The sequence below is a fragment of the Methylobacterium sp. SD274 genome (assembly GCF_017355285.1).
In the GTDB taxonomy this organism is placed as follows: domain Bacteria; phylum Pseudomonadota; class Alphaproteobacteria; order Rhizobiales; family Beijerinckiaceae; genus Methylobacterium.
Window position 1 is genome coordinate 225321 of sequence record NZ_JADIJP010000003.1, and the last position, 55844, is coordinate 281164.

The following is a 55844-nucleotide window of genomic DNA, read 5'->3' on the forward strand; positions in this document are numbered from 1 at the left end:
TTCGCGGCAATCCCCGAGGCCTTCATCGCGATGTTTCCGCCACCGCCTGTGAACGGCCTCGGCACCATCGGCGGGTTCAAGATGCAGATCGAGGACCGGGCCGGCCTCGGCTACGAGGCGCTCAACGACGCGACCAAGGCCTTCCTGGCCAAGGCCGCCCAGGCCCCGGAGCTCGCGGGCCTCTTCTCGAGCTTCCAGATGAATGTGCCGCAGCTCTTCGCCGAGATCGACCGGACGAAGGCTCGACAACTGCGCATCCCTGTAACGGACGTGTTCGACACGCTGCAGATCTATCTTGGCTCGCTCTACGTCAACGACTTCAACCGGTTCGGCCGCACCTACTCGGTCCGGGTTCAGGCCGACGCGCCCTTCCGCGCCCGCTCGGACGACATCGGGGCGCTGAAGGTGCGGGCGGGCTCCGGCGAGATGGTGCCGCTCGCCGCACTGCTTCGCGTCCGGCAGACGGCCGGGCCGGAACGCGCGATGCGCTACAACGGCTTCCTCTCGGCCGACATCAACGCCGGTGCGGCACCGGGCTACTCCTCGGGCCAGGCCCAGGCGGCCGCCGCCCGCATTGCGGCCGAGACCCTGCCGCGCGGCTTCGCCTTCGAGTGGACGGACCTGACCTACCAGGAGTTCATCGCCGGCAATTCCGGGATGTGGGTATTCCCGCTGGCGCTGCTCCTCGTCTTCCTCGTGCTTGCCGCCCAGTACGAGAGCCTGGCCCTGCCGCTCGCCATTCTGCTGATCGTGCCGATGGGCCTGCTCGCGGCGATGTTTGGGGTCTGGCTTTCAGCGGGCGACAACAACGTCTTCACCCAGATCGGCCTCATCGTCCTCGTCGGCCTCTCGGCCAAGAACGCGATCCTGATCGTGGAATTCGCCCGCGAACTTGAATTCGCCGGCCGCACGCCGCTCCAGGCCGCCATCGAGGCGAGCCGCCTTCGGCTGCGGCCGATTCTGATGACTTCTATGGCCTTCATCATGGGCGTGCTGCCCCTGGTGACGGCCACCGGTGCCGGCTCAGAGATGCGCAGCGCCATGGGCGTCGCTGTGTTCTCCGGTATGATTGGCGTCACCGCCTTCGGCCTCTTCCTGACGCCGGTCTTCTACGTCCTCCTGCGTCGCCTCAGTGGCAACCGGCCGCTCAAGCAGCATGGCGGCAGCGCCCCGGTTGTTCATCAGGAGCGGATCACAGAGGCCGCATAATGGTTCCGTACCGACGGGCTGGTCTGCCTGAGCCGGCATGGATCTGCTGCACCTCGAAAACGTCACCCAACGACTGCTTTCGGAAGAGGTTGGATCCGAAATTTACTGCGACATTGGGTCGGGTCCCGGTGGTCCGCTCTATGAGCAAGAAGGGTGGATTTCTGCCGGTCCGCTTTTGGAATGCGGTTCGCCCAATCAGACATACGCCCAAACGGCTGAGCCCACGCGGTCTTACTCTTCGGTGCCCTGCTTCTCGCATGGCATGGCTTCCACCGCTTCGTCACGGCGATCAGCGCTGTCGAGGGGACAGGCACATCTCACCGCGGATGGATCGAGACGTCGATGCCAAAGCGACCTCGCAATAAGGGTGTAATGCGCTCCCTGATCGCGTCAAATCCCGCGTCACGTCGCTCGGAAGCAGCGGGCGATGAGGCCCCGCAGAGCAAGTCGCAGGCTCGCCGTGCGCGCGATCGGGTCCACTGCCTGCGTGAATAGTCGCAAGATCAGGGTTCGGCGCTGCAGAGGGGTTGGCGCGAGGGCAACCGCATAGTTGCCCGCCTGCACCGCAAGAAAACTGGCTGGAACCCAGCCGGTTGGCTCGATCAGGACATTGAGGCCGTCGCCCACTGCGAAGGCGTGGCCCGGTGCGGTGAGACGCAGCCGGGCGGTCTCCATACCGAGGGTCGCCAGAACCGCGTCGTAAGCGACCCCGCCCGACCTCACCCGCACGGGCTCTTCGATCCGGAACTCCTCCGCCCCGCGGGGACGCTCGAAGCAGACCAGGAAGGCGACGAAGCAGAACAGCATGGCGACGCCGGCCCAGATCAGGTTGAAATAGTCGAGGGATGAGATCTCGGTGGCCCCGGACGGGGAGACGAACGACCAGACGATCGCGCCGGCGGAGAGCAGAGTGATCGCTCCGAATCCTGCCGCCATGCGCCAACGCACCATGGACACCGAGCGATCGCCGCCCTTGTCGGTAACCTTGAACGGACGACCGAACGGCCGGATCGCGGCGGATGCCAGGGTGAGCGTGATGGCCAGGGCCGTCATGATGTGCGTGACCTCCATGAACAATGGGAGGGTGCGCCGTCCGGACACCCAGCTACTGTAGGTCCAGAGGGCGAAGAGCGTCGGCAGGCCGTAGCGAAGGAACGAGAGGTAGTCGGCCTGGAAGGCCGGCATATCGAAGAGCCAGTAGATCGACGGGGCCACCAGCATGAGCACGATGAACGGCTTGCACAGCCAGTTCAGCACTCCGTGGAAGTAGTGCAGCCGCTGCAGCAGGGTGTAATCGCCGCTGCGGAAGGGGCCGACCTTGAGCAGAGCAACCTGAATCGTGCCGAGGCACCAACGCGTGCGCTGGGTGATGTATTCCGGTAGTCCCTCCGCCGACAATCCGGCACTAAGGCGCTCGTTGAGCCAATGGGTGCGATAACCGTGGCGCATCAGCGAGTAGGTGAGATTGATGTCCTCGCAGATCGCATCGTGCGGGAATCCCCCCATCTCCTCGACGCGGTCGCGCCGCACCAGGAACGAGGTGCCAACGCAGAAGGCGCAGCCCCAGGCATCCTTGGCCGGCTGGAACACGTCGAAAAAGATCCGCTGATCGTCGACCCAGGCCTCAGACGCCATCAGGTTGTGCTGGATGGGATCGGCGTTGAAGAAGAATTGCGGAGTCTGGACGACGGCCGCTCGTTCGTCATGGAAGAGGCCGACGGCGCGGCGCAGGATGTTGGGCGCTACCGCGAAATCCGCGTCGAGCACCAGGATGATCGGCGCGTTGGACCGGCTCGCAGTATGACGCAGGGCATTGTTCAGGTTGCCGGCCTTGGCACCGTGGTTGTCGGGCCGCGTGACGTAGTTCGCCCCGACCTCCTCGCAATAGGTCCGCAGCCAGTCGCGCCGGGTGTCGTCACAGACCCACACCGTGGCGTTCGGGTAATCCACCGCCAACGCCGGGATGATCGACTTCTCGACCACGTCCAGGGGCTCGTTGTAGGTGCAGATGAAGATGTCGACGGCGGGCCAAGCACCGCTCACCGAGAGCCGCGCCTCCTCGCGGTCGGCCTCGGCGGACCGGTCCTCGAAGCGGAATAGGATGACGATGGACATCAGCGTGTAGAGGATCGCCACCATCTCGAAGGCGAAGAACAGGTAGGGCCAGAGCATGTCGAGCCCCGGCTCGAAGCTTGGAAGGGTGTCGTGCCAGCGCCAGGCGGCGTAGCAGACGATGAACACGGCCGTGGTTAGGCCGAACAGAATGCGGGCGGCGGCGCTCGTGCGGTCGAGCAGGCCCGCCATGACGAGGAGCCCGATGAGAATACCGAGATCGATGGTGAGGACGGACAGGACGTCCTGAGGCGCTTCGAACATGGGCGGGGTTACTCCACGTTCCGTCCGGTGAAGGGATTCCAGCCCACGGCCGCGAGGACGCCCCAGGCGGTGGCGCCGAGATGCGGCCGGCGGAAGTAGAAGAAATCGGGCTCGGCACTGGCCGGACCGATGGCGATGCCGGTGGTGAGGCGGGCGACATCGGTGGCGAACAGGAAGCCGGATGGCGAGAGCTGCCCAGCGATGGTGGCGAGGAGGCGGTCGGCCTCGGCGCTTCGGCCGAGAAAACGGACGGTCAACGCGGCCTGGGCCGTGCCCTCGACCCAGAGGCCATCGAGGTCCTCGTTAAAATCGAAACCGCCCCGGATTGCGAGATGGCGTTCGGCGAAGTCGAACGCCCTGCGCCAGATGTCGGGTGCATCGATCACCCCGATCAGGGGCCAGAGCTGCGTATCCAGGGCGATCTTAGCGATGGGCTGGAGCTTGCCGTCTGGCGTCGTGCCGAGACGAAACACCCCCGGATCGCGCGCGTAGACGGCGTCGAGGAAGCCCCGCGCCGTCGCCGCGATCCGAGCTTCCTCCGCTCCGCCGTCTAGACGATGAAGCCAGGCCGCGACCGCGTGGATGTCGAGGTTGTGCTCAGTAGATTTCCACATCAGGCGTGTCTGATGCGGATCGAAACCATCGACGCCGCCGGTATACCCTTCGGGAGACCGCGGATCGCCGGTCTGTCCAGCGATCCACCCCAGCATCCGTCGAGCGCCGGCGCGGTAACCGCCGCCGGGTGCCACTGCGTCTAGGTTGAGAAGGGCGAGGGCGGCCCAGGCGACGTTCCCGGTAGCAGTGCCATCCTGATAGGCGTCCTCGGCCCATAGATTCTGTCTCGCGTCCCACCACCCGGGCAGAGCCAACGAGCCGTCACCTACTGGACCGGCACGATAAGCATTGCGAATGCGGCCATCGGAGAAGCTGCGGTCCCGTGCCAGCGCGGCGAGGAGTGCGTCGCCGATCCTGCGGGCCCGCCCGACCTCGCCGCAGGCAATCAAAGCGATCGCCGCAACGGCATTGTCGTAGGTGAAGGCCGAACTCTTCAGGGGAGCGGGCAGCTCAATCTCATGCGGGCCCGGACGATAGCTCGACACAAAAATCGGTCCGGTTCCCGTCGTGTCGACGGCCTCAGATAGAGAGTGACACAGCGTTCCCGCCAACGGCAAAGGGGCACGTTCGACTCTACCTGGCGAGGACTCCGCCTCCATTGGCCGGAGCGAGACCAGGAGCAGCGCTGCCACGGTCAGAGCCAGCACAGATCCGCCGCGCGGATGCGGCCGGGTCAATGGGTGTTCTCGGCGCTGTGCTGGCGCGGCGCGGATTGTGCCGTCTTACCGTTCGCGGGGGCGGTCGAACCTTTCGAGAACAGGTCTTTGACCCCATTCGCCACTGCGTCTGCCGCCTGCGTGACGCCGTTCGCCACAGAGGCCCATGCCTGCTTCGCCGCCGGCGAGTTCACACCACGGCTCACGAGATCGGAGGCTTGCACCGCCGTCCCGTTGACGGTCGTGGCCAGAGAAGCCCAGGCCGCCTTGATCTCCGGCCCCGTAACCCCAGACGCGACCGCCTTCCAGGCCACAGAAGCCGATGGAACCCAACCGTTCTCCCGGGTAATCGTGACCCACTGGCCCACCGAACACGGCGTGGTGCGGCGGGCGGCCTCGGTGGGGGAAGCGGTCTTGTCCGAGGCAGGCAGCGTGTCGCGGTCCAGGCTTACGAGCACATACATCTCGCGCCGCTCGGTTTGAGGGAACGGCACCGCGTATTGCTGATCGGTCTTGTCGCTGGTCTTCGGCAGAATCTCACTGACCCACCCGCGCTCGGGAATGCTGCTGCCCGCCGCCGAAATTCGCACCGGCGTTCCAACTGCCAGTTCTTGTGCTTGGCGATAGGAGAAGATCCCGACAGCGAAGGATTGATCGCAATCGACCAAAGTCGCCACCGAGTCGCCTGGGTTGACGTGACGCCCTTCCGCAACACCGAGTCCGAGGACGACACCACCGTTCATGGCCCGCATCTCCGCATCGGCAAGGCTGTCGAGGCGCTTGCGTTCCGCGACGAGCAACGCCTCTTGCGCCTTCAGACTTGTGGAGAGTTGCGCCTCCTCGATAGCAAGCCGCTGGGCATCAAATGCAAGATCCCGCCGCTTCTGAGTCAGCACCGCCAGGCTATTGGACTGGTTGCCCACGAAGACGCTCTTCTTGACCGCACTGAGCTCCGCCAACTTCTGGTTCAGCTTGGCCGTTTCTGCTTCCTTGTCGAAGCGAGCGGCTTCGAGCTTGTGCTGAGTCGGACGCAGGAGATCGAGGCTGGCGGTGTTGCGATCAACCATGGCCTGCTGGCGGTCGACCACCGCCTTGGTGGATTGACCCTCGGCATCTGCTGACCCCACGCGGGCGCGAGCTTCAGCCACTTCTCCGTCGAGCTTAGCGACAGTTTGTTCCACCTGACGCCTAATCTCGGCATCAAGGGCCGCTACGTAGGTCTCGTCGGACTCCCTCTTTTGCCGCGCCGCCAGGAGAGAGCCGCGCAACTCGTCAACTTTGCCATCAAGAGTAATCAGCGTCGTGCGGTCGATGCGAACGTTCTGAATGCGCGCCACCGGTGCTCCGGGGCCGAGGTGCTGCCCGATGGTAGCAGAGACCTTAGTCATCTCCCCGGCAATGGGCGCCGTCAGTAAGCTAATTGGCGCGTTGATGACGGCACGATCCGACTGATCAGCGAGGAGGGGCGGTAGGGTCGCCGTAGTCATCAGTAGGGCGAGGACGGTTGCGACCGAATATGCTGAGACTCGCACCATCCGTGTATGACTTGGTTTCTGGCCAACGGGGGACGCGGAGGCCGGCACGGGTCGCTGCATAGGACTCTCCTTAAGTAGAAAGCATGAGTGACAGGCACGCCAAGGATCCAAGCAAATCTATACTTGGCTCCAAGCGACTAACGGCACAGCGATTCAGGCGTCCAACATGGGCGCAGACGCAATCGCGGAGTATTAGATGTGGTTTAGGCCCGAATGCTGCCTGGCGTCGGCTCATTCGATGAATTTAAGATGGCTAATATTAAATTAACCAAATGGCAACCTGCGGCTAACTGACATGCTCAACAGAAGTTTAGCCGTTTTAATTAGAGGGCTATCACGCACGACTGTACGGCTGGATCAACGCCTCTGATAAGGCGGATGATCGCTAGTTCTACTGACTAATCTCGTTAACCCAAGGCAAGAGCGCACTTTGTTGCAAATGCGCCCAATTAGTTGCATTATAAGTCTATGAGGCGACCTGTCTCCGCGCCGCCTTTGTGCGCCGCGCCAGGATTTCGGCATCAGCGAATTATTTAACGGCATCGCAACAAAAACCGTTCCTTAACTAATTCGTTCACTTTTCTGAAAATTTATGGCGCGAATTGCCTACGTAGTCCGACTTGCCGGTGGTGGCGCAATATGTGCCACATGTACACTCTATAGGTTGAAGATATGCTCTGAGCGCCCGGGCCTTTCCAGTTAACTCGCTGAGAACAAGGGCAATCCAACTCGGCAGTCAATTTTGCGGTCGCTGGTAGGGGCGGCATTCCGCATATGCATCAGATCAATACGCGATGCGGCCAGAATGCGGGGTGGCAAGCTGCGCCTCACAGTGACGCTAGAGCGCTCGCCGCCGAAGTGGATGCCGGTTCGGCGAAAAAGAGCGCGGCAAAACAGAGACTTAGAGATGTGTCCCGACCCAACGTGGTCGGGCGCAGCTCTAGGTTGCGAAGTGCACTTCACTAGACGACGCTAGGACGCCCAACGCTCCAGGATCGAGAGCGCGTCGCCGGTCGCGGCGAAGGTGGCAGTGTTATCGAAGATGCACCAGCTTTCGCATCCCCGCGCCGCGTCTGCGGCGAGGCGGTCAGCCATCGCGTCGAGGGCGTGCTGCTCGTAAGCGGAGTAGTAGATTTTCGGCGAGCCGTGAAGTCGATAGTAGCGTAGGCCTTGCCAGCCGCCGGGCTCGTCTGCGCCCGGCATCGGTGCCGGATCTGCTGCCACACGGGCAATACGAAGTTTCGTCAACAGCGCATCAACACTTGGCGCCAGCCAGCTGGCATGCCGCGGCTCGCAAACGATGCTGCCGCCATGGGCGTGCCGAAATGCTCGCAGGAACGGGTCGCTCGTCCGATCGTCGAAGCGAAGGCTCGGCGGTAGCTGAAGCAGGAGCGGGCCGAGCTTCGGGCCGAGTCCAGCGATCTCATCCAGAAATCGCTGTAGCGGGGCGTCGGCATTCCCAAGCCGCAGTTCGTGCGTGATCATGCGCGGGACTTTCACGGCGAAGCGAAAATGCTCAGGCGTGGCCTCGGCCCATCGCTTGTAGGTGGCGGGACGATGAGGGCGATAGAACGACGTATTGATCTCCACGGCGGTGAGGCGCTGGGCATAGCGCTGTAGGTGGCTTCCAGCGGCCGGAAACGCACCAGCGTAGGCTTTCGGCACATTCCACCCAGCCGTTCCAATGAAGGCCACGCTTTCGGGCTCACAATGCGTTCGAACAGCTCCATTAACACGGTCGGCGTGCCGAGGTTTCTCTGCCGTCATGGTAAGGCGTGCGGTTCCCGGGTCAGTTCGAGTGCGCCGGCGACAGCACCGAGCCAGCTCCTGATCGAGAAGGCACCCAACGCTCTGCGATCGTCTTCGAGTTCGTCCTAGCCAGTGTCGGTGACAAGCCGCTCGAGGTCGGAGAGGGGCAGACCGAGGAGGTCGACGTCGATCTAGCTGTCGTCCGCTCGCGCGCTCTGGATGCAGCTCGATTGACCCCCAGGTCGCTGGCACTGCATCTCGCCGAAGCCTTTACCGACGCTCGGCAGCTGTCCGTCGCTACGCCCTCGCTCAAGCGGCCGGGATCTGTGAGAGCTGCAATCAGCTTGCACTCTTCGTCACTCTGCGGGGAGAGCCCTACCTTGAGCCCCATCATACTCGGCGGTTCAGCGACGGCGGTCCAGACGATTGACGGTTCGTAGGTGTTGTCTGTCCAGGCTGCCACCGCGAGATCCACCACGGCCTGCACGGGCCCGTAAAGAACGAGCGCTTGGTGGAAGCGATCCGGCAGAAGGAGAGGGACTCTGACACGTAAGGTCTGCAACGAACACTTCTCTTAGTGAGGTGTCCCCCGAAGCTTAACAATCGTCTCGAGGTCGTCCTGGCTAATGCTGCGCAAGGCGTGGAGGAACCTGGCAAGTGCCTCCTCTAGAGTGTGCCCCTGGGTTTGTGCCGCTTCTTCCATCTTGGCGAGCTCGGTCTAGGAGAACCGCCGCCCGGTGAGATGCTCGAGCTCCTGAAAAGCAATAAGGTGACCGACCTGGTCCCGGATAAAGTTGTCGCTCGTCATAGGTTTCCTCGTCGTCATCGATCGGTCCTCCACCTCTGCCATTGTAGACGTCATGTTGATTTGATCGACGTTCTTACAATGGTTTCTGTGTGTTAGCGGGCCCAAAAAAATGCGCCAGCCCCTCGGCTCGCAGGGCTTCAGCTCATATTGACTATCGATTGCGAGCTATTTTTACGGCCGGTTGCCACATCGAGAAACGTGGCTCGCACGGGGCCAGCGTGCGATCCTATGGAACTCAGCCCTGTACCTTGGCTGCCGAGGAGAAAAGCACGATGGATTGGCGCGCGATGATCGTACCGGAGCACTCGCTTCTTGAAATACTTCTGCGTGGCTCTGTGATGTACCTGATGCTATTTATCATCATGCGCTTCGTTATGAAAAGGCAAGCTGGCGCTGTAGGTCTTGCCGACCTCCTTGTGATCGTATTGATTGCAGATGTGTCGCAGAATGCATTTTCTAATGAATACAAGTCTCTGACAGAAGGCATCCTGCTGGTTCTGACAATTGTGTTTTGGAACTATGCTATCGATTGGTTGAGCTTTCGATTGCCAATTTTCGAAAATTTCATCGTACCCAAGCGCCTGCGACTGGTGGCAGATGGCGAAATCTGTTGGAAGAACATGCGCCAAGCCATGATCACTCATGCGGAACTGATGAGCCAGCTCAGACATCAGGGGATTGATGACCCAGCATGCATCAAGGAAGCCTCGATCGAAGCCGATGGCCGTATCAGCATCATCCCGGCGGATGAAACCAAGGCCAAGCCACCGGACGATAAAGCCAGAGGCGCGATCTAGACCGAGCGCCACAAGCCAGGGTTGGCGGCAGACCAGTAGCCACCGAGCATGTCCGCTCTCCACGTTCCTGCACGAATTGTTGCAGCGGAGTTTGGGTTCGCTGCATTCAGGCGGAGCTGGATGGCTGCCCCGTCGCCCCAGCGGGCCAGGGAAGGCACTCGGTCCGAAACCGCCACTGACACAGGCCGAGTTGACGACGGCCCTAGACGGTCAATTTCGGGAGCCTTTCGCGCATCGCATCACACCACCTCCTAAGGACGATCGCGTTGTGCAACTCGATCGGACGGGCCCTTTCGGTAATCGGCGGGGCCTTTCCATGTCAGCAACGCCGGTGGGGCACGGCATGTGACAGGATGGGGCATGCTTGAGATCCAGAGCGGGTTGGCGTGTGAGCGAGTGCCGAACCGCACGGCGTGCCGGGCGAGGCGGGCCTAGATCAAGGTCACTGAACAAGTCACGGCCAACCGCCATTCGACGGAGACCGCGCAAACCCAAGTGGATTGTGCCATGAACACTCGTATTACGTCTGCTGTTGCTGCTATCGTCCTGAGCGTCAGCGCCGTTGCTTCGCCCGCCCTTGCCAAGACCTATCTCGCACGTGGCGAAGTTCCGGCCTATGAGGTGACCTCTTCCGCCCCGAGCCGTGTCACAGCCGATGACGATCTGACTACCGGATCGATCGGGTACAGCCGTGGCCGCACTTCCGCTCAGGAAGGCAATGCGGAGCAGAACAGCTTCCCGGTCTGGCAGTATGGCCGCACCTCGGGCGGTAACCGCTAAGCTTGCTGAGAACGGTTGTCGTTGGCGGCGGGGCGAGAGCCTCGCCGTTTTTGTGTGTGAGATCCGACGGGCCCGCTGGGTATCAACCTGTGTGAATGAAGGTTGCGACCCTAAGGTGGACACACTTTCTTCTGACCTGACGGGAGAAGTCGCCATGCTCGAACGGTCCGGGGAATTCTGGGAAGCGATCCCCGGCCTCGTAGAGGCGAGGGTGACATCCGTGCTTGGTCGGGCACCCAAAGCGCGAGAGCCTGTGATCGAATATCTGCGATACCTTGAAGTCGTTGCCCGCCAGGAATGTTCTCGCCGCCAAGCCGTGCAGGAGATCTCATCCCTTCGTCGCCTGCTTGGCGATGAGACCGATGTCGGTAACGGCTTGGGCCACTCGTTCGAGAAGGCGTTGATGGGGTAGGCGTAGCCGTCAATCGCTCTGTCGGTGGGACGCTCATGACAACCACCCCGCGAGGCCGGTCCATGCCTCGGTGATGTTGGCCTCGCGAGGGTCGGCCTTGTTGGGGCCAGTTCGCGGATAAATGCGATTTCGTGCGTTAGGGCCTCGGGGCCGCCGGCCTGGATTAATTCGTCACCCTTCCTGCGGACCGCGCGACAGAACGCCGTGGCGGTTAGCCTGCCCGGGACAGGACCCCGAGATCGTGCGCCGAAGCGCTTTGGGCCGCATCTTGGCCTTCGGGCGACAGGCCGAAATCAACGGCGCCAACTCCATCGCCTGTCCGTCCGACAGCACCACGTCTCCTCACCTGAAACGGGAAAACGTCAGACTTTGCAATCCGTTCGGGCGAGGCCAGGTTCGAGGACGGACCATGTTTCAGGGGGGGCAGGCCATGGCAGAGTGCGAGCCCGGACGTTTTGCGGAACGTTCCTTCAGACACATGTGTAAGTGGAACGGGACGACGAAGGCTGGGGCGGGTAGAAACCTTTATGGAAGCGATCAAGCATCGTCTCAGAGACCTGTACGAGGGCGATAGCGACAGGGCACACCGATTTCGCTACGGCCTGCTTGTCTTCGACATCGCGACGATCCTTTTCATTGTGGTGTCGTCGTTCATGCCAAGGGCGCCGGTCGTGGAGGGACTCGATGTCCTCGTCGGCCTTGCAGTGCTCACGGACTTCGTCGCCCGATTCTCCATCGAACGGCACCGCTGGCGGGAATTGCTGCGTCCGACCACCTGGGCCGACATCGCCGCACTGGTCTCCTTCCTCGCCCCCATTGTCGGCGAAGGAGCCGGGTTTCTGCGTATCCTGCGAACCTTACGGCTGCTGAGGACCTATCAACTCCTCGACCGCTTGCGCTCCGATAGCGGGTTTTTCCGCCGCAACGAGGAGGTGATCCTCGCTGCCGCCAACCTTTCGGTGTTCGTCTTCGTGATGACGGGGTTGGTATACGCCACTCAGCACCGCACCAATCCGGCTATCGCCAACTACGTCGATGCCTTGTACTTCACCGTCACCTCACTCACCACCACCGGCTATGGCGACGTGACCTTGCCTGGCACGTCTGGTCGCTTACTGTCCGTCGTGGTGATGATATGCGGAGTGACGCTGTTTCTGCGCCTCGCTCAAGTTCTGTTTCGTCCCAACAAGGTAAGGCATCCTTGTCCGGCCTGCGCTTTACAAAGGCACGAGCCGGATGCGGTTCACTGCAAGGCCTGCGGGACCGTGCTCAGCATTCCCGATGAGGGAGAGTACTGACCGGAAGGCGGCATGGTCGCATAGATGCGGCGCCGGTCCACCGGGCTCACATGTCAAACAAGCGCCCTGGACGCGAGGTGGAGCCCGAGCCCCAACAGCCCGAAATAAAAGCAGCGTCGGAAGACGGGTTCACTCACACGGCCGCGCACCCAACCACCCAGCTTCATGCCGAGGAGGGCAGGGACCAGGGCGAGCGCCGAGACACTGGCGATGCCGAGGTTCAGGATCCCGCTACCCGCCAGGGCGACGGCAAGCGCCACGGTGGACACCGTGAAGGATAGCCCAAGGGCCTGGATGAGATCCTCCCGATTGAAGCCCAGTGCGGCGAGAAACGGTGCGGCGGGAATCGAGGAGACACCCGTGGCGGCCGTCACCAATCCTGTCGTCGCCCCAGCCAGAGGTGCCAGCCAGCGCTCGGTCCTTGGTGGGACTCTCAGGCGGGGGGCCGCGAGCCCGAGGATCGCAGAAGCGATCAGGGCGAGGCCCAAAGCAACGATGGCCCCACCTCCAAAATTTCCATGAAGGAGCGCAGCTGCCGCCAGGGTCCCAACGACACTCGCCGTGAGCATCGGCCAGAGGCGCCGCGCCAGCGTCCCGAAGCGCGGACCGGCCGCAAGCTGCCAGATGTTCGTCACGAAGGCCGGCACGACCAGGAGTGCGGCGGCCTGAGCCGGTGCCATGACCAAGCTGAGCAACCCCATGGCCACAGGTGGTAGGCCAAGCCCGACGACACCTTTGACGAACCCGGCAAGGAAGAAAGCGAAGGCTGCGACAGCAAGAGGGAATGGTTCGAGGGCGAGGGGCATAATGGCCGGGAAATCCAAAGGCATGAGGCCCAGCCTGCCTCGCCCCTGACCCTGGCGCCGTCACGGCACAATATGGAAAACAGGGGCGTTGTGCATGCGGCGTCACGCAGGGCGATGGGCTAGAGCTGCGCCCGACCACGTTGGGTCGGGGCACATCTCCAGGCCTTTGTTCTGCCGCGCTCTTTTTCGCCGAACCGGCATCCACTTCGGCGGAGAGCGCTCTAGGGTAAGATGACGGAAGACACCCTTACGGAAGCGAGCTTGCACGCGTTCCTTGGTGCCTTTTACGCCAGAGTTCAACGCGATCCCCTCATCGGGCCGGTTTTTGCCCGTGTCATCGCCAATGACGATTGGCCCCGCCACTTGGCTGTCATTCAGGATTTCTGGTCCTCGGTGCTTCTGAAATCCGGCCGTTACAAGGGTAATCCCTTCGGCAAGCATCAGGGGCTCGGTGATCTGACGCCAGCCCATTTCGCCCGCTGGCTCGCGCTGTTCGAACAAGCGGCGAACGAGGAGTTCCCACCTGACATCGCGACGATCCTCGTGGAGCGTGCTCACCGCATCGGCGACAGCTTGCAGGCGGGTCTTTTCTTCCGGCCGGGGATCCCGCGGGCGGAGACCTGAATTCGCGGACCGCTACAAAAGCGAGAGCTACCCTCAGCGTATTGCAACGAAGTGGTCGCTGACTGCGTAAAGGCCCGACTGGCTCTTCGACCGAAGGAATGAGAATGCGCGGCTCAGCACGAATGCATCATACAGGACCGCGTCGCGCCGCCGCCGCTGTGTCGGCCATTCTGCTTGGGATTTTGACGACGCCTGCTTTCGCCATCACGCCGGTGACGCCGGTGGGAGTGGAGAGCTGCGATGCGTTCCTCGATGCATATGCCCGGTGTGCAGCCAGCCCTGGAGTACCGGAGGCAGCCCGACCAGGCATTCGACAGGGCATCAACACGATGCGGGAGAGCTTCCGCGACACGGTCATGCGTAACGAGACGGCTCGGCCGACCGTGGCCTATCAATGTGCCCAGGCTCACGAGGCCGTACGCAAAAGCCTGATCGATGCCTTCAAATGCGATTTTCCGGCTGCGCCCTCAGCTTCGCAGGCTCTGTTGCAGACCCCACCGTCGCCACCGAGAAGCACGGGTGCGCCCACCCGCACTGCGCCGCCGCCGACCCCCGAGGCTCAGGCACTCGCCAAGGCCAACGCTTATACCGAGGCCCAGAACCATCTCGTCCGGTCCCACCCTCTCGAGCAGCAACTCGCCGATTATCGCCGCGACAATGAGCGGGTGCTCAAGCTCGGCACGAAGCTCGGAGCCAATGCGTGGTACCATTTCGGCATCGTGGATTTCGATGGAGTCATCGGTGAGTTGGAGAAGGCCATCGCCTTGCCTGGAGCGGTGCCCGAAATCGATGCCGAGGCGGCCCGATTGCTCGCGGCGCTGCGCGAGCTCAACCCCACGCTGAAGGCACTCACCCGCTATCAGACCACGCGAGAATTCAAGGAGGACGGCTACAAATTCGCGCGGGAGCAGCACGCGATCCTCGTCCCCCGTGTCGAGGCCGCTGTCAAAGCGATGGAAACTTACGGCTCCGCGCTGTTCGAGCGTGAGATTGCCCGGGATGAGCGGCGCCTGGCGACGCTTCCGGAAGACGCGCCGGCGCGCCGTCTCCTCTCGACCAGCCTTACCTTGCGTCGCGCCGTGCGGCGCTTCGAGTCACTGGGACCGAAGGCAGATGTCGCCCCCTTTCTGGCGGCGCTGGCCGAGGTATCGAACGCCAACCGGCAGCTTGGCACGACCTTCGACGGCATGAGTCCGAAAGCCGACTCATCCTGCACGGGCTACACGGATACGGTCGCGAGCCTGATCGGGCATGGCCGGGATGTGGCGCGTGACATTCGCGCGAAAGGCGACCCGAGCCAGCCGGCGCAACGCTTCAACGAGACCTACAATCGCTCGGTGCGGGATTTCGAATCGTGCCAGAAGAACGACGATCGCGTCCGTCCGGGCTGATGCCGCGCGGACAAGAATGGCTGTAGCGCCCGGACGTCTCACGTCTCGACCGTCACGTCAGAAAGCTTCTTCCACGACCTCAAGGTCGGGCCTCGTCCACCGGCGACGATGGTCGACCCGGGACGAGGCCCGACGCGACGTGTTCGCCTACATGGAGGGCTACGCTCGACCAGACTCATCACCTCCAATCGGTGATGCCTGATGTCGGTGAGCAGGTGGAAGCAACGCCGCGTGAGATCGTTGCCAATATTTCGTATTCTTGATTATAAAACAGCATCACAACATAAATACAATTCAACTTTCATCAGAATCCATCGTAATAATCAAAGAAGACGCGATCTGGATCGTGCTTATCTCTCAGGGCACAAAGCCGTTCCCATTTTTCAGGGGTGAAGGCTTGGGGGATATTGCTTGGCTGTTCAACCGTGTTCGTCTCGCCGATGTAATATCCGGTATTGAAAGGGCGCAAGGTCGTCGTGATACGGCGATGCCATTCGGTGTTGGCGTCATCGTCTTCGGCCTTCCACCACATGGTCCACGGGCCACCGTAAACCTTGGAGGAGACGGAATAGGCCATGTCCTTCTGCGCGGCCGGGACATTGGGGCCGCAGAAGATGGTCAACAAGAAGACGGATGTCGCGGAAGGCGCGCTCGGCAGCAGGTGCAGGATGCCCTGCACCAACTCTCCCGGAGAGTGATCGGAATAGGTCGCCTCGACGCGAGAGCGGGCACCTTCCGGCCAGAAGGATCCTGACGCATCGAACAGCTGCTCGAAGGTAACGGGCGTCGCGAACGACGACGAAAGCGGAGGGATCGGAGCGTGTTCCAGCGCCTGCAGCGCGGCCTCCGCGGCGTGCGGCGTCTGCTCGAACGCCGTCGCCGTGACCATGCAAAGCCAGCCGTTCCGAGCGGCGGCCTGTCCTCTCAACTCCGGTGGGGCCTGTACGACGAACAGGCTCAGTTCGACCGCGGGAGACAGGCTCGGGGCTATCGTGCCGAGCCAGGTTCCGATCGCCGGTGCGTCCTCGAGCCGATAGTAATAGGTGCTGCCATGCATGGCTTCGGGCAGCCGATGAAGCTTGAGAAAGTATTTCGTGACGATCCCGAAGAATCCGGAGCCTGCACCTCGGGCAGCCCAGAAGAAATCCGTGTTCTCGGTCGCGCTCGCCTTGATCAAGTCGCCCTGTGCCGTGACGAGTTCGATCGCCTCGACGCTTTCAGCTCCGCTCCCCCAGACGGTGGGGTTCCAGGACATGCCACCACCGAGCAGATAGCCGCTCGCTTTCACCTGAGGACAATGGCCAGTGGGGAAGGCCAGCCCAAGGGGATTGAGTGCTTTCTGAATGTCGCGATTGCTGATGATCGGCTGGATGACCGCCTTCAGATTATCGGCATCGATGGAGATGATCTTCGTGAAATTCGAGAGATCGATCAGGATGCCGCCGTGACGCAACGAGGGCTGACACCAGTTATGGCCGCCGCCGCGGACGACGACCTTCAGGCCGCTCGCACGGGCGAACCGTACGGCCGCGACGACATCGTCCTCGTCCACGGCACTCACGACGGCCTGGGGGGCACGGTCCGGGATCAGCCTGTTCCAGAGATTCCCATGGATCGCCTCGAGGAACTGCGCATCGCCCGCAGCGAAGACCTCACCTTTGCAAGCGTCCCTCAGACCAACGATATTCATGGCGTCACGCAGTATGAAGGAGGAGCCCGCCCGGATGGGAGCAATCCGGGCGGAGGATCTTGCTTTGATCGGCGTTCGAGAGTCGGATTCAGTAGGGGACTCTGTCCGCCTTCTGGGCATACTTCTTCCAGACTTCGACGGCTTCCGTGCGCATGATCTGCGTTGTCGGAATGGAGCGCTCGGAGACATCCTTCTTGAGCTCGGCATAGATCATGCTGTCGTCGAAGCCGCCGTATTCCAGTGCGTCTTCCACCTGGGCGGCGTAGTAAACCCGCTTGATGCCGGCCCAGTACGCGGCCGCCATACACATCGGGCAGGGCTCGGCGCTGGTATAGAGCGTCGCGTCGCGAAGCTTGAACGTCCCTTGCGACTTGCAGGCCTTGCGAATGGCCTCGATCTCTCCGTGCCATGTCGGATCGTTTTCCGCGACGACGCGATTGGCGCCCTCGGCGATGATCTCGCCATCCTGAACGATGACGCAGCCGAAGACGCCACCGGCGCTCTCGACCAGGGAGGTCTTTTCGGACAACGCGATCGCCCGAGCCATGAAATCAGTGTGGTCGTGAGCCATTTCCAGTCTTCCTCGGTTGAGTGGTCAGCTTATGCTGAGACGAACGATGACGAATGATTAAAACAGGTGGGAGAAGAAGAACATTTCGAGTCCGTAGAGTGCGGCCAGAATCGTCACGCCCAGCAACTCCTTGCGCCAGCGCTTGTGCGTATCCGGTTTCAGCCACCAGCCCAGGCCGAAAATCGCCACCGCCATTAGCGGCCATGACACGAGCGAGACGCTGATGGCATTGCCGATGAAGGTGGAAACGGTCAGCGGCAATCCGTTCAGCAAGGGGCTGAGGAAGCGGATTTCCAGCATGACGACGGGAAACAGAACGAGCAGGACGAGGCAGGTTTGCTTCCAGGCGGGCGGCGGCGCGAGACGCTGCTCATTGGCGAACCACCCCGCGAACGGGTTGCTCATCCTGTGGCTCCGCCAGGTCGATACCTGGGGCGTCGCTTCGGCCAGGATCGCCTGCCTTTCCGGGGATTGCAGCCAGGCATCGAGGAAGGCCGGGCTTTCGAAGCGAACCAGCGTTGTCCAGTACGGGACTTCCGGCGACAGGGGCGCCTGGACGAGGGTGCCCATATATCCTGGAAAGCGGGCCTGTCCCTGCTGAATACGTTCGGCCCAACGCCGAAACGCCTCTTCCTGCCCCGGCTTCACAACCGTCGTGATGACCTCCGTGACGGTCGTCGTGGAGTGATAATCCGGCGCCGCCTCATCGGCGTGTGGTCCCTTGCCGTCGCTTTCCAAGGCTGTGAGGCTTGCCAGGAGCGTAGCGCGCGCCTCGTCCTCGACCCATCGGGTCAGCGCTTCGGGCGAGCGGAACCGTTGGATGATCTGCCATTCTGCCGAGCCGGCGAAAGCCGGGATGATCTCGAGGCTGACGAAGTCATGGGATGCCGAGACGGCCCGGGTAAACTCGGCCTGCCACGTTGCGAAGCGAGCCTCCATGCCGGGCCGCACAGTGAGTTTCGTCGCGACGGCCTTCGTCGTCCCGGTTTTGATTGCGCGCGACGCATCCTGCCGTAAGTCTAGACCGTCACTTGCATTCGGTTTTTCGATAACATCTTGGTTGTACGCCACCGAACTCATCCTGCGAATCCCATATCGCTCAAATACATGACTGGTTCGGTAGCTCTGTAGGTCATTGACCTACAGAAATTCACTTCCATGCTCAATTCTTGAGCAGCGAATAGAATTTAAATACAGAGATGAGCGAAAATCGTGAGCTTATTGTAAACATTTCAATCTTTGGGGAAAGTTAAAGTCAAACGAAGCTGATTGCTTTGATTGAAGGTTACTGAATTGTTTTTGCGGCGTGGGGCGGCGTGGGGCGGCATGGGGAGGGTACCTGAACGAAGGTGGTGCGGCGTGAAGCCGTGAAGCGTCGGCGCTGGTGCGCCTTCGTCCAAATGCTCCAGGTCGCTCACGTCGGGTGGGCGACACAGTCTCCGATGGCAGACTCGGGGCGTCGAGCATCGGGCGGACCAAGGCTGTCCGGTTGCCCGGGCCGGCGGGCCAGGGCTCTATCCGGCGGCGTGTACGGGCCTGTGAGATCGGTATGGCTTATGGCTCACCGGCCTTGGCCGCCCGCGCGAAGCGAATTCGCCTGAGGGTCATTCAGAAGCGTACGTGGCGTCTTGGACGGATCATGGTCGCATGACGTTGATCTCGTGTAGGTCGGTGACCTACAGGGGGGCGTAACAATGAGGAATCATACCCTGGTTGGCCGCTTCGCTCGGGGTAGACATGTCCTTGTTTCGGTTGCTGATCGTCGATGACCACCCGATCGTGCTGGCCGGTCTGAAGCTGTTGCTCCAGGGCAATGACCGCTTTGACGTGAGCGGAGAGGCCAGCTCGGCCCGGACGGCCCGTATCGAGGCCGAACGAGTGCAGCCCGACATCATCGTTACCGATCTCATCATGGGGGACGGTGACGGCATCGCCTTGATCGAGGATCTGCGCGCCATCCTGCCGGCGGCCAGGATCATCGTCTATTCCAGCCGCGACGAAACGGTCTGGGGGCCTCTTGTGATCTATGCCGGCGCGCATGGCTACGTGGCGAAATCCGAGCCGCTCGAAACCGTCGCCGTGGCCCTCGACCGCGTGGTGGCGGGCGCGATCCATCTGAGCGAGCCGGTGCAACAGCTGCTGATCGGTGATCTCGCGCGTCGATGCGACCGTCGGACGGATATCGGCGCCCTATCCGGCCGCGAACTTCAGGTTCTCCGGCTGATCGGCAGCGGTGCGACGCTGCAATCTCTGGCGAAGGAACTCGGGTTGAGCGTGAAGACCGTCGGTACCTATCGGGAGCGCCTGAAGGTCAAGCTCGGGCTGGACAGCGTGAGAATGCTCGAACGCTATGCGGCGGATCACCTCGCGGGGCGTCTCGATCCGTCATGAAAGGCAGGCCATCATGAAGAGCTGGCTGGCACGCTGGGACGTGTCCCCCGCCGAGCAAGCCGGCATGAGCTTCGGAGACATGCTGACCCTCGTCAATATTCGACGGGTCGAGATCGCCTGCATGCTGGGGCTGTTCACCAAGTCGATCGAGTTCGCCACCGGACTTAGGACCGTTCAGATCGCCGTTGAGATCGTGCTGGCGCTCAGCTTCCTGCTCGCCTCGCTGACGCTGCGGCGCGGCGGTGGAACGTGGCTCCCGCGCGTCTTCGTCGTGATCTTCCTGGTTCTGACATTGCTCGATACTCAATGGGCGATCGCCGCGATGGGCGCCAAGGGGCGGCTGACGAGCGGATACCCCATGATGCTTCTGTCGCTGACCTTGCTGTTCGTGCTGCCGCCCCTCACCTTCGGGCTGACCTTGATCCCGCTGCTGCTCACCTATTGTTGGATCGTGCTCGGCACGGCGACGTTTCCCGCCGAGCAGGTCATCGCCATCGTCAATGCCGCGATCGTCTCGGTCATCGCCGTCGTCGCTGCAGCGCTGATTCATGCCGGGCGGCGCAGCGATTACGAGCAGAAGCGCACCATCCGCCTGCAGAATGACCGGCTGATGGAGAGGAACGGCGAACTCGACACCCTGATGGCGATCACTGCCCATGACCTGCGCAGTCCCCTCTACGGGCTGCGCAACCTGTTCGATCTCGCCGTCCGGCGCGCAAAGCGGGAGCCGGAATTGCCGCTCGTCGTGTTGCAGCAGGCGAGAGCGAGCATCGACGCGATGCTCGCTCTCGCGACCCGGCTGCTCGATGCGCACGCCGCCGAGCACCGGCCGCTCACGCGCCTCACCGACGAGGATGTGCGAGGGCATGTGCTGGCCGCCGCAGGCCGGACCAAGCCGCTCGCGCAATCCGCCGACGTTCGGATCGACGTGGACCTTCCGGATCGCCCGTTGGTCGCCACGCTCGACGCAGGAGCTCTGGCACAGATTCTCGACAATCTTCTCGGCAACGGCGTCCGCTATAGTCCGACGGGGGGCATCCTGACGGTCAGCGCCGCACAGGAGAGCGGAAACGTATCGATCCGGGTTCAGGATCGCGGACCGGGTATCGATCCTGCCCGTCACGATCTCCTGTTCAAGAAGTTCCATCAGTCTGTTGGGACGCGATCCGATGGACCGCCGAGCACGGGCATGGGGTTGTTCATCGTCGCGACGCTGTCCGAGCGCATGGGCGCGACGGTGCGTTGTGAACCCGGGACGATTGAGGGCGCGGTCTTCGTGGTGACGCTGTCCGCTGGCAAAGAATGAGCATCGGCGTTCCCACAGCGCCTGTCTCCGACTCCTGCGCCAAGTGGCTGTCGCGTATAGTCGGAAACGACCGACTTACGGGGAGATCCGGAAGGCAGGTTCCAGCAGGCCACGTATTCCGGCGGCCACCAGGAGGGTGCGCCCGTGCTCGGGATCGGCGTCGCGTTCCTCCTGGCTCATGCCCTCATAGGCGCTGGTGATCAGCAGGCGATCGAGATCCGGCCCGGCGAATGTGGGGCATGAGGGGCGGGTCACCGGCAGGGGAATCGTCCGCACGCGCTCGCCCTCCGGGCTATAGGCATCGATGCAGGACGCACCCCAGCGGACGCACCAGATGCGGCCCTCGGCATCGACCGCAGCGCCATCGAGGCCGCCATCCCCGCCGCGATGATCGTAGAGCGTCGAGGGCTCGCCCGTCGGCAGGCCAGTGCTGGGGTCGAGGCTGACGCGCTTCAGGAGACCCGCATCGGTGTCGGCGAAGTAGCCGGTCGCGCCATCGGGCGAGAAGCAGATGGCGTTCGGGATGGTGAGCGACCCGTAGAGGCGCGTCACCCGGGTACCGGCGACATGGTAGATCGCGCCACGCCCCGGCTCGGCATCGCGGCCCATGGTGCTGATCCACAGAGCGCCGCAGGGATGCACACGGCCGTCGTTGGAGCGGGTGCCTGCATCCTCCGCCTCCAGCGGACAGAGTAGCATGAGCTTTCCGTCACTCAGCCCGCGCAGGTAAAGCCCGTCCTCGGCGGCGAGGAGATGACGGGTCTCGTCCACCGCGGCGACGCCGCTCGCCATGAAGGGCAGGTCGTGCAGGCGCGCGGTGCCGTCCGCGAGCGACCTCTCGAACAGCTGCCGCTCCAGAATGTCGACCCACCATGCCGTGCCGGTTCGCGGATCGTAGCAGGGGCCCTCGCCGAGATGGCAGCGGTGCGCGTCGAGGATCGTCATCGTGTCCATGCTCGTCCTTCCTCGGGGCAGCCGCTCGCGGCGACCGGCATGCCTGTCATGCCGAACTATCCCCCGAGAGTATCCCCCGGGTCGAAGCATCCCCAAGTCGGGGCTTTCCGAAGTCGGAGCCTCCAATGTGGAATCTTCGGGTTTCGTGTGGGAACGATGAGTCCCCTCGGCATCCAGGATCGGGGCCACGAAAGATGCAGCGGGGCACAGCTCGATCTGCGCATACGCCTGCGAGACCGGCATCGATTGTTCAACAGGTCTTCGCAGGCTATTCTGATGATCGTCGATATCCGATGCGATCACTGTACAAGATGCGTGGTGCAACACTCGGGTCGATACAAACGAAAGTACTTCGAGGATACGCAGGCGGCCTGCATGCCGAGAGCCAGGAGGCGCGCGGAAGCGATGCCCGCGCGACGGAAACCGAGGCCTCCCGTCGCGTTAGATCGGCAGGCGCATCACATACCGCGCGATGGGTTGCTGAGAGGATTCGATGGAATACAGGCAGCTTGGCCGCTCCGGCCTTACCGTACCGGTGCTCAGCTTCGGCACGGGCACGTTCGGCGGGACAAACGAATTCTTTCAGCGCTGGGGCCAGACCGATGTCGCTGAGGCGACCCGCATGGTGGACCTTTGCCTGGATTCCGGTGTCAATTTCTTCGACACGGCCGACATCTACTCGGGAGGTGCCTCGGAGGAGATCCTGGGCCAGGCTCTGAAGGGCAAGCGCGAGCGCGCGTTGATCTCCACCAAGGCGACCTTCCGCTTCAATGACGACCTGAACCAAGTCGGCTCCTCGCGCCATCATCTGGTTCGTGCCTGCGAGGCCAGCCTGAAGCGGCTCGGTACCGAGCATATCGACGTCTACTTCATGCACGGATTCGACGCACTCACCCCCGTGGAGGAGACGCTTCGGGCGCTCGACGATCTCACCCGCTCGGGCAAGATCGGCTATATCGGCGCCTCGAACTTTTCCGGCTGGCACCTGATGAAGGCGCTCGCCACATCCGAGCGCTATGGGCTCGCGCGTTACGTGGCCTATCAGGGCTACTATTCCCTGATCGGGCGGCATTACGAGTGGGAGTTGATGCCGCTCGGCATCGACCAGGGCGTGGGCCTGATGGTTTGGAGTCCGCTCGGCTGGGGCCGTCTGACCGGCAAGATTCGCCGTGGGCAGCCGAACCAGAGCGGCCGCATCGCCGCGGGCGGCGCCGAGGGCGGGCCGCCGGTGTCGGACGAGTACCTCTTTGGCGTGGTCGATGCGCTGGATGATGTGGCGGAGGAGACCGGCAGGACGGTGGCGCAGGTCGCCCTGAATTGGTTGCTGACCCGGCCCACCGTGTGCAACATCGTCGTTGGCGCCCGCACCGAGGAGCAGCTCAAGCAGAACCTCGCCGTTCTCGACTGGACGCTGACGCCCGAGCAGGTGGCCCGCCTCGATGCGGCGAGCCAAGAGACGCCGATCTATCCCTATTGGCACCAGAAGGGGTTCGATGAACGCAACCCCAAGCCGACGACTTGGTAAAACGGCTCTTCGTCTATCGTCTTGAGCGGTGCGCTCGTTACGCGTGCACCTGCTCTCGCTTGGCAGCGCGGCCTGCATGGTGTCGCATTCCGCCCGTCTCGACTGGAAAACGGCCTTATGCGTCGTTGCCGACCAACTCGGAGATCATGCGGGCTCATCGGTCGGGCCGACTGAGGGCCCGCGGACGGCCACCACGCGGCCGCGCGGGCAGGCTTCAAACCATCGAACGATGGAGGCTACATCTCGAGCAAGGCAGGAAGCCGTTGCGTTGGATTACCAAAGTGCACGTGGCAGCCGCCGCTTCCAACGCTCGCCCGGCCGTAGAGCCGCTGCCTGCTGAGCGCGCCGTGCGGTCCGCGCTTGAGCCAAAGCAGGCCCACTGACGCCACCGGATGGCTGTATCGAGTCGGGGCTCGCGACAACCGGTGTATCGTCGAGCTCGTCTTCTGCATCGGCAAACGAAAGTGCCGAGTCGACCTGCGCCACGACCTTCTGCTTACGTTTGGTCGGTGGCTTCACGCGTTGCACGCGTGGCAGTCGCTCCTCTTCCGGCGCTTTGCCGACCTCGGGAGCGTCCGGCTCATCGGGCATGGCAAACATCGGCACGAGACTCGGCAGGACACGCCGAGCGGGCGGCTCGGCGGGCGCTACTGACGGTGCAGGCTCGGGATGAGCGAGGCGCAGGGGCTGCATATCGGCCGGCTTTTCGGCCACAGCTGCCTGCAGGTCCCCCCACAGGTCGTCGCCGACGCGGGACCGTGCTGGGGCGTCGGGGAGCGAGGCGCGGGATGTACGGGTATGCTTGATTTCGACCGTGAAAGGTCGCGCGCTACGGCGCTTCATGTATGAGATAATCCTGAGATCGACACGCTCAAGGACGCAAGACGCGTCGGCAGCGAATGCTTAGCATATGAGGAACAGATGATGCTTGTCCAGTGAGATACAAGCACAAGCGGTTTTATCTTAGATGAATGCATGTTGGCGCAACCGCCGGATCGATGCATCCGCGTTGCGATGATGGATGAAGACGCCTCCAGCCTGCTCCCAAAGGGGCCGGTATTTCTCCCGGTCATCCACGAGGGCATCGCCAGGACGGCAATGTTCTCGTTTCAGCGCGGCACTCGTCGTGATCACCTCGACACCGGGGAAATACCGGGCCGCCCAGAGGCGTTTCTGTGGCTCAGCCCAGTTTCCCCGCGGAAGACCCGTGAGGATGATGGGCTCGAGGTGGCGAACCGCCTCATACAGTTCCATGGCATCCGGCATCAACGGTAGCTCACCGAAGAAGTTGTTGAGCGAGGCAAGCTCGCCCCAGAAACGCTTCAGGCCAAAACGCCGCTCGAATTCCGCCGGTGACATCCCGAAGGCTTGCTTCGCGCCGGCATCGAAATCGGCTAGCACGCCATCGCAATCCAGGAACACCGTTGGCATGGACAGTATGGCCTCAGAAATCGTGTGTCGTTGATCTGGAGGAAGAACAGGGACGTACGATCTTCGTCTGCGACCGGTCAGAGGCTTTTCGAGACGACACCGAAAGCTAGCAGGACATACGCGCCGACGAAGAACCAGGTCCGGTACTTGACCACAGTGGGACCAATGGTCGGAAGGCGCAAATAGAGACTGGCGACGGCGAGGCCGATCAGCACCAGCGAGAGAAGGAAGGTCAGACGGCGTGGAGGCGAGAGGTTCAGCATAACCCGATCCTGGCGCCGTGTGGTTGAGGAGTCGTGAAGGGGTCGGCATCCGTGCCGGACGGCGTATTGGCGCGGTATCCTATGAAGAGCCCGTTCTTCGGCGAATGTTTCGACAACCGATCCCTCGGCGCGCCCGTCACCGCCTCCGGTCCGAGACGGACTCCTGCCAAACTATGTCGTGACCGGCGAGAGCAACGATAACGGCGCTCGCTGGCCGAATGTCAGCCTGTGCCGGCCGCCTGGAGTTGCACCCGACCACGTTGGGTCGGGTGCAACTCCAGGCCTTTGTTTTGCCGCGCTCTTTTTCGCCGAACCGGCATCCACTTCGGCGGTGAGCGCTCTAGGACTGGTTCTGCGCGGCAGGCCTGTCGCCTTCGGCGAGGAGGAAAGGGAGCAGCACGGCAGTGAATGCCTCGGGGTGTGAGTAGTTGATCCCGTGGGCCGCACCGGGAATGACGGCAAGGCGTCCGCGCGGCAGGCTTTCGGCGAGGATCGTGACAAACGCGTAGGGGACGATGTAGTCACGGGCGCCCCAGACCACGAGCGTGGGCTGCATGACGCAGAGCGCCTTCTCTCCGATGCGGTTGCCGACCATGCTGTGCAAAGTCAGGATGTATCGGTTGATCCCGCCCCGCGCATAATCGCTCAGCGCCACCCAGGCCAGCGACCAGCGCTCGAACGGCGCGATGGCCAGGAACCCCGCAACCTGCCGGAAGAGGCTCCTCGCCTCCGGGTCTGGCGTGGGCCCCTGCAGAACCAGGCGGTCGACGAGGTGGGGGTGAACGATCGCCAGTTCGACCAGTATCTCGCAGCCGAGCGAGTTGCCGATAAAAGCCGCGCGCTTCAGGTCGAAGGCCTGCATCCAGGCGGCCAGCGCATCGGCGAGTTCGCGAACGGTGAGCACGTGCCGGGGCTTGTCGCTCAAGCCGAAGCCGGGCAGGTCGGGGGCGTAGACCTTCAGGTGAGGGCCAAGATGCTTCGCGAGCGGGACCATGTATCGGCCGGACATTCCCAGCCCATGGACCAGGATCACGGGTAGTCGATCATCCGGCACGGAATCGACGGAGACCCTGGCATGGATGATCTGGCCGTCGACACGGGTCCGCCTCGCCGCGAGCCGTCCCAAACCTGCGTGGCGAGCCTCGCCGGCACGCCGCCACGGTAGGATAGCGGCCATGGCTAGGCGGGCCAGGATGCCGCCAGCCGTTGCACCGATCCACCGCAGGGACACGCCCATATTTCCGTTTCCGCCGCATCCGCCCTCGAACTCGAAGCCGAAGAGAACCGGCCCCGCGAAACGCAACCGCTCGCGAGATCGTTTCAGAGGGCCGGGCTTTGGGTCATGCACCGGGACTTGAGGCCAGTCGAGTGCGGGCACGCGTCCTTGTGGACGCGTTGCTATGTCTGCGGTCGTACCGCGTCAAACACCGTACCCGGACTGGTCGCGCAGACTTCAACTCGCGAGCCGCTGAGTCTGACGTTTCGCGGCATCGAAAGCCTGAAGATCGAGGGCGAGGGCGATGACCTTGCCGCTTGTCAGGCGTGTCGGGTCGATGAAGCTTCCGATGCCATGCTGCAAGTAAATCTCTTCCACTTCTGGGGTTCGCATGGCGCCACCCATGGTCCAGTTGGGAAAGGAACGGCCCTGAACGTTCCGTGCATCCAGAATGGTAGCACTGGTATGGCGCGGATCGCGGGCGATGCGCGTATAGGTGCTGCTCACCTGTGCTTGGTCGCCCTCAAGAACCTGAATGAACCAAGTTTTATCGAATATGAGAAAACCGGTAATTCCATCGCGGCTGTTGTTGCGCTGTGAAGCCGAGACGATGTCACGCAAATTCATAAGCATGGAGCGATCGTTGCCGGCAACAACGTTTCGGCTATAGTAAACAAGCTGATGTATCATCGCAGATTTTTGTCCATCACGTTTAGCATGGCACGATCAAACGAGCTCCCCTCGTGCCGTGCGGACAGACAACGTAGAAAAGAGCGGCTGGTTTGGCCCATGAGGCGGAGAAAATTCTTTGGGTTAATACATACCTTTTACATCAAAAAGGCTAGGCATCCGGGCGGATGCTGAGAGGCGTTGACGTTGTTGCCAAGCCGATCGTCCGTCTTTCACAGAGCGGCAGCATGGCCATCCGTTGAATGGGTTTTGTAAGGGAGCCCCCATCATCCTGTCGGTCGCAACGGGCTCTTCCCCGCGAGGGAGCAGAGCGTTGTCAGGATCGCACGAACATCGAGGACATGGTCTGCATGGTAGATAAGACGAGACCTGCGCAGTCACGCTTGGGGCTGGCCGCGACGGTGGCCTTCGCAATCCTGCTCGCAGGCGTCGGCACCCTGGGCTGGCGCTGGTACAGCTACGTCACGGCCGGACAAATGCCCTATGACGAGGTTGGCATCGAAGTGAACCGCCGCCTGCCAGAGTCGCTGCGGTCGTGGGGCTGCGAGCGCATCAAAGAACGCTTCCCGCGCTCGGTGCCACCCTATGGCTGCCAGCCCGGACAGATCTGATGGGTATCGAATCTCGTCTGTTATCGACTGTCTGCGAGTTGAACAGCCTGTTCGAGTAGAGGACAGACGAAGGCCAAGATGTGGGGATCCGCGAGCGCGCTGGAATACCATTCGTCATCCTTGACGAGTCGGCGGAAGCGCGTGCCTCCGGCGCGGGAGCGTTCCACCGCCCGCCTGCAAAGCAGGTCGTGACTTGGCCACCTGAACCGAGTGGCTCAGCGCTGCTCGCTTGCCTTCCTACTAACGGGCGGACAAGTCGCGGACCGCAAGGCAGGAGCCTTGCTCCTCGATCGTTCGCCCCGGTGCCGGATCCTGCTCGGCGATAAAGGCTACGACAGCGATGCCATTCGCCGGCAGATCGAAGTGACAGGAGCCGCCCCCAACATCCCGCCAAAGTCCAACCGGCGCTGGAAGCCCTGATTCTCGCCGGTCCTCTACCAGGGCCGCAACGCCGTCGAGCGCAACAAGGAATTCCGTCGCAGCGCCACGCGATACGACGGGTCTGCAGCCCACTAACTCAAAGCTGCCTGCATCGCTGCAACCATCAGCTATTGGTTATGAGTCCAAATCCTAATTCGTCGAAAAATTGGCGCACCCGACACGATTCGAACGTGTGACCTTTGCCTTCGGAGGGCAACGCTCTATCCAGCTGAGCTACGGGTGCTGACCGTGGATGACACCTAACCCAAGCCGTGGCCCCGCGCAACGGTGTCGGCGGTCAAAGCGGCGTTTCGCCATGCGAGACTTGGATCGCCATCCGGAGCAGCGTTGGGCGCGTACGTCCATGCATCTCATCGGCCACCGATACGCCGGCATGGTCCGATCCTCGACGAACCTCTCCCGTAATGGAACCGGGGTTCAGTTGGCGCCGCGCACGAAGGCGTAGCGACCGACCGTGGCGGCTTCTCCGCGATAGCGCACGCCTTCGGCATGGGCTGGGGGTGTCTCAGCGCGGTCGAGGGCTTTGGTCGTGAGATCCACCCGGTGATCGGGATAGCGTGGGGTCAGGGCGAGCAAGGAATGCCTCAGGCGAGCCAGTTCGACCCGCAATGCGGCGTTCTCGCGTTCGATCTGCCCGAGATGGGCGACGCCTGCCGGCGGTAGACCGCCGAGGCGGCGACGCCAGCGGTAGAACGTGCCGATGGAGATATGAGCCGTCTCGCAGATGGCCGAAATGGGAGTGCCATTCTCGGCTTCCCTGAGGAGAAAGGCGACCTCCTGATCGGTGTGTCGGCATCGACGCATGTGTAGACCTTCGCGATCGAAGATGGGGTTTGGCTTCGAGCAAGATTCACCAGCAAGAAGCGCACCGTGGAATGGCAGGTCAGGCCGGCGAATAGCTGACGGCGCAAATGCGAATTTTGACGTTTTGCATCGGATCCAGCCCATGTTGCAGGCGGTCCGATGACCTTTTGCGCATCCCAGGGGGACCATGCAGCCTATTTGACCTTCCGTTCAGTCCTGAGGAATTGGAAACTTCGGGTCGTATCGGGGGAGGTTCGAAGCCCATGGTCGATGTCACGAGGCGTCATTTCATCGGGACCGCGGCGGCGCTCGCCGCCCCCGCAATCATCCGTCCGGCCTGGGCAGCCGACACGGTCAAGCTCGGATGCTTGTTCTCCTCCTCGGGCACGATGGCCAATATCGAAGGCCGCCTGAACCATGTGGTGCGCATGGCGGCCGATGGAATCAACGCCAAGGGCGGCGTCAACGGACGCCGGATCGAGGTGGTGACCTCGGACCCGGCCTCGGATTGGCCGCTCTACGCCCAGATCGGCCGGCAGATGCTGCAGCAGGAGAAGGTCGCCGCCCTGTTCGGCTGCTGGACCTCGGTCTCGCGCAAGTCGGTCCTGCCGGTGGTGGAGCAAAATGACGGGCTGTTGTTCTATCCTCTTCACTTCGAAGGCGACGAGAATTCGAAGAACGTCGTCTATGTGAATTCACCGCCGGCGAGCTCGGTGCTGCCTGCGGTGGATTACCTGATGGGTGCCGAGGGCGTCGGGGCCAAACGCTTCTTCATGATAGGCTCCGATTACGTCTGGCCGCGCACGATCAACAAGCAACTCAAGGCCTATTGGGCATCGAAGGGGGTGGCGGCGACGGCCTGGCGCGAGGAATACGTGCCCCTGGGTTTCTCCAACTTCCAGACCCTGGTGAACCAGATCCGCAGCTTCGCCGCCGAGCCCGGCGGGCAACCGATCGTCGTGCTCACGGTGGTGGGCTCGTCGATTCCGGATTTCCTGCGCGAATTCGCCAACCAGGGCATCCGGGCCACCGACGTGCCGATCCTCGGCCTCGACATGGTGGAGGCCGATCTCGAAGGGCTGGATACGGCGCCTCTCGTCGGCCACCTGAATTGCTGGGCCTATCTCCAGGCGGCGAAGGCGGAGGCCAATACCCGGTTCCTTGCGGATTGGACCGCTTACGTGAAGGCCAAATCGGTGCCCTTCAGCGCCGACACCGTCATCGATCCGATGGTCTCGGCCTATGACAGCGTTCAGCTCTGGGCCCTGGCGGCGGCGAAGGCCGGGAGCTTCGACGTGCCCGAAGTGCGCAAGGCCTTCGCCGGCCTGAGCTTCGCCGATCCCTCCGGCTACACCCTGACGATGACGGGAGAGAACAACTACGTCGCCCGCGGCGTCTTCATCGGCTCGGTCAACGAGAAGCAGGGCTTCGACATCCTTTGGCAATCGCCCGACGCCCCCAAACCCGTGCCGTTCAGCCCATATGGTTGAGAGCCTGAAATCCTGGCTCTGCGGCGCGATCCTGCTCGTCGCCGGTCTGATGCAGCCGGCCTTCGGAGCGTCGCCTAGCTTCGAGCGCGCGGGCTTCGCCGTCGGCCTGTGCGGTGACGGGGCCGCGCAGAGCCGGGTGCTCGATGCGCTGATCCGGTCGAGCGGCGAGATGACGGTCGAGGATCTCGCTTTCACCGGCATCCTGCTGGGCGGCTTGATTGAGAGACGCCTCGTCTGCCTCGGCGATACGGCTGTTCTGCTCGAGAAGGCCGGGGCACCGGACGGGCGCGAGGTTGTGAGCGGCGGCGTTCGTTCCACGAATGGCGGACGCTCGCCGGTGCTCGGCCTCCGGCAGCGCGGCCTCGTGGAGACCGCCCTCGGCATCTCGACCCTCATCGCGGGCGAGACGGTGGAGCTTCGACGGAAGGGGTTGGCAGCCGTCGAGCGGCGCATGGCGGGCGTCCCCGATGCCGTGCTGGTGCGGGCGCAGGACAACGAGAGCGATGCCGGATTAAAGACGGCAATCGGCGTGGCGGCACAGGGAGCGGCTTTGTCCTCGCCCGATCCGGCGCGTCGCCTGGCGGCGATCCGGGCGGTGGCCGAGGCTCCCTCGGGTGCTGCCTTCTCACGGCTCTCCGCCCTGAAGAGTGATCCGGCCTATCGCGCCGACCCCGCCTTCCGTGCGACTTTGGAGGTCGCGATCGCCAAGGTCGAACGCGCTGTGTGGATCGGCAACGGCCTCGCGCTCCTCTACAACGGCTTAAGCTTCGCCAGCATCCTGTTCATGGCCGCCGCGGGACTGGCGATCATTTTCGGACTGATGGGCGTGATCAACCTCGCCCAGGGCGAGTTCATCATGGTCGGCGCCTATGCGGCCTATGCCGTGCAGGAGGCGTTCCGCCGCTTCGCTCCGGGCTTCCTCGACCTCTACCTCCTCGCGGCGATCCCCGTCGCCTTCCTCGCCGCCGCCATGGTGGGGATCGTCATCGAAGCGCTGATCCTGCGCCACCTCTATCGTCGACCGTTGATGAGCCTGCTCGCCACCTGGGCCGTGAGCCTGTTCCTCATCAATTTCGTGCGCGTGGTCTTCGGATCGCAGAACCTGCAATTCGCCATGCCGTCCTACGTGAGCGGCGGCGTGCCCCTCTATGCCGATTTCATCGTGACCTGGAACCGGCTCTTCGCCATCGCCTTTGCGGCGATCACCCTGGTGCTGACGCTCCTGATCCTGAAGCGCTCGCCGCTCGGCCTCGACATCCGTGCGGTGACGCAGAATCGCGACATGGCGGCCTGTCTCGGCATCCGTACCCGCCGGGTCGACCGCCTCGCCTTCGGCTTCGGCTCGGGACTGGCGGGGCTCGCCGGTGTGGCTCTCTGCCCGATCTACAGCGTCAATCCGGGCATGGGCGCGACCTTCATCGTCGACAGTTTCATGGTGGTGGTGCTCGGTGGCGTCGGTACCGTCATCGGCACCCTCGTGGCGGCCCTCGGCATCGGCGGGGCCAACGTCCTGATCGAGCCGTTCTACGGCGCGGTCGCCGCCAAGGTCATCGTGCTCGTGGGCATCATCCTCTTCCTCCAGCGCCGGCCCGAAGGGCTGTTCGCCGTCAGGCGTCGGCGATGAGCGAGGCCGTGGAACCCTCGCCGATGACACCATCTCAGCCCATGACACGATCTCGGCCCATGCCGGCGTCCCGTTGGCGTCTTCCGGCTTTGGGGGGAGATCCCTTGCTGGCGGCGGTGATCGGTCTCGTCCTCGCCGGCGCGCTCGCGATCCTTGTGCTGCACCCCGCCCCCTACCTCGTCAACATGGTCGGCCAACTCGCGGCCTTCGCGATCCTCGCCGTTTCCCTCGATCTGGTCTGGGGCTATCTCGGCATTCTCAGCCTGGGGCATGGCCTGTTCTTCGCCATCGGCGGCTATGTCTGCGCGATGCACCTGCTCTCCCACGCCTATGCCGTCACCGGCGTGGCGCCGGACCTGATGCAGTTCATGGGTTGGAAGACCCTGCCGCTCTATTGGTCCGGTCTCGCGAGCGCGCCGTATGCCTTGGTCGTGGCCCTGGTCCTGTCGGCCGCCATCGCTTTCCTGTTCGGCTATGCCTCGTTCCGCTCGCGGGTGAACGGCGTCTACTTCTCGATCATCAGTCAGGCCCTGGTCTATGTCGCCATGCTGCTGATGTTCCGCAACGATACCGGTCTCGGCGGGAATAACGGCATGACCGGATTCCCGCTCCTGTTCGGCTATCCCATCGGCGCGCCCGGCATGGTCACGGGCCTGACCGTGGCGACGCTGCTGGCCCTGGCACTGATCCTCGTGGGCACGCGTGCCCTTGTGGTCGGCCGTATCGGCCGGCGCATGCTGGCCTGCCGCGACGACGAGGCCCGCCTGCGCACCCTCGGCTACAGTACGACGCGCCTGAAGCTCGGGATCTGGTGCCTCTCCGCGACGGTCGCCGCCATCGCCGGGATCCTCTACGTGCCTCAGGTCGGCATCATCAACCCGCGCGTGCTGAGCCCCGATCTCTCCATCGAGATCGCAGTCTGGGTCGCCATCGGCGGGATGGGAAGGCTCGGCGGCGCGGTGATCGGCGCCGTGGCGGTCAACGCCCTCAAGTTCTGGCTGAGCGCCGCGATGCCGGAGGCGTGGCCCTTCATCCTGTCGGGGCTCGTCCTCGTCGTGGTGCTGGGGCTGCCGAACGGCCTCCTCGACCTCGCGGCCCTGCGCCTGAAACCGACCTGGCTGCGGCGCGGCGGGAGGCTCGGATGAGCGCCCTGACCATCGAGAACCTGAGCGTCGTGTTCGGGCGGTTCCGCGCCCTGGACGAGCTGTCGCTGGCCATCGATCCCGGTGAGGTCCGGGCGGTGATCGGTCCGAACGGCGCCGGCAAGACCACCCTTCTCGACGCCATCACGGGCATCGCCAAACCGACCTCGGGCCGCATCATGCTCGGCGACGACCTCGACCTGACCCGCCGCTCGGAGGCCGAGATCGCCCGTGCGGGCGTGCGTCGCAAGTTCCAGAAGCCCAGCGTCTTTCCCGCCCTGACCGTGCGCGAAAACCTCGAGATCGGCTGTGGCCTCGACTGCCCGATCTCCGAGCGATCCGACCGCATCGCGGTATCCCTCGCCGAGACCGGGTTGGAGACGCGTGCGGACACCCTCGCCGGTTCCCTGGCGCACGGGGAGAAGCAATGGTTGGAGATCGGCATGGTCCTGGCTTCGCAGCCGAAGCTGGTCCTCCTCGACGAGCCGGTGGCAGGATTGTCCGATGCCGAGACTGCACGCACCGCCGATCTCATCCGATCCCTGCGCCGGCCCGACCGAGCCATCCTGGTGATCGAGCACGACATGGCTTTCGTGGAGGCGATCGCCGACCGGGTGACCGTGCTTCACGAGGGCCGCACCCTGTTCGAGGGCGGAATGGCCGGCGCGCGCGCCGATTCACGGGTCATCGAGGTGTTCCTCGGCCGATGAGCGACGTGTCCCCCTCCCTGTCGCCGGTTCCGCTCGGCTTGTCCGTCACCGGCCTCGACCAGCATTACGGCAGCGCGCAAGTCCTGCGGAACGTCGACCTGTCCATCGAGCCGGGTTCCTGCCTGGCGGTGCTGGGCCGCAACGGCGCCGGCAAGACGACGCTGTTGCGCTGTCTTGCCGGCCTGATTCCGGTGAGCCGTGGCTGCATCATCCTCGGCGAGACCGACATCACCGACATGTCTCCCGACCGGCGGGCGCGGGCGGGCCTCGCCATCGTGCCGCAAGGGCGCGAGATCTTCGCCGACCTCTCTGTGGCCGAGAACCTGCGTGTCGCCGCCCGGGCACACGGGCTGGACCGCACCGACGCCGTGGATGAAGCGGTCGCCTTGTTCCCGGCCCTGCGCGACCTGTGGAACCGGCCCGGCGGCAATCTCTCGGGCGGTCAGCAGCAGCAACTCGCCATTGCCCGCGCGCTGAGCACCCGCCCCCGTCTCATCCTCCTCGACGAGCCCACGGAAGGCATCCAACCCTCCATCGTCTCGGCGATCGAGACCGTGATCGAAGAGCTCAAAGGCCGGATCACCGTGCTCCTCGTGGAGCAATATCTCGAATTCGCGGTTCGCCTCGCCGATTCCTTCGTCGTGCTCTCGCGCGGCAACGTGGTCGAACGGGGCACGCGCGAGACCTTGGACCACGCCACCCTGTCCCGGCACATCGCTGTCTGACCAGCCGCCATCAGACCTTTGGAAGGATCCCTCATGTCGACGCATCACGAGATTCCCGCGACCCCCGACACGATGGTGCTCGGCTATTTCGACGCCGCTTTGCCGCCGGTCCTGGAGGTCGAATCCGGCGACACCGTCACGCTCCATTCGTTTCCGGCCGGCGGCAAGGAATCGCTCCATCCCGATCCGGCCCGGGTGCCGGCCGATTACCTCGCCGCCCTCGATACCCTCGCCTCCGGCCCCGGGCCGCATTTCGTCACCGGTCCGGTCCATGTCCGCGGGGCGGAACCCGGCGACGTGCTCCAAGTCGACATCCTCGATCTGAAGTTCCGCATGGATTGGGGCTTCGTGGCGATCCTTCCGCTGCTCGGCACCCTGCCGGACGAGTTCACCGACTACGAGACGATTCATCCCGACATCGACGTCGCCCGCGGCGTCGCGATCCTGCCCTGGGGCGCCGAGTTGCCCCTCGATCCGTTCTTCGGAATCATGGGCACGGCGCCTCCCGCAGCCTGGGGAAGGGTCGGTTCTCCGGTTCCCCGCGCCTTCGGCGGGAACATGGACAACAAGGAACTCAAGGTCGGCACGTCGCTGTATCTGCCAGTCTTCAATCCGGGCGCGGGCTTCTATGCCGGCGACGGCCACGGCGTGCAGGGTGACGGCGAGGTCTGCATCACCGCTCTCGAGACCGGCCTATCGGGGACCTTTCGGCTGACCGTGCGCAAGGATCTCGGCTATGCGTGGCCGTTTGCCGAGACCCCGACCGATCTCATGACGATCGGCCTGCATGAAAGCCTCGACGAGGCCATGCGCCAGGCGGTACGCGAGATGGTCCGCCATGTCTGCGCACGCAGCAGCCTGACCCGCAATCAGGCCTACATGCTGTGCTCGCTCGCCGGGAACCTCCGGATCACGCAAACGGTCGACGGCAACAAGGGGGTGCACATGCTGCTGCCCAAGAGCGCCCTGGCAGGACCTGCCTGAGCCGGGACGCCCCCGGAGCTCATCGGACCGATCGGCCGGTCCCTCGATACGAAATGCTCCGGACATGGGGTGGGTCGCATATATCCGGGCGCTCGCTCGAACGAGTTTAGGGCGATGCCTGCCCGCAGGATGTGTTTGAAAAGACGGAACCCATCCCGTCCTTCGTAGGACTGCCGACGAAGCCCTACCCTTCGACCACATCCGCCTTGTGCGGGCGGAGTTCCGGAGCGCCCTGGTCGATCTCGGCCTCGACCGGGGCCGTGCGGCTCTCCACGCGGGTGCTGTCGACGAAGATGCGGGCTTCGCCTTCCTTTAGCCCGAGGCTGCGCAGGGCGTAGAGCGTCATGCCGAAGGCCAGTTCGCGCTCGGCCATGAGGACGAGGCCGACGCCCTGTTCCTCGAAATAGTGCCGCTCGCCATCGTTATGGGTGCGCACCAGCGTGTCGATGCCGGGATTGGCCTCGCGGGCGAGTTCGACGAGGCGGCGCGCCGTATGAGGCTCGGGCGATGCGATCACGATGAGCTTCGCCTGGCCGATATCGGCGGCTTCGAGGATACCCGGCGCCGTGGCGTCCCCGAACACCGCTTCGACACCGTCCTTGCGCAGGTCGAGGACGCGGCGGCGGTCGCGGTCGATCACCAGATAGGGAAGGTCCCAGGTGGCGAAGGCCTTGGCGATGGTGCTTCCGACACGGCCATAGCCGATGACGATGGCATGCCCGCGGTGAGGCTTCGCCTCCTCGGTCACCGCCATCGCCGCAGCGCCGCGACGCTCGAACCGGGCCGCGAGCTCCGGCCGCTCGGCGAAGAAGCGCGTCGCCCGCTCCGCCAGGACGAAGAAGAGCGGGTTGAGCGTGATCGACAGGATCGCGCCGCCGAGGATGAGATCGCGTCCTTCCGTAGGCAAGAGCTTCAGCGACAATCCGAGGCTGACGAGGATGAAGGAGAACTCGCCGATCTGCGCGAGACTGGCCGCGATGGTGAGCGCGGTGCCGATGGGATGCTTGAAGGCCAGCACGATGGCCACGGCGGCGAGCGATTTGCCGAGGAGGATGATGCCGAGGACGGCGAGCACCGAAAGCGGCTCGCGCAAGAGGATGCCCGGATCGAACAACATGCCCACGGAGACGAAGAACAGCACCGCGAACGCATCCTGCAGCGGCAGGGAATCGGCCGCCGCCTGGTGGCTGAGGTCGGATTCGGCCAGCACCATGCCGGCGAAGAATGCGCCGAGCGCGAAGGAGACCCCGAAGAGCTCCGCCGATCCGAAGGCGATGCCCAGCGCCAAAGCGAGGACAGCGAGGGTGAAGAGTTCGCGCGAGCCGGTGCGGGCCGCCTGATCGAGGAGCCAGGGCACGACGCGGCGTCCTCCCACCAGCATCACCAGGGCGAATACCGCGACCTTGGCCAACGTCAGGGCCAGGGTGAGCCAGATGTTGCCGTCGGCGACATGGTGGGCCGCGCCGTCGCCGGTTCCCCCGAGGGATGGTGCGAGGGCGGGTAGCAGGACCAGGGCGAGGACCATCGCCAGATCCTCGACGATGAGCCACCCCACCGCGATGCGGCCCTTGTCGCTGTCGAGGAGCCGACGCTCCTCCAGGGCACGCAGCAGCACCACGGTGCTCGCCACCGAGAGGGCCAAACCGAAGACGAGGCCCGCGCCGATGCCCCAGCCCCAGAGATGCGCCAGCAGCCCACCCATGGCGGTGGCGGCCACGATCTGCACGATCGCGCCCGGCAGGGCGATGGTGCGCACCGCCATCAGGTCCTTGATCGAGAAATGCAGGCCGACCCCGAACATCAGCAGGATCACGCCGATTTCGGCCAGCTGGCTGGCGAGCTGGCTGTTGCCGACGAAGCCGGGTGTGTACGGCCCAACCAGAACCCCGGCCAGGAGATAGCCGACGAGGGGAGGAAGCCGCAGGCGTTGGGCCAGCATCCCACAGGCGAAGGCCAGGACGAGACCGAGGGCGATGATGGCAATCAGCTCTGTCGCGTGCGGCACGGGGCTGTCGTGTCCTCGTTTGGAAGATTTCGCGAAAACGGTGAGGGCAACGGCTGCCAAGGGCAAGCGCCGAATGGCGCTAGATAACCGCAGACGGGTTGACAGTCCGTGCCTGAGAGCACGCACCGTGCCGGACAGCGCGTCTGCGGCTCTCTCTCACCGACTTCGTCCGCTGAAAGACGGTCGGCGACCGTGCATGAAACTCTCTGGGCGGCGGAAGGTTGTCGCAGGGAATTGAATTCACTTTCCGATCTACAGGACGAACCGCCGATGGCCGAACCACATCATGACCCGGCGGGAGCGGGGGGCGCTGGGCAATCCGGCTCCACCCTGTGGACGCTGGGACTCGTGACCGCGCTTGTCGGTCTCGTTGTCCTGCCGCGGAAGGGCACGCGGCCATCCCCGTCCGGGTCATCGTTGGACAGGTCTCCCTCCGCCCCGCGCACGAGCGAGCCCTCCCCCTCCCATGAGGGAAGGGACGCCAGGAACGTCGCCAGGACGGAGACCGAACGCGGGCGGCAGGCGTCGACACCGTCCGAAATCCCCGCCAAGGGCTGGAAGGATATCGGTCTTCGGGTTTTCCACGATATCGGCGAGAACAACCTCGTCTCGGTGGCCGCCGGCGTGACCTTCTACGTTCTGCTGGCGATCTTCCCCGCCATTGCCGCCCTGGTCGCCTGCTACGGTCTGGTGGCGGAGGTATCGACGATCAACGATCACCTGCAGAACCTCCAGGGCGTGATCCCGTCCGGTGCTCTCGACATCATCGGCGAACAGGTGAAGCGCATCGCTGAGAAGGGTGACACCACCCTGGGTCTCACTTTCTTCACCGGTCTCGCCCTGTCGATCTGGAGCGCCAATGGCGGGATGAAAGCGGTCTTCCAGGCCCTCAACATCGTCTACGAGGAGCGCGAGACCCGGAACTTCTTCTGGCTCAACCTGCGCTCGCTCACCTTCACGGCGGGGGCGCTGCTCTTCATCGTGCTGGCCCTGGTGGGCATCGTCGTGGTGCCGGCGGTGATCAACGTCGTCGGTCTCAGCGCGGAGGCCTGGTACATCTCGCTCCTGCGCTGGCCGGTGCTGCTGCTCGCGGTGCTGGCCGGCCTCGCTGTGCTCTATCGCTACGGTCCGAGCCGCGACGCGCCGCGCTGGCGCTGGGTGACCTGGGGCAGCGCCATCGCGGGCGTGCTCTGGCTCGCGGGGTCGCTGGGCTTTTCTTGGTACGTCTCGAATTTCGGCAAGTACAACGAGACCTACGGCTCCCTCGGCGCGGTCGTGGGCTTCATGACCTGGATCTGGATCTCGACGACCATCGTCCTCGTCGGCGCCGAGATCAATGCGGAGATGGAGCACCAGACCGAGGCCGATACCACTATCGGACACGAGGAGCCCTTGGGAACTCGCGACGCCCGCATGGCGGATACGGTGGGCGCCGCGAGTTGAGTTCCGCTCAGCCCTTGTAGCTGATCCGGTAGATGATGCCGTGCTGGTCGTCGCCGAGGAAAAGGCTTCCATCCTTGGCGACCGCCAGACCGAAGGGCCGGGCGAAACGCGACCAGCCGCTCGGGCCGCCCTCGGTGAGGAAGCCCGATACGAAGGGGGTAATCGTCGTCGGTAGGCCCTTTTCGAAATGCACGCGCAGGACTTCGTAGCCGCTCGGCGGTTTACGGTTCCACGAGCCATGCATGGTGACGAAGGCATCGCCTTTGTACTCGGCCGGGAACTGCCCGCCGTCGTAGAAGGCGAACTGCATCGAGGAGGCGTGCGCCGTCCAAGTGAGAAGCGGCCGCTCGCTGTCCTTGTCCCACTGCTCCAGCGAGCTTTTCGGGACCTCACGGTAGAGGTTCTTGATCCCGGCACCGAAGATGTAGGGCCAGCCGTACTTCTTGCCCGGCTCGATCCGGTTCAGTTCCTCCGGCGTTGCGTCGTTCCCGAGCCAGTCGACGCCGTCATCCCAGCCATAGAGCGCCTTCGTCCCGGGCTCCCAGGCGAAACCGATGGTGTTGCGCAGGCCAGAAGCGACGATCTCCCGGCCCGACCCATCCGGCTTCATCCGCACCATCGTGGCGTTCTCGGGGTTGCGCTCCTCGCATTCGTTGCAGGTGGAACCGAGGCTGGCATAGAGCCAGCCGTCCGGCCCGAAGCCGATGGTGCGGTTCGGATGCTGGCCGGCATCGGGAAGGTCGGCGACGAGCCTCGTCTCGGGGCCGAGACTGCCATCGGCCTTCATCGGCGCGGAGAAGATCTCTTTCACCGTCACGTAGAACAGAGTGCCGTCATGGATGGCGAGCCCGTGCACATCCGGCTTCTTCAGGACGACTTGGCGCTTGGCCGCGTCGGTCGCGTCAATGCGGGTGACCGTGCCGGCGTCGCGGTCGCTGACATAGAGCGCCCCGTCCGGCGCCACGACGATGACCCGGGGCGCGCCGAGATCGCGGGCGAAGGCCTCGATCTTGAACCCTGCGGGGAGTTTCAGAGCGGCGATCCGCTCCGGTGTCGCCTCCAGCGGCGCGGCCTTCACCACATGGGCCTCGATCGTCGCCGTGCCGGGGTTCTGCAGCGACTGGGCAAAGGCCGGGAGCGGGGCGGCGGAGAGGACGAGGGTCAGGGCGAGGCAGGTCGAGCGGCGGACCGGGATCATGCGGCGGGAATCCGAAACTGTGGAGGACGAGGCTGAAACGCGGTCTTGGAATCCGCCGTTCCGGCACGCGACACTTCCACCCGGCCCTTCAGCGCGCCCGCGATTTGAAGTAGTGTCGCCGAATGGATCGCGGCATCGCCATCGGAATTCTTCGAGAGAACGAGGCGGAGCTACGCCTACGCGGCGTCCGTCATGCTGCGCTGTTCGGGTCGACGGCGCGGGGAGAGGCGATCGGTTCAAGCGACGTCGACGTCATGGTCGTTCTCGACCGAGAGACCATTCGTGACGTCTTCGATTATGTGGGCTTGGTGCACTTCATCGAGGAGCTCTTCCCGGTCGCAGTGGACGTCGCCAGCCGTGATGCTCTGAAACCGCATATCCGTCTGCGGGCCGAACGAGATGCCGTTCATGCGTTCTGAACGCGTCCGCGATGCGATCATCGACATCATCGACATCATCGACAATATCGACGCCGCTCAGCACTTCACGGCTGGAATGACGTTCGAGACGTTCATGGCTGACCAACGTACGGTCTACGCTGTCATCCGCTGTCTCGAGATCATCTCCGAGGCCAGTCGCCGCCTCGATCCGGAAACGAAGCTGCGCAACCCGCACATTCCCTGGCAATCGATCGCCAATGTCGGCAACGTCTATCGACATCCCTATCACAAGGTAGAGCTGGATCTGGTCTGGGCTGCCGTTCAAGAACGGCTCGGCGAAGTACGTCATGCCTGCATCGCCGAACGCGACGCTTTTTCTGCCTCCTGAGCGCGCTCGCTCTCGTCTCCTGAACTTGGCCTTTTTCTCACGATGAACGCTGTCTCTCCATCCGCCCCCGTCGGCCCCGGCGATCAGATCATTCTGGTGGACGGATCGTCGTTCATTTTCCGGGCCTACTTCCAGTCGATCAACCAAGACCAGAAGTACAACACTCGGCCCTCGGATGGGCTGCCCACGGGGGCGGTCCGGCTGTTCTGCACCAAGATTGCCCAGTTCGTTCAGGACGGGGCAGCGGGGATCAAGCCGACGCATCTGGCCATCGTGTTCGACAAGTCGGAGGGCTCGTTCCGCAAGGAGCTCTTCCCCGACTACAAGGGCCACCGCCCCGACGCGCCGGACGACCTCAAGCGTCAGATGCCGCTGATGCGCGAGGCCGTACGCGCCTTCGGCCTCCAACCCATCGAGCTGGAGCGCTACGAGGCCGACGACCTCATCGCCACCTATTCGCGCCAGGCCGAGGCGCGCGGGGCCGGCGTCATCATCGTCTCCTCCGACAAGGACCTGATGCAGCTGGTGGGGCCGCTGGTGCGGTTCTACGATTTCGAATCCGGCGTGAAGGGCAAGCCCGGGCATAGGCCCGAGCGCAACCTCGACCTCGACGCCATCATCGCCAAATGGGAAGGCCTGCAGCCGAACCAGATCGGCGACGCCCTGGCGCTCATCGGCGACACGTCCGACAACGTACCCGGCGTCCCCGGCATCGGCCTCAAGACGGCCGCCGCCCTGATCAAGGAATACGGCAGCCTCGACGCGCTGTTGGAACGAGCGGGCGAGATCAAGCAGCCCAAGCGCCGCGAGACCCTTCTCGCCAGTATCGACCAGGCGAAGCTTTCGCGGAGGCTGGTGGCGCTGGAAGAGAACGTGCCGCTCCCCATCGCCCTCGACGACCTGCGCCTGCCAGCGCCCGACCCCGAGAAGCTCGTCGGCTTCCTCAAGGCGATGGAGTTCAACACCCTGACCCGCCGCATCGCCTCGATGCTGCATGTGGACCCCGAGAAGGTGAAGCCCGATCCGGCCCTGCTGCCGGGGTCGGACGGAGCCGACGCGCCCCCGTTCGAGGCCGCGGCACAAGGCGGCGAGGTCGATCCCTTTGCCGACCTGAACCTGCCGGAAGGCGAAGCGAAGCCGCGCGGCTCATCCGAGCCGACGCCCTCCGGCCTCGTCGCCCTGCGCGCGGCCGAGGCGACGAACCCCATCGACACGACGGGTTACGAGACCATCACCAGCCTCGGCCAATTGGAGGCCTGGATCGCCGAGGCACGCGAGGCCGGAGTGGTGGCGGTGGATACCGAGACCGACTCCCTCGACGCGAACAACGCCAACCTCGTCGGCGTCTCCCTGGCGGTGGCGCCGGGGCGGGCAGCCTACATCCCCCTCGCTCATCTGGAACCGGTGGCTGCATCCGAGGCGAGCGACCTGTTCGGCGATGCCAAGGCGGCCACGGGGCAGTTCAGCCCCGTCGGCGGCCAGATCCCGATCGATGCCGCCCTGACGGCCTTGAAGCCGCTCCTCGAAGATCCGGGCGTCCTCAAGGTCGGCCAGAACATCAAGTACGACTGGCTGGTGTTCCGGCGTCAGACCGTCGCCATCGAGATTGCGCCGTTCGATGACACGATGCTGATCTCCTACGTGCTCGATGCCGGCAAGGGCGGGCACAGTATGGACGAACTCGCCCGCCGCCATCTCGGCCACCAGCCGATCACCTTCTCGGACGTCGCCGGCACCGGCAAGGCGAAGGTCACCTTCGACAGGGTGCCCCTGGACAAGGCCACCGCCTACGCCGCCGAGGATGCGGACGTGACCCTGCGCCTGTGGCGGATGATGAAGCCGCGGCTCGTCGCCGAGCGCCGGGTGACGGTCTACGAGACCCTGGAACGCCCCCTCATCCCGGTCATCGCCCGGATGGAAGCGGCGGGAATCCGCGTCGACCGCAACATGCTGAGCCGGCTCTCCGGCGATTTCTCGCAGATCCTCGTGCGGCTGGAGGAGGAGATCCAGGAGGATGCCGGCGAGCGCTTCCAGGTCTCGTCGCCGAAGCAGATCGGCGACATCCTGTTCGGCAAGATGGGCCTGCCCGGCGCCAAGAAGACGCCGTCCGGCCAGTGGGCGACGCCCGCCACCCTGCTGGAGGAACTGGCTCAGGCAGGGCACGAACTGCCCAAAAAGATCTTGGAATGGCGCCAGCTCGCCAAGCTGAAATCCACCTACACGGATTCGCTGCAGCAGCATGCCGACCGCGAGACGGACCGGGTCCACACCTCGTTCTCCCTGGCGGCCACCACCACCGGCCGGCTCTCCTCCTCGGAGCCGAACCTGCAGAACATCCCGATCCGCACCGAGGAGGGCCGGCGCATCCGCCGCGCCTTCGTGGCGCCGGAGGGCAGGAAGCTCATCTCGGCCGATTACAGCCAGATCGAACTGCGCATCCTCGCCCACATCGCCGATATCCCGCAGCTGCGCCAAGCCTTCGAGGACGGCGTCGACATCCATGCCGCCACCGCCAGTGCCATGTTCGGCGTGCCCTTGAAGGACATGACCTCGGACCTGCGCCGGCGCGCCAAGACGATCAATTTCGGCATCATCTACGGCATCTCGGCTTTCGGGCTCGCCGACCGCCTCGGCATCGGCCGCGAGGAGGCCTCGGCCTTCATCAAGCAGTATTTCGAGCGCTTCCCCGGGATCCGTGCCTATATCGACGACACCAAGAAGCTCTGCCGCGACCTCGGCTACGTCACCACCCTGTTCGGCCGCGTCTGCCACTATCCGCAGATCCGCTCGAACAACCCGAACGAGCGGGCGAGCGTGGAGCGCCAGGCGATCAACGCCCCGATCCAGGGCTCGGCCGCCGACATCATCCGCCGGGCCATGGTCCGGATGGAGCAGGCGCTGCGGGCGGAAAAACTCAACGTGACCATGCTGCTGCAGGTGCACGACGAACTGGTATTCGAAGCACCCGAGGACGAGGTGGAGAAGGCGCTGCCGGTGATCCGCCGGGTGATGGTCGAGGCGCCCGCACCCGCGCTGACCCTGCGCGTGCCGCTGGTGGTGGAGGCGCAGGCGGCGGGGAACTGGGAGGAGGCGCATTGAACGTTGTGCTGCTCTCTCACCTTATTCCAAGGCGGAGCCCTCCAGTTCGTGCGGTGGATTCTGGGACTCTCCTTCTAGGCCGCTTCGCGGTGCCTCAGGACGAGGTGATCGGGTAGGAGGGTGAACGATAGCCATGTCACAAATAGGTGAAGCATGCCGCACCGCACCGCACCACAGCCATGCCCTCCAAGCAGGAACCGCCACGTTAACGAAACGTTCATGCCGGACGAAACGGTCTTTCAACCAAACGCCGTAAAGGCGTGTGAGGACAACCTCCGCCATGATCAACACCAAGCTTCTCGCCGCCCTCGGCTTCACCGTCGCGGCGATCACGACCCCGGCGCTCGCGCAGGAGCCCCTCGGTATCCGCGTCGCGCCCCAGTTCGACGCCAACGCCCCCGAGGCCCGCGACACTTCCTCGTTCCGCGCCGCCGCCCTGCGCTCGGATGCTGTCAGCATCGAGTCGAGCCGCATCGCCCTCGAGCGCTCGCGCAACCCGAACGTCCGCAACTACGCCAAGAACGTGCTGGTCGAGCGTGAGGCCACCACCAAGGCGCTTCTGCCCGAGGGCACCTCGCTGACCGCCGGCGGCACCGTCGTCTCCGACAGCCAGCCCTTCGAGACCCGCTTCGACAACCCGGTCGGCGTCGTCCTCGCCCCGGTGACGATCTCGGCCACCATCGCGTCACGGATCGTCGGCGGCGTGCTCGGTGGCGTCGGCCTCGTCGACAACACCCCCGGTGAGCCCGGCCGCCGCGTCGCCATCGGCCCGGACGGTCAGGCCCGGATCGACCGCCTGAAGAATGCCCGCACCGGCCGTGAATTCGACCGTACCTTCGTGCAGCAGCAGGCCCGTTCGGATGCCCGCACCCTCGGCCTTTACGAGTCCTACTCACGCAACGGCGACAACGCACAGGGCCGTGAATTCGCCAACCAGGCGCTGCCCTACATCGCCAACCAGCACGGCCACTCGGCCGTCCTCGCCGACCGCATCGGCGGCTGAGCCATCGCCCCGTGAAACAGGAAAGGGCCGCCCGGTGGGGCGGCCCTTTTCGTTTGCGCCCAATCCACCCTCTCCCCTCTGCGGGAGAGGGTGCCTGCGGAGCAGGCGGGAGAGGGGGCGACCTCTCCGGATACGGCGCTCCCCTCTCCCGACCCTGGCTGAAGCGAGGGCCACCCTCCCCCGCATAGGGGGGAGGGAAAGCGTTCTGTCACACCGTCTGCTGGCCGACCTCGTCCTCGGGACGCGTGCCCCGGCGTCGGCGAGCGCCGCGCTCTAAAAGCGACCGGCCGATGGCACGGAACGGCGCGGTGAGGCGGCGGGCATCGTCGGCGCGTTCCATGAAACGCTCGCCGTTGCGGATCTCCTTGTCGAGGCGGGCCATGGTGCGGGCGAGGGCCGGGTCGTCATCGTCGAGCCACACCTCGACGGTGCGGGCAAAGGCGATGACCACGCCCTGCAGCTTCAGCCGGCCCAGAGGCCCCTCGGTGTTGATGCCGGCCGCAGCCAGCATGAAGCGGTGCGAGTTCAGCGCCACGCCGTTCAGCGCGACGAGAGAGAGCGGATCGCCGCGCAGCGCGTAGGAGATCCGGCGCAGGGCGTCCTTGTAGGGGGTCATCGCATCGAGGCGGCGCATCAGCACGTCGAACAGACGCTCGCGGGTGGGCTCCTCGGCGAGGTCGGAGGAATCGCCTTCCAGCACCTTGCGGTCGATGATCCGCGAAAGGCCACCGAGCACCGCGCCCTTGGAGGGGAACAGGTCGCGGAATTCGGCGAGGGACAGGCCGGCCTCGCGGGCGATGTCGCCGATTTCGATGTCGTTCCAGGGCTGGACGGCGGCGAGCCGCATCAGCGCCTCGACGGCAGCCTCACGCGGGGAGTGCTGCGGGGCGGCGACGGCGATGTCGGTCCCAGCGGTCTCGTTGCCGCCGGTCTCATTACCACCCTCGGGCTTCGCACCTGTGGTGTTTGCCATGGTCGTTCGATCCTCGTGTCTGTTCCCTATCATGTAGGTTGTGCAGGCGGATCGGTTAGGGGGCGGCTCAGCCGGAGAGCTCGCCTGCCCGCAGCTTCGCGGCGGCGACCGCTTCGCGCATCAGGTCCGGCACGCCGCCCTCGCGCATCAGCACCGAGAGAGCCGCCGCGGTGGTGCCGCCCGGTGATGTCACGTCGCGCCGCAACTGTCCCGCATCGTGAGGGCTGGTGGACAGGAGCGCCCCGGCCCCTGACACCGTGGCGCGGGCAAGCCGTGCCGACATGTCGGCCGGCAGCCCAGCCGCCACACCCGCCTCGGCCATCACCTCCGCCAGGAGGAAAACATAGGCCGGGCCGGAACCGGATAAAGCCGTCAGCGTGTCGATCAGCGCCTCGTCGTCGAGCCATTCCACAGCGCCGACGGCCTTGAGCAAGGCATCGGCCTGGTCGCGCTGATCCGGGGAGACGTTGGCATTCGCCACCGCGCCGGTGACCCCGCGGCCGATGCTCGCCGGAAGGTTCGGCATCGCCCGGACGATGGCGCGCGCGGAGGGCAGGCGGCCCTGCAGGTCGCCGATGGTCTTGCCCGCCAGGATAGAGACGACGAGCGTATGGGGTGCGATCATCCCATAGAGGAGGCCGGCCGCGCCCTCCAACCCCTGCGGCTTGATGGCGAGGATCAGCGCATCGTTGGCCGGGACGTCACTCGGGTTCAGGGCGATGCCATGGCTCTCGCAGAGCCTCACCATCTCGGGCGAGGCCTGCGGATCGACGACGCATGTCCTGGCGGCATCGAGTCCGCCCGCGAGCCAGCCCGCCAGCATCGCGCCACCCATCTTGCCCGCCCCAACCAGGGTGAGGGAGGCGGGCAGGGCGGAGGAAGATGGAATGCTCACGCCTCGCCTTCGGTCTCGAACAAGACCGCATCCAGGGATTCACGGGCGGACTTGCCCGCCCAGAGCACGAACTGGAACGCCTGATAGTAGCGCTCGCAGGCATCCACGGCGGATTTCAGCATCATCGCGCACTGGCTCTGGGTCGGCGCGGCACCGTCGGTGAGCAGCAGAGAATGCCGGAACATCACCACGCTGTCGGTGGACCACAGGTCGAAATGACCGACCCAGAGCTGCTCGTTGACGAGGGAGATGAGGGTGAGGATCTCGGTGCGGCGGTGAGCCGGCACCTTCAAGTCGAAGGCGCTGGCCACATGGAGGGCCTCCACATCCTCGATCCAGGTGAAGGCGACGTGATAGTCGGACCAGCGGCCGGCCACGGCCACCGACATCTCGTCGGTCTCGGCCCGGTCGAAGATCCAATCGCGAAGGGAAGCGAGCCGCTCGACGATGTCGAGGGGGTGCTCGTTCCGGTCGAGGCCTTCGATGTGAAGTTGGGTCATAGCGGTCCAGCTAGGCGTCCCGAGAGGGGCGCCGATAATGGTGAACGACAATCAATCCCCTTCCGGATTTCCCATCCCCAAGCTGAATCCGCGCACAGGCAAGACACAGCGTGATCGAGGGGAAGCTTAAGGGTCGAAGGTCGGGTCCGGGGGCGAAGCGAATCAGTGCCTCACTCACTATAGACCGTGGCGGACTCGCGTTTCAAAGCGCTCCCGATGACCGGTGAACAGGAAAGCGGATTTCCACCGTTCCTTCCTGTGCACAAGCTTAGACCGGACTCGGGGCCCGCGAATCAGACCGATGTCGCTGGCGGAGGCGGCGGCTCCTGCGTGCCGAGCCGGCCCTCCAGCACGGCGACGCGGGCTGCGAGAGCATCGTTCTGGGTGCGGAGAGCCGAGACCAGATCGCGCAGGACATCCACCTCTTCGCGGGTGGCGATGTCCATGTCACGAATCAAGCGCTCGACCTGCGCCTTGAACACGGTCTCCGCTTCACGCTTCACGCCCTGCGCCGCACCGGCGGCATCGGTCATGAGCCGGGCGAAATCGTCGAACAGGCGGTTGGAGCCGCGGCCCGCGCCGTCCTTAGAGCCTTGCATCGTCGTCTCCCGAGATCGAGGCCCGCGTCGGACATCGCGCCGGCACCTGAGGTAAGCAGATAAGAATCGAAGGCGTGCGAGGCAATCCGAAGGCAAGGTGCACGGCCGAGGAATTCGCGGTCCGGCCCGCCAAAACCACGTTCGATCCGCCACGATGGGACCGCAAACCGGTCGCCATGGTCACCGCCGATTCGACGGACCGGCAAGGATGCGCATGGTCACCCGACGCGATTGTACCTTCGGCGCAGCCGCCTGGGCTGCGGGACATCTTCTCGCCGGGGGAAGACCGGCGCTCGCCGCGGCTTCGTTTCCGGAGAATCTTGCCGACAGGTTCGCGCAGATCGAGGCGACGAGCGGCGGACGGCTCGGGATCGGTCTTCTCGATACCGGCAGTGGCACCCAGGCGGCGCATCGCGGGGCGGAGCGCTTCCCGATGTGCAGTACGTTCAAGGTTCTCGCGGCCGGTGCTGTGCTGGCGCGGATCGACCAGGGCGAGGACAGTCTCGACCGGCGGCTGCGTTACGCGGCGAGCGAGGTCGTGCCCTACTCGCCCATGAGCGGACCGAGGGCGGATGGCGAGGGCATGACCCTCGCCGAACTCTGCGAGGCCGCCGTTACGCTCAGCGACAACACTGCCGCCAACCTGCTCCTGGGGACGATGGGTGGCCCGGCCGGACTCACCGCCCAGATCCACGCGTTCGGCGACGCGACGACCCGCCTCGACCGTATCGAGCCGGATCTGAACGAGGCCGTGCCCGGCGACCCGCGTGACACCACCACGCCGCTGGCCATGGCCGAGACGCTCCGGCGCCTCGTCCTCACGGACGCGCTCTCGCCCGCCTCGCGAACCCTTCTCACCGCCTGGCTCGTGGGTTGCCGCACCGGCGATGCGCGGCTGCGCGCCGGCCTGCCGAAGGAGTGGCGCATCGGCGAAAAGACCGGATCCGGCGAGAACGACACGGCCAACGATATTGCCGTGATCTGGCCGCCGCGCCGGGCTCCCCTCGTCCTGACGGTCTACCTGACCGGGGCGAAGACGTCGCCGGAGGCGCGCAGCGCCACCATCGCCTCGGTGGCCAGGGCCGTCGCCGCCGCCGCTGCGGAACGAGATGGCGGTTGACGCGCATCGATCCGTGTAAGCGTCCCTTAAGTGGTTGTCTGCCAAGGCTTAACCGACAAGCGGGGGCACTGAGACGAGAGCTCCGGCGCCGCTTTACCAGCGTGTCGGAGGGGTGAATGATGATCGAGGGCCTCAAGCACCGCATCCGCGCCGCGGGACGCCGGCCCCGATCGCCCAATGAGGCAACGCTTGCCTCACTTGCTTTTGGGATCGCCGCCTTGAGCACGTCCGCCAACCCGGCCTCCGCCGACGAGCGACCGCATTACGACGGCTTCCGTCAGGGCACGTATCTCTCCTACCTCAACGCGGGGGAGGATGGCGCCGAGATCACGCGCTCGCCGCGCCTCGGCCTGTCCTTCGGGGGTGAGGTGCGCCCGGTCCTGATGGATACCGGCTCCACCGGCATCGTCGTCTCGGCGAGCCGGATCCCCGGCTTCGAGACGATGCCGTCGCGGCCCGGACGGCTCACCTACAGCAGTTCCGGGCGGATCATGATCGGACGCTGGGTGACGCTGCCCGTCACGCTCGTCGGCGGCAACGGGGCCAGCGTGACCACCTCACCGCTCCCCGTCCTGGCGGTCACCGAGATCGCATGCACGAACAATGCCCGCGCCTGTACGCCGGAAACGATGCCCGGCCACGTGGCCATGTTAGGCATCGGCTTCGGACGGGAGGGCGATGCGCAGAGCCAGAGCACGCCCGACACCAACCCGCTCCTCAACCTCGCGCCTGACGGCAGGAGCCCCGCACGGCGCGGCTACGTGGTGACGCGGGACGGCATCCATGCGGGTCTCACCGCAGCCAATACGCGCGGCGACATCCGCTTCGTGAAGCTCGATCCCCACCCCGGCATTCCCGGCGAATGGCAGGGCGTCCCCGTCTGCATTACGGTCAACGGCCAGGCACCCGGCGCCTGCGGCCGGGCGCTCGTCGATACGGGCGTGTCGGTGATGTACCTGACCTTGCCGACAGGGGCCGTGGACGGTGCCGTCACTTCCGATGACGACGGCCGGAGCCAGTTCCTGCCCGGTACCCGCCTCGGCTTCACCTTCCCCGGACGGGGCTCCGAACCGGCGGCGGCCTACGACATCGTCATCGGCGACGCGTCCCCGCTCTCGCCGGGAAAAGTGACCCTCAACACCCGACGCCCGGAGCCCTTCGTCAATACCGGCCTGCGCTTCCTCAATGGCTTCGACGTGCTTTACGACGCCGATGGCGGCTATTTCGGGTTTCGCAGGCGGTAGAGCATAGTCGACGCAAGCGTCTTTGCGATGACATTTGCCGAATGTGTCCCGGATACCGGACCGAAACAGACGTTTACAATTCTGATCTCGCTATCCCCTTCGAATCCCTCCGCCGAGGCGTCATAAACGGCCACCGGATGGACGAGACATGACGCAGACGAATTCCGCCACGCCCCATATCCTCGTGGTCGAGGACGACCGCGAGATCAGCGCCCTGGTGGCGCGCTACCTCCGTGCCAACGAATGCCGGGTGAGCCTCGCAGGGGACGGGCGCGAGATGGACAAGGCGCTGGCGGATGCGCGCGTCGACCTCATCGTGCTCGACCTGATGCTGCCGGGCGAGGACGGGTTGAGCCTGTGCCGACGCCTGCGCGCGGGGTCCTCGATCCCGATCCTGATGCTCACCGCCAAGGCCGAGGAGATCGACCGGATCGTCGGGCTCGAGATCGGGGCGGACGATTACCTCGCCAAACCGTTCAACCCGCGCGAGCTTCTCGCCCGCATCCGCGCGATCCTGCGGCGGGGCGCGAGCGCCGAGGCTGCCGGCGACGATGGCGCCCGCCGGCTGCGCTTCCTCGACTGGACCCTCGACGTGTCCCTGCGTCAGCTCCTCAGCCCGGACGATGCCCGCATCACCATCACGGGGGCGGAATTCGACCTGCTGCACGTGCTCTGCCTGAGACCCGGCCGGGTGCTCTCGCGCGACCAGCTCCTCGACCTGACCCAGGGACGGGCCGCCGGCCCATACGAGCGGAGCATCGACGTCCTCATCAGCCGCATCCGCCAGAAGATCGAGGCCGACCCTCGCAACCCGGAGATCATCCGCACCATCCGCTCCGGCGGCTACCTGTTCACCCCGGCGGTGACGCGATCATGAGCGCGGCCACGAAGGGCCGGTGGCGGCGCCTCCTCGGCTTTCCGCCCCGCAGTATCGCCGGCCAGATCGCGATGCTCAGCGTGGCCGCCATCGTCGTCAGCCATGCGGTCGCGACCCTGGCCTTCCTGATGCTGCGCGAACCCTGGAACCCGGACAACCATCCGGGCGTAGCCGCGACACGGCTGGCCACCATCGTTCGCCTGCTCGATGCCGCTCCGCCGGGGGATCGGCCGCGCCTGCTGCAGGATGCGGCACGCAGCCTGCCCGGCCTGCAGCTCGAAGCGGCCCCGGCCCCGCTGGAAACTGCCGCCCCCGGCACTCGGGACGGGCAGGCCGACCATCCCATAGTCCAGCGCATGCGCGACGGGTTCGGACGGCCCCTCACGATCACCGATCTCTCGTCTCCGGGGAAAGTGCCGGAGACGGCCAGTGGCATCCGGATCGGCATCACGACGCCGTCCGGTGCGAGCCTGCGCGCGACCCTGCCGGATGACGTCCGGTCTCCGTTCGGCCCCGGCCCGATCATCTTCACCTTCGTCCTTCTCGGCATCACCCTGTCGCTCATGTCGATCTGGGCGACGCGGGCCTTGACCGCTCCGCTGGCGAAACTCGCCGAGGCCGCCGATGCCTTCGGCACGGGCATGAACCTCGTGGCGCTGCCCCGGAACGGGCCGAAGGAGGTGATGGCCGTGTCCCGCGCCCTCGACACGATGCGCGGCCGCGTCCGCCGCCTCATCGACGATCGAACTCAGATGCTGGCGGCGATCAGCCACGATCTGCGCACCCCGATCACCCGTTTGCGGCTGCGGGCCGAATTCATCGAGGACGATCACGCACGCACCATGACCCTGCGCGACCTCGATCAGATGAACGGGCTGGTGGACGCCGCCCTGTCCTTCGTCCGGGACGGTCAGGCCGGGGGCACCCAGACTCTCGTCGACCTCGCTTCCCTTGTCCAAACCGTGTGCGACGGCTTCGCCGATGTCGGCGCGGACGTGCGTGTGGAACAGACGCGGCACGTCCTCGTGCGCGGCCGGGCGGACGAGCTCCAGCGGGCCATCGTCAACCTCGTCGATAATGCGGTGAAGTATGGCGGCGCGGCGCGGCTGACGATGCACCCGTCGGATCAGGGCGTGGCTCTCGAAGTGTCCGATGACGGTCCCGGCATTCCGGAGGCCGAGCGCGACGCCATGGTGCAGCCTTTCGTACGCGGAGACCGGGCCCGGAATCTCAACGAGGCCAGCGGCTTCGGCCTCGGTCTGTCGATCGTTCTCGCCATCGTGGAGGGGCATGGTGGCCGGCTGACCCTGTCGAACAAGCCCCCCCACGGCCTCGTGGCCCGTATCGACCTGCCCCTCGCCGTCGCTCAGGGAGGGCAGCTGCGCGCGTCTCCATCGACGAACCCTGGGACCGTCGCCCCGGTCATTTCCTGATTTTGGCATTCGACTGTTTCGGAACGTGGGTTCGAAACATCGCGAAACTCTTGTGCCGAGCGCGGGAAAGGTCCGCTTAACCCTGGGTGTCGCTCTCTCGACACCCGTCGCGATCTCCCCGCGACGGCATTCGACCGAGGCGACCGCGCCATGACATCTGTCAGTTCCACTCAGACCTCCGCCACGTTCCAGGCCCAGCGTCCGCCGCCGTCCAGAGGCAATCCGGTCGCGCAGGCCATCGCCAGCGAGGTCTCCACCGGCGGCATCAGCGCCACCGACGGCACCGCTCTCACCGACGCCCTCGATTCCATCGATTCGAGCCTCAAGAGCGAGAGCTCCAACGCGACCGGCAGAACGAGCACACGCCTCGACCCGTCGCAGATCGAGGACACGATCGGCAGCCTCATCGAGGATCAGGTCTCCAGCGGCGACCTCACCACCGATCAGGCCGAGACCCTGAAGACGCTGTTCGAAGCCAACGCGTCGGGCAGGGGAGGAGTTGGGGACGCAGGTGGCGCGGGCGCTCGACCAGCCGGCCCGCCGCCATCCGAGGTTGAGGCGCAAGGCGCGTCATCGTCGACAGACATGTCGGCCGGCGTCAGCGAGCTTCTCGACAGCTTCATGACGACGCTCCAGGAATCGCAGACGAGTGCGTCCGGTTACGCCGCCTCCGGTGCCAAGGCGTCCGGCGCGAGCGCCAGCGCCCTGTTGTTCGACTTCAACACGTAAGGGCGGTCCCGCCCGGTGCCCGGCATCCACGCCCAGGCACCGGGGGGCTACACGCCGGGGGCCGCCCTTAGAACTCCATGTCGAGTTCTTCGATCTCGTTGGGTTCGGCGGCCGCCGCCTCGCTCCATTCCACCATCAGGGGCCAGGCGAGGATGGTGTCGCGATAGGCCGCGACGTTGCGGGGCAGCGAGACGTCGTAGGTCTGGAACCGCGTACAGACCGGCGCGAACATGGCGTCGGCGAGGCTCGGACGCGTGCCGAACAGGAACGGACCGCCGTAGCGCGCCAGGCAATCCTCGACGATGGTGATGACGCGCTCGATATCGCCCCTGGCTCCGTTGAAGATCTTGAAATTGGTGTGGCGGGCCTTGAGGTTCATCGGCAGGGCCGAGCGCAGGTTGATGAACCCACCATGCATCTCGCCCGAGATCGAACGGCAGCGCGCCCGCGCCACCGGATCCTTCGGCAGGAAGCCTGCATCGGGGTAGGTCTCGTTGAGATACTGGGAGAGGGCCAGGGTATCCCAGACCTCGATCTCGCCATGGACGAGGCGGGGCACGAGGAAGGACGGGGACAGGTGTAGAAGCTCGGCCCGTGAGGATTCGTCGTCACCGGACAGGACCTCGACCTCGAAATCGAGCCCGGCCATGCGGCAGACCAGCCATCCCCGGAGCGACCAGGATGAGTAGTTTCGGCTCGAAATCGTGAGCGTGGCGACTGGCATGTCCATCCCCTGTCTTCTCATCCCCGACCGTCCATAAGGTTTTCGGCCCGAGCTGTGCAGGGGGCATCCAAGTCTCGTGCCGCATCGAACCGGCCTTCTCCGAAGGAGAAAAACCTTTCCTGTCTCGTCGATGGGACAGTGATGCATTCTCACAACATTTATTACAGATCGTACCTGCAGCCGATTGCGTTGCGCGCAACCGTGGCTCAGCCTAGCGGGCTGTGACGACCGTCGGAGGCGATCCCGGCGGTTGAGCACAACGAAGCGAATGACCCGCTATCCGATCGTTCGCGCAGGAGTTCGAGCGTCATGCTCTACGATGCCTTCGAAGTGCAGTCCGACCTTGCCCAGCGCACGCGCTCCTGGGGGAAGCTCGTCCACGACGCCGTATCGCCCTGGGTCGGGTCGCGAAACGCGGCGCCGATGAACTGGTGGTCGGCCGGCGCCCGGATGATGATGCGCGCGGGCCTGACCTTCGCCCGCCCCGCCTTCGGCATCGACAGCGTCCGGGTCGGCAACCGCGAAGTGTCGGTGAGCGAGGAGGCGACGTTCTCGACCCCGTTCGGGACGCTTCTGCGCTTCAGGAAGGACATCGATTCCGAGCAGCCCAAGGTGCTCGTCGTCGCGCCGCTCTCGGGCCATTTCGCCACGTTGCTGCGCGGCACGGTGCGGACCCTGCTGGCCGACCACGACGTCTACATCACCGATTGGCATAATGCCCGCGACGTGCCGCTCGCCGACGGTCCGTTCGGGTTCGACGATTACGTGGATCACCTGGTGCAGTTCCTCGGCGTCATGGGCGAGGGCTCGCATGTGGTGGCGGTCTGTCAGCCGGCGGTCCAGGCGCTCGCCGCCGCCGCCGTCATGGCCCAGTCGAAGGACATCGCGCATCCGCGCAGCATGACGCTCATGGCCGGGCCGGTGGATTGCCGCATCAGCCCGACCTCGGTGAACAAGCTCGCCACCTCTAAGCCGATCGCATGGTTCGAAAAGAATCTCATCGCCACGGTTCCCCAGCGTCATGCGGGGGCCGGCAGACGGGTCTATCCCGGCTTCATGCAGGTCTCGGCCTTCGTCTCGATGAATGCCAAGCGCCACCAGCAGAGCCATGCCGACCTGTTCTGGCATTTCGCCAACGGCGAGGCCGACAAGGCCAACCAGATCGAGACGTTCTACGACGAGTATTTTGCCGTCCTCGACCTCGCGGCCGAGTTCTACATCGAAACCGTCCAGACGGTGTTCCAGGATTACACCCTCGCCAAGAACGAACTGACCTATCGCGGAAATCCCATCGACATGCGGTCCATCCGCAAGACCGCGCTGATGACCGTGGAGGGCGAGCGCGACGATATCTGCGCCGTCGGGCAGACCATGGCGGCGCACGACCTGTGCGGCAGCCTCCCCCCGCACATGAAGAGCCACCACCTGCAGGCGGGCGTCGGCCATTACGGCGTCTTCACCGGCCGCAAGTGGGAGGGCCAGACCTACCCGCTCGTGCGCAACTTCATCCAATCGCACGCATGAGGATGCGGGTCCGGCTCAGGATTTAACCGAGAGCGGTTGGAACTCGTGTCCGCTTGGTGTATGAGCCTGCCCCAAGTGAGTTTTCA

At 64.6% G+C, this 55844-nt stretch carries 50 protein-coding genes, 1 tRNA gene and 4 pseudogenes (1 of these 55 only partly in view); 30 read left to right on the forward strand and 25 right to left on the reverse strand.

Going from position 1 to position 55844, the window contains the following annotated elements:
- Nucleotides 1-1209: the end of a multidrug efflux RND transporter permease subunit gene (locus tag IPV08_RS04520; RefSeq protein WP_207410931.1), read on the forward strand. Its footprint begins 1986 nt before the window's first position; the window shows 1209 of its 3195 coding nt (coding positions 1987-3195); its start codon lies beyond the left edge, outside the window; the stop codon is at nt 1207-1209.
- A 402-nt stretch (nt 1210-1611) separates the two neighbouring features.
- On the opposite strand, the gene IPV08_RS04525 is transcribed toward IPV08_RS04520, so the two are convergent.
- From IPV08_RS04525 to IPV08_RS04540, 4 genes are all read right to left on the reverse strand, one after another.
- Nucleotides 1612-3585 carry a cellulose synthase catalytic subunit gene (locus IPV08_RS04525; RefSeq protein WP_207410932.1) on the reverse strand — a complete coding sequence of 658 codons (1974 nt, stop codon included), beginning with the start codon at nt 3583-3585 and terminating at the stop codon, nt 1612-1614.
- A gap of 8 nt (nt 3586-3593) precedes the next feature.
- Nucleotides 3594-4685, reverse strand: coding sequence for a hypothetical protein (locus tag IPV08_RS04530; protein WP_348646072.1), 1092 nt, complete (start codon nt 4683-4685; stop codon nt 3594-3596).
- A 188-nt stretch (nt 4686-4873) separates the two neighbouring features.
- On the reverse strand, nt 4874-6193 hold the full coding sequence (locus IPV08_RS25025) for an HlyD family efflux transporter periplasmic adaptor subunit (protein WP_207410933.1): 1320 nt from the start codon (nt 6191-6193) through the stop codon (nt 4874-4876).
- A 1170-nt stretch (nt 6194-7363) separates the two neighbouring features.
- On the reverse strand, nt 7364-8056 hold the full coding sequence (locus tag IPV08_RS04540) for a DUF72 domain-containing protein (RefSeq protein ID WP_348646073.1): 693 nt from the start codon (nt 8054-8056) through the stop codon (nt 7364-7366).
- A 1164-nt stretch (nt 8057-9220) separates the two neighbouring features.
- On the opposite strand from IPV08_RS04540, the gene IPV08_RS04545 reads away from it, so the two are divergent.
- The 3 genes from IPV08_RS04545 to IPV08_RS04555 all read left to right on the forward strand — a co-directional run bounded on the left by IPV08_RS04545 (nt 9221) and on the right by IPV08_RS04555 (nt 10937).
- A complete protein-coding gene (locus IPV08_RS04545; RefSeq protein WP_056428309.1) occupies nt 9221-9745 on the forward strand; it encodes a YetF domain-containing protein in 525 nt (174 codons plus the stop codon).
- Between the two features lie 507 nt (nt 9746-10252).
- On the forward strand, nt 10253-10525 hold the full coding sequence (locus IPV08_RS04550; protein ID WP_207410935.1) for a hypothetical protein: 273 nt from the start codon (nt 10253-10255) through the stop codon (nt 10523-10525).
- Nucleotides 10526-10679: 154 nt separating this feature from the next.
- Nucleotides 10680-10937: a hypothetical protein gene (locus IPV08_RS04555; RefSeq protein WP_207410936.1), complete on the forward strand. Its 258-nt coding sequence runs from the start codon at nt 10680-10682 to the stop codon at nt 10935-10937.
- A gap of 234 nt (nt 10938-11171) precedes the next feature.
- Here the strand turns inward: IPV08_RS04555 and IPV08_RS25030 are convergent.
- Nucleotides 11172-11270 (reverse strand): annotated as a pseudogene (locus tag IPV08_RS25030) (IS5/IS1182 family transposase); the annotation flags it as partial.
- Between the two features lie 194 nt (nt 11271-11464).
- Here IPV08_RS25030 and IPV08_RS04565 point away from each other — a divergent pair.
- Complete coding sequence (locus tag IPV08_RS04565) at nt 11465-12235, forward strand: potassium channel family protein (RefSeq protein ID WP_056428304.1); 771 nt, start codon at nt 11465-11467, stop codon at nt 12233-12235.
- A gap of 53 nt (nt 12236-12288) precedes the next feature.
- Here the strand turns inward: IPV08_RS04565 and IPV08_RS04570 are convergent, their stop codons facing one another.
- Nucleotides 12289-13041: a sulfite exporter TauE/SafE family protein gene (locus IPV08_RS04570; RefSeq protein WP_207411019.1), complete on the reverse strand. Its 753-nt coding sequence runs from the start codon at nt 13039-13041 to the stop codon at nt 12289-12291.
- Nucleotides 13042-13272: 231 nt separating this feature from the next.
- Between IPV08_RS04570 and IPV08_RS04575 the strand changes: the two genes are divergently transcribed.
- From IPV08_RS04575 to IPV08_RS04585, 3 genes and pseudogenes are all read left to right on the forward strand, one after another.
- Nucleotides 13273-13665 (forward strand): group III truncated hemoglobin, encoded by a 393-nt coding sequence (locus IPV08_RS04575; protein WP_056428301.1) that lies wholly within the window; start codon nt 13273-13275, stop codon nt 13663-13665.
- A gap of 329 nt (nt 13666-13994) precedes the next feature.
- The gene (locus IPV08_RS04580) at nt 13995-15056 is read left to right on the forward strand and encodes a DUF3829 domain-containing protein (protein ID WP_246747784.1); all 1062 of its coding nucleotides are present in this window, start codon (nt 13995-13997) and stop codon (nt 15054-15056) included.
- A gap of 60 nt (nt 15057-15116) precedes the next feature.
- Nucleotides 15117-15219: pseudogene (locus tag IPV08_RS04585) on the forward strand (IS3 family transposase); the annotation flags it as partial.
- Between the two features lie 141 nt (nt 15220-15360).
- Here IPV08_RS04585 and IPV08_RS04590 read toward each other — a convergent pair.
- The 3 genes from IPV08_RS04590 to IPV08_RS04600 all read right to left on the reverse strand — a co-directional run bounded on the left by IPV08_RS04590 (nt 15361) and on the right by IPV08_RS04600 (nt 18388).
- Nucleotides 15361-16746 (reverse strand): FAD-binding oxidoreductase, encoded by a 1386-nt coding sequence (locus IPV08_RS04590; RefSeq protein WP_207410938.1) that lies wholly within the window; start codon nt 16744-16746, stop codon nt 15361-15363.
- Nucleotides 16747-16834: 88 nt separating this feature from the next.
- Complete coding sequence (locus IPV08_RS04595; RefSeq protein WP_018043743.1) at nt 16835-17317, reverse strand: nucleoside deaminase; 483 nt, start codon at nt 17315-17317, stop codon at nt 16835-16837.
- 57 nt (nt 17318-17374) lie between these two features.
- Complete coding sequence (locus tag IPV08_RS04600; protein ID WP_348646074.1) at nt 17375-18388, reverse strand: antibiotic biosynthesis monooxygenase; 1014 nt, start codon at nt 18386-18388, stop codon at nt 17375-17377.
- 666 nt (nt 18389-19054) lie between these two features.
- On the opposite strand from IPV08_RS04600, the gene IPV08_RS04605 reads away from it, so the two are divergent.
- Nucleotides 19055-19708 carry a response regulator transcription factor gene (locus tag IPV08_RS04605; RefSeq protein WP_207410940.1) on the forward strand — a complete coding sequence of 218 codons (654 nt, stop codon included), beginning with the start codon at nt 19055-19057 and terminating at the stop codon, nt 19706-19708.
- A 13-nt stretch (nt 19709-19721) separates the two neighbouring features.
- Complete coding sequence (locus IPV08_RS04610; RefSeq protein ID WP_207410941.1) at nt 19722-21014, forward strand: HAMP domain-containing sensor histidine kinase; 1293 nt, start codon at nt 19722-19724, stop codon at nt 21012-21014.
- A 75-nt stretch (nt 21015-21089) separates the two neighbouring features.
- On the opposite strand, the gene IPV08_RS04615 is transcribed toward IPV08_RS04610, so the two are convergent.
- Nucleotides 21090-21968, reverse strand: a complete 879-nt coding sequence (locus IPV08_RS04615) for an SMP-30/gluconolactonase/LRE family protein (protein WP_207410942.1) — start codon at nt 21966-21968, stop codon at nt 21090-21092.
- Nucleotides 21969-22461: 493 nt separating this feature from the next.
- On the opposite strand from IPV08_RS04615, the gene IPV08_RS04620 reads away from it, so the two are divergent.
- The gene (locus IPV08_RS04620; protein ID WP_207410943.1) at nt 22462-23493 is read left to right on the forward strand and encodes an aldo/keto reductase; all 1032 of its coding nucleotides are present in this window, start codon (nt 22462-22464) and stop codon (nt 23491-23493) included.
- 273 nt (nt 23494-23766) lie between these two features.
- On the opposite strand, the gene IPV08_RS04625 is transcribed toward IPV08_RS04620, so the two are convergent.
- The 5 genes from IPV08_RS04625 to IPV08_RS04645 all read right to left on the reverse strand — a co-directional run bounded on the left by IPV08_RS04625 (nt 23767) and on the right by IPV08_RS04645 (nt 27093).
- The gene (locus IPV08_RS04625) at nt 23767-24336 is read right to left on the reverse strand and encodes a hypothetical protein (protein WP_207410944.1); all 570 of its coding nucleotides are present in this window, start codon (nt 24334-24336) and stop codon (nt 23767-23769) included.
- Nucleotides 24337-24456: 120 nt separating this feature from the next.
- Complete coding sequence (locus tag IPV08_RS04630; protein WP_207410945.1) at nt 24457-24924, reverse strand: hypothetical protein; 468 nt, start codon at nt 24922-24924, stop codon at nt 24457-24459.
- 77 nt (nt 24925-25001) lie between these two features.
- On the reverse strand, nt 25002-25187 hold the full coding sequence (locus IPV08_RS04635; protein WP_207410946.1) for a hypothetical protein: 186 nt from the start codon (nt 25185-25187) through the stop codon (nt 25002-25004).
- Nucleotides 25188-25527: 340 nt separating this feature from the next.
- Nucleotides 25528-26418 (reverse strand): alpha/beta fold hydrolase, encoded by an 891-nt coding sequence (locus IPV08_RS04640; protein WP_207410947.1) that lies wholly within the window; start codon nt 26416-26418, stop codon nt 25528-25530.
- Nucleotides 26419-26640: 222 nt separating this feature from the next.
- Nucleotides 26641-27093: a BLUF domain-containing protein gene (locus IPV08_RS04645; protein ID WP_056428264.1), complete on the reverse strand. Its 453-nt coding sequence runs from the start codon at nt 27091-27093 to the stop codon at nt 26641-26643.
- 350 nt (nt 27094-27443) lie between these two features.
- Between IPV08_RS04645 and IPV08_RS04650 the strand changes: the two genes are divergently transcribed.
- The gene (locus tag IPV08_RS04650) at nt 27444-27704 is read left to right on the forward strand and encodes a hypothetical protein (protein ID WP_207410948.1); all 261 of its coding nucleotides are present in this window, start codon (nt 27444-27446) and stop codon (nt 27702-27704) included.
- Between the two features lie 20 nt (nt 27705-27724).
- Here the strand turns inward: IPV08_RS04650 and IPV08_RS24435 are convergent.
- A pseudogene (locus tag IPV08_RS24435) lies at nt 27725-27889 on the reverse strand (IS5/IS1182 family transposase); the annotation flags it as partial.
- 43 nt (nt 27890-27932) lie between these two features.
- On the opposite strand from IPV08_RS24435, the pseudogene IPV08_RS04655 reads away from it, so the two are divergent.
- Nucleotides 27933-28220 (forward strand): annotated as a pseudogene (locus IPV08_RS04655) (transposase); the annotation flags it as partial.
- Nucleotides 28221-28291: 71 nt separating this feature from the next.
- Here the strand turns inward: IPV08_RS04655 and IPV08_RS04660 are convergent.
- Nucleotides 28292-28368 (reverse strand) — tRNA-Arg (locus IPV08_RS04660).
- A 194-nt stretch (nt 28369-28562) separates the two neighbouring features.
- Nucleotides 28563-28949, reverse strand: a complete 387-nt coding sequence (locus tag IPV08_RS04665) for a transposase (RefSeq protein ID WP_207410949.1) — start codon at nt 28947-28949, stop codon at nt 28563-28565.
- Between the two features lie 263 nt (nt 28950-29212).
- Between IPV08_RS04665 and IPV08_RS04670 the strand changes: the two genes are divergently transcribed.
- The 6 genes from IPV08_RS04670 to IPV08_RS04695 are packed head-to-tail and all read left to right on the forward strand — an operon-like array spanning nt 29213 to nt 35624.
- Nucleotides 29213-30439: a transporter substrate-binding protein gene (locus IPV08_RS04670; protein WP_207410950.1), complete on the forward strand. Its 1227-nt coding sequence runs from the start codon at nt 29213-29215 to the stop codon at nt 30437-30439.
- Nucleotides 30432-32063: an urea ABC transporter permease subunit UrtB gene (gene urtB / locus IPV08_RS04675; protein WP_207410951.1), complete on the forward strand. Its 1632-nt coding sequence runs from the start codon at nt 30432-30434 to the stop codon at nt 32061-32063. Before IPV08_RS04670 ends, urtB begins: the two co-directional genes overlap by 8 nt.
- A gap of 59 nt (nt 32064-32122) precedes the next feature.
- The gene (gene urtC / locus IPV08_RS04680; RefSeq protein WP_246747785.1) at nt 32123-33208 is read left to right on the forward strand and encodes an urea ABC transporter permease subunit UrtC; all 1086 of its coding nucleotides are present in this window, start codon (nt 32123-32125) and stop codon (nt 33206-33208) included.
- Complete coding sequence (locus IPV08_RS04685; protein ID WP_207410953.1) at nt 33205-33915, forward strand: ATP-binding cassette domain-containing protein; 711 nt, start codon at nt 33205-33207, stop codon at nt 33913-33915. Before urtC ends, IPV08_RS04685 begins: the two co-directional genes overlap by 4 nt.
- Nucleotides 33912-34640, forward strand: coding sequence for an urea ABC transporter ATP-binding subunit UrtE (gene urtE, locus IPV08_RS04690; RefSeq protein ID WP_207410954.1), 729 nt, complete (start codon nt 33912-33914; stop codon nt 34638-34640). Before IPV08_RS04685 ends, urtE begins: the two co-directional genes overlap by 4 nt.
- Nucleotides 34641-34673: 33 nt before the next feature.
- Complete coding sequence (locus tag IPV08_RS04695; protein WP_207410955.1) at nt 34674-35624, forward strand: acetamidase/formamidase family protein; 951 nt, start codon at nt 34674-34676, stop codon at nt 35622-35624.
- Between the two features lie 184 nt (nt 35625-35808).
- Here the strand turns inward: IPV08_RS04695 and ybaL are convergent, their stop codons facing one another.
- Nucleotides 35809-37629: a YbaL family putative K(+) efflux transporter gene (ybaL, locus tag IPV08_RS04700; protein ID WP_056428206.1), complete on the reverse strand. Its 1821-nt coding sequence runs from the start codon at nt 37627-37629 to the stop codon at nt 35809-35811.
- A 270-nt stretch (nt 37630-37899) separates the two neighbouring features.
- On the opposite strand from ybaL, the gene IPV08_RS04705 reads away from it, so the two are divergent.
- On the forward strand, nt 37900-39072 hold the full coding sequence (locus IPV08_RS04705; RefSeq protein WP_207410956.1) for a YihY/virulence factor BrkB family protein: 1173 nt from the start codon (nt 37900-37902) through the stop codon (nt 39070-39072).
- Nucleotides 39073-39079: 7 nt separating this feature from the next.
- On the opposite strand, the gene IPV08_RS04710 is transcribed toward IPV08_RS04705, so the two are convergent.
- Complete coding sequence (locus tag IPV08_RS04710; RefSeq protein WP_207410957.1) at nt 39080-40270, reverse strand: PQQ-dependent sugar dehydrogenase; 1191 nt, start codon at nt 40268-40270, stop codon at nt 39080-39082.
- A gap of 122 nt (nt 40271-40392) precedes the next feature.
- Here IPV08_RS04710 and IPV08_RS04715 point away from each other — a divergent pair, with 122 nt between their 5' ends.
- The 4 genes from IPV08_RS04715 to IPV08_RS04730 all read left to right on the forward strand — a co-directional run bounded on the left by IPV08_RS04715 (nt 40393) and on the right by IPV08_RS04730 (nt 45140).
- Nucleotides 40393-40689, forward strand: a complete 297-nt coding sequence (locus IPV08_RS04715; protein ID WP_207410958.1) for a nucleotidyltransferase domain-containing protein — start codon at nt 40393-40395, stop codon at nt 40687-40689.
- Nucleotides 40679-41038 carry a HepT-like ribonuclease domain-containing protein gene (locus IPV08_RS04720; RefSeq protein WP_207410959.1) on the forward strand — a complete coding sequence of 120 codons (360 nt, stop codon included), beginning with the start codon at nt 40679-40681 and terminating at the stop codon, nt 41036-41038. The genes IPV08_RS04715 and IPV08_RS04720 overlap by 11 nt, the downstream gene beginning before the upstream one ends.
- A gap of 42 nt (nt 41039-41080) precedes the next feature.
- Nucleotides 41081-44137, forward strand: coding sequence for a DNA polymerase I (polA, locus tag IPV08_RS04725; protein ID WP_207410960.1), 3057 nt, complete (start codon nt 41081-41083; stop codon nt 44135-44137).
- A gap of 280 nt (nt 44138-44417) precedes the next feature.
- Entirely contained in the window at nt 44418-45140 is a 723-nt protein-coding gene (locus IPV08_RS04730; RefSeq protein WP_207410961.1) for a DUF4142 domain-containing protein, read from the forward strand.
- A gap of 208 nt (nt 45141-45348) precedes the next feature.
- Here the strand turns inward: IPV08_RS04730 and IPV08_RS04735 are convergent, their stop codons facing one another.
- From IPV08_RS04735 to IPV08_RS04750, 4 genes are all read right to left on the reverse strand, one after another.
- Nucleotides 45349-46113 carry a TetR/AcrR family transcriptional regulator gene (locus tag IPV08_RS04735; protein WP_207410962.1) on the reverse strand — a complete coding sequence of 255 codons (765 nt, stop codon included), beginning with the start codon at nt 46111-46113 and terminating at the stop codon, nt 45349-45351.
- 67 nt (nt 46114-46180) lie between these two features.
- Entirely contained in the window at nt 46181-47008 is an 828-nt protein-coding gene (gene proC / locus IPV08_RS04740; RefSeq protein WP_207410963.1) for a pyrroline-5-carboxylate reductase, read from the reverse strand.
- Nucleotides 47005-47508 (reverse strand): YbjN domain-containing protein, encoded by a 504-nt coding sequence (locus tag IPV08_RS04745; protein ID WP_018045511.1) that lies wholly within the window; start codon nt 47506-47508, stop codon nt 47005-47007. Before IPV08_RS04745 ends, proC begins: the two co-directional genes overlap by 4 nt.
- 293 nt (nt 47509-47801) lie before the next feature.
- Entirely contained in the window at nt 47802-48107 is a 306-nt protein-coding gene (locus IPV08_RS04750) for an accessory factor UbiK family protein (RefSeq protein WP_056428180.1), read from the reverse strand.
- Nucleotides 48108-48321: 214 nt separating this feature from the next.
- Here IPV08_RS04750 and bla point away from each other — a divergent pair, with 214 nt between their 5' ends.
- The 5 genes from bla (at nt 48322) to IPV08_RS04775 (ending at nt 53510) form a co-directional block, all read left to right on the forward strand.
- The gene (gene bla, locus IPV08_RS04755) at nt 48322-49227 is read left to right on the forward strand and encodes a class A beta-lactamase (RefSeq protein ID WP_207410964.1); all 906 of its coding nucleotides are present in this window, start codon (nt 48322-48324) and stop codon (nt 49225-49227) included.
- A 218-nt stretch (nt 49228-49445) separates the two neighbouring features.
- On the forward strand, nt 49446-50471 hold the full coding sequence (locus IPV08_RS04760) for a hypothetical protein (protein ID WP_210348200.1): 1026 nt from the start codon (nt 49446-49448) through the stop codon (nt 50469-50471).
- A gap of 148 nt (nt 50472-50619) precedes the next feature.
- On the forward strand, nt 50620-51348 hold the full coding sequence (locus IPV08_RS04765) for a response regulator (protein WP_207410965.1): 729 nt from the start codon (nt 50620-50622) through the stop codon (nt 51346-51348).
- Nucleotides 51345-52781 (forward strand): ATP-binding protein, encoded by a 1437-nt coding sequence (locus IPV08_RS04770; RefSeq protein WP_207410966.1) that lies wholly within the window; start codon nt 51345-51347, stop codon nt 52779-52781. The genes IPV08_RS04765 and IPV08_RS04770 overlap by 4 nt, the downstream gene beginning before the upstream one ends.
- A gap of 150 nt (nt 52782-52931) precedes the next feature.
- Nucleotides 52932-53510, forward strand: a complete 579-nt coding sequence (locus IPV08_RS04775) for a hypothetical protein (RefSeq protein ID WP_056428160.1) — start codon at nt 52932-52934, stop codon at nt 53508-53510.
- A 67-nt stretch (nt 53511-53577) separates the two neighbouring features.
- Here the strand turns inward: IPV08_RS04775 and IPV08_RS04780 are convergent, their stop codons facing one another.
- A complete protein-coding gene (locus IPV08_RS04780; protein WP_056428649.1) occupies nt 53578-54234 on the reverse strand; it encodes a glutathione S-transferase family protein in 657 nt (218 codons plus the stop codon).
- A gap of 309 nt (nt 54235-54543) precedes the next feature.
- Between IPV08_RS04780 and phaZ the strand changes: the two genes are divergently transcribed.
- Entirely contained in the window at nt 54544-55758 is a 1215-nt protein-coding gene (phaZ, locus tag IPV08_RS04785) for a polyhydroxyalkanoate depolymerase (protein ID WP_056428155.1), read from the forward strand.
- The last annotated feature ends 86 nt before the right edge of the window (nt 55759-55844 follow it).

Bases quoted from the DNA above. Each gene is read 5' to 3' on its own strand.
- IPV08_RS04525 (WP_207410932.1), bottom strand. From the start codon at position 3,585: ATGTTCGAAGCGCCTCAGGACGTCCTGTCCGTCCTCACCATCGATCTC.
- IPV08_RS04545 (WP_056428309.1), top strand. From the start codon at position 9,221: ATGGATTGGCGCGCGATGATCGTACCGGAGCACTCGCTTCTTGAAATA.
- IPV08_RS04550 (WP_207410935.1), top strand. From the start codon at position 10,253: ATGAACACTCGTATTACGTCTGCTGTTGCTGCTATCGTCCTGAGCGTC.
- IPV08_RS04555 (WP_207410936.1), top strand. From the start codon at position 10,680: ATGCTCGAACGGTCCGGGGAATTCTGGGAAGCGATCCCCGGCCTCGTA.
- IPV08_RS04565 (WP_056428304.1), top strand. From the start codon at position 11,465: ATGGAAGCGATCAAGCATCGTCTCAGAGACCTGTACGAGGGCGATAGC.
- IPV08_RS04570 (WP_207411019.1), bottom strand. From the start codon at position 13,041: ATGCCCCTCGCCCTCGAACCATTCCCTCTTGCTGTCGCAGCCTTCGCT.
- IPV08_RS04575 (WP_056428301.1), top strand. From the start codon at position 13,273: ATGACGGAAGACACCCTTACGGAAGCGAGCTTGCACGCGTTCCTTGGT.
- IPV08_RS04580 (WP_246747784.1), top strand. From the start codon at position 13,995: ATGCGGGAGAGCTTCCGCGACACGGTCATGCGTAACGAGACGGCTCGG.
- IPV08_RS04590 (WP_207410938.1), bottom strand. From the start codon at position 16,746: ATGAATATCGTTGGTCTGAGGGACGCTTGCAAAGGTGAGGTCTTCGCT.
- IPV08_RS04595 (WP_018043743.1), bottom strand. From the start codon at position 17,317: ATGGCTCACGACCACACTGATTTCATGGCTCGGGCGATCGCGTTGTCC.
- IPV08_RS04605 (WP_207410940.1), top strand. From the start codon at position 19,055: ATGTCCTTGTTTCGGTTGCTGATCGTCGATGACCACCCGATCGTGCTG.
- IPV08_RS04610 (WP_207410941.1), top strand. From the start codon at position 19,722: ATGAAGAGCTGGCTGGCACGCTGGGACGTGTCCCCCGCCGAGCAAGCC.
- IPV08_RS04615 (WP_207410942.1), bottom strand. From the start codon at position 21,968: ATGGACACGATGACGATCCTCGACGCGCACCGCTGCCATCTCGGCGAG.
- IPV08_RS04620 (WP_207410943.1), top strand. From the start codon at position 22,462: ATGGAATACAGGCAGCTTGGCCGCTCCGGCCTTACCGTACCGGTGCTC.
- IPV08_RS04625 (WP_207410944.1), bottom strand. From the start codon at position 24,336: ATGAAGCGCCGTAGCGCGCGACCTTTCACGGTCGAAATCAAGCATACC.
- IPV08_RS04630 (WP_207410945.1), bottom strand. From the start codon at position 24,924: ATGCCAACGGTGTTCCTGGATTGCGATGGCGTGCTAGCCGATTTCGAT.
- IPV08_RS04635 (WP_207410946.1), bottom strand. From the start codon at position 25,187: ATGCTGAACCTCTCGCCTCCACGCCGTCTGACCTTCCTTCTCTCGCTG.
- IPV08_RS04645 (WP_056428264.1), bottom strand. From the start codon at position 27,093: ATGATACATCAGCTTGTTTACTATAGCCGAAACGTTGTTGCCGGCAAC.
- IPV08_RS04650 (WP_207410948.1), top strand. From the start codon at position 27,444: ATGGTAGATAAGACGAGACCTGCGCAGTCACGCTTGGGGCTGGCCGCG.
- IPV08_RS04665 (WP_207410949.1), bottom strand. From the start codon at position 28,949: ATGCGTCGATGCCGACACACCGATCAGGAGGTCGCCTTTCTCCTCAGG.
- IPV08_RS04670 (WP_207410950.1), top strand. From the start codon at position 29,213: ATGGTCGATGTCACGAGGCGTCATTTCATCGGGACCGCGGCGGCGCTC.
- urtB (WP_207410951.1), top strand. From the start codon at position 30,432: ATGGTTGAGAGCCTGAAATCCTGGCTCTGCGGCGCGATCCTGCTCGTC.
- urtC (WP_246747785.1), top strand. From the start codon at position 32,123: ATGCCGGCGTCCCGTTGGCGTCTTCCGGCTTTGGGGGGAGATCCCTTG.
- IPV08_RS04685 (WP_207410953.1), top strand. From the start codon at position 33,205: ATGAGCGCCCTGACCATCGAGAACCTGAGCGTCGTGTTCGGGCGGTTC.
- urtE (WP_207410954.1), top strand. From the start codon at position 33,912: ATGAGCGACGTGTCCCCCTCCCTGTCGCCGGTTCCGCTCGGCTTGTCC.
- IPV08_RS04695 (WP_207410955.1), top strand. From the start codon at position 34,674: ATGTCGACGCATCACGAGATTCCCGCGACCCCCGACACGATGGTGCTC.
- IPV08_RS04705 (WP_207410956.1), top strand. From the start codon at position 37,900: ATGGCCGAACCACATCATGACCCGGCGGGAGCGGGGGGCGCTGGGCAA.
- IPV08_RS04710 (WP_207410957.1), bottom strand. From the start codon at position 40,270: ATGATCCCGGTCCGCCGCTCGACCTGCCTCGCCCTGACCCTCGTCCTC.
- IPV08_RS04715 (WP_207410958.1), top strand. From the start codon at position 40,393: ATGGATCGCGGCATCGCCATCGGAATTCTTCGAGAGAACGAGGCGGAG.
- IPV08_RS04720 (WP_207410959.1), top strand. From the start codon at position 40,679: ATGCGTTCTGAACGCGTCCGCGATGCGATCATCGACATCATCGACATC.
- polA (WP_207410960.1), top strand. From the start codon at position 41,081: ATGAACGCTGTCTCTCCATCCGCCCCCGTCGGCCCCGGCGATCAGATC.
- IPV08_RS04730 (WP_207410961.1), top strand. From the start codon at position 44,418: ATGATCAACACCAAGCTTCTCGCCGCCCTCGGCTTCACCGTCGCGGCG.
- IPV08_RS04735 (WP_207410962.1), bottom strand. From the start codon at position 46,113: ATGGCAAACACCACAGGTGCGAAGCCCGAGGGTGGTAATGAGACCGGC.
- IPV08_RS04745 (WP_018045511.1), bottom strand. From the start codon at position 47,508: ATGACCCAACTTCACATCGAAGGCCTCGACCGGAACGAGCACCCCCTC.
- IPV08_RS04750 (WP_056428180.1), bottom strand. From the start codon at position 48,107: ATGCAAGGCTCTAAGGACGGCGCGGGCCGCGGCTCCAACCGCCTGTTC.
- bla (WP_207410964.1), top strand. From the start codon at position 48,322: ATGGTCACCCGACGCGATTGTACCTTCGGCGCAGCCGCCTGGGCTGCG.
- IPV08_RS04765 (WP_207410965.1), top strand. From the start codon at position 50,620: ATGACGCAGACGAATTCCGCCACGCCCCATATCCTCGTGGTCGAGGAC.
- IPV08_RS04770 (WP_207410966.1), top strand. From the start codon at position 51,345: ATGAGCGCGGCCACGAAGGGCCGGTGGCGGCGCCTCCTCGGCTTTCCG.
- IPV08_RS04775 (WP_056428160.1), top strand. From the start codon at position 52,932: ATGACATCTGTCAGTTCCACTCAGACCTCCGCCACGTTCCAGGCCCAG.
- IPV08_RS04780 (WP_056428649.1), bottom strand. From the start codon at position 54,234: ATGCCAGTCGCCACGCTCACGATTTCGAGCCGAAACTACTCATCCTGG.
- phaZ (WP_056428155.1), top strand. From the start codon at position 54,544: ATGCTCTACGATGCCTTCGAAGTGCAGTCCGACCTTGCCCAGCGCACG.